Origin of the sequence: Rahnella contaminans (genome assembly GCF_011065485.1) — a bacterium.
Lineage (GTDB): Bacteria > Pseudomonadota > Gammaproteobacteria > Enterobacterales > Enterobacteriaceae > Rahnella > Rahnella contaminans.
In genome coordinates this window covers 1-57,671 of the sequence record NZ_JAADJS010000002.1, presented here as the reverse complement: position 1 = coordinate 57,671, position 57,671 = coordinate 1, and the positions used below count along the sequence as shown (strand labels likewise).

Sequence of the window (57,671 nt, the reverse complement as noted above, 5' to 3'; positions counted from 1 at the left end):
TACTGATTCAGCTCATCAAGAAAATGTTCTACAGCAGTGTGCAGGACTTGTTTTAGCCGGCAAGCGGGCGTGATATGGCAAAAATCACTGTCACAGTTAACCAGTGAAAGCGGCTCGAGTTCGCGAACCACATCGCCAATGCGGATTGTTTCCGCGGGTTTCCCCAGTTTAATGCCCCCGTTTTTTCCACGGACAGCGGTGACCAGGCCCGCACGGCTCAACTGATTAATGATTTTCACCATGTGGTTGCGCGATACACCATAAACTTCGGTGACCTGCGAAATGTTGGTCATCTGATCGCCTGGCAGGGATGCCATATAAATCAACGCTCTCAGACCATAATCAGTAAAACTCGTTAACTGCACACATACCTCTGGGTAGTTGTTTACCCGGTCTTTCCACGTCAGCAATGACAACAGGGTGAAGATGATTGTTTATTATGACACTTTGATGATAAACCAGCCGCGAACTTTGCAGCTAATCATTTAGATAGTGGATGCTTCGCGGGAAGTAAACAAGCGTGGAAGGTCAGAAAAAAATAAACCGGGCAAATTTGCCCGGTTATGACGTTTTTACACAATCAGCTCAGGCTGTTATGCGTCAAACGGGTCGCGCAGGATCATGGTTTCGCTACGATCCGGACCAGTCGAAATGATATCAACCGGAACTTCAGTCAGCTCTTCGATACGCTTGATGTAGTTCAGCGCTGCCTGCGGCAGATTTTCGACTTCTTTCACGCCAAAGGTGGTTTCGGTCCAGCCTGGCATGATTTCGTAGATTGGCTCGATGCCTTCCCAGCCTTCTGCAGCCAGCGGGGTGGTGGTCATTTCGCGGCCATCAGGCATGCGGTAACCGACACACAGCTTCACTTCTTTCAGACCATCCAGCACGTCCAGTTTGGTCAGACAGAAACCAGACAGGGAGTTGATCTGCACAGAACGACGTACGGCAACGATATCCAGCCAGCCGCAACGACGGCTACGACCGGTGGTCGCACCAAATTCGTTACCTTGCTTACGCAGGAATTCGCCGGTTTCGTCGAACAGTTCAGTCGGGAACGGACCTGCCCCCACGCGGGTGGAATAAGCTTTTACGATACCCAGAACGTAATCGACGTAACGCGGACCAATGCCTGAACCGGTAGCAACGCCGCCAGCGGTGGTGTTGGAAGAGGTTACGTACGGATAAGTCCCGTGGTCGATGTCCAGGAGCGTACCTTGTGCGCCTTCGAACATGATCAGATCGCCACGCTTACGCGCGCCATCCAGCAGCTCAGACACGTCAACAACCATAGCCGTCAGGATGTCGGCGATAGCCATGACATCATCCAACGTTTTCTGGAAATCAACGGCTTCTACTTTGTAGTAGTTAACCAGCTGGAAGTTATGATAATCGATGATTTCTTTCAGCTTGATAGCGAAAGTTTCTTTGTTGAAGAGATCGCCAACGCGCAGACCGCGACGGGCAACTTTATCTTCATAAGCCGGGCCGATGCCGCGACCGGTCGTGCCGATAGCTTTATCGCCACGCGCTTTTTCGCGCGCCATGTCCAGTGCGACATGGTAAGGCAGGATCAGCGGGCAAGCTTCAGACAGTAACAGACGTTCGCGTACAGGGATGCCACGAGCTTCAAGTTCGCCCATTTCTTTCATTAAAGCGTCAGGTGCCAGAACAACACCGTTGCCGATGATGCTGATCACGTTCTCACGCAGAATGCCAGACGGAATTAAATGAAGAACGGTTTTTTCACCGTTGATAACCAGAGTGTGACCGGCGTTGTGACCGCCCTGATAGCGCACAACATATTTAGCCCGTTCAGTAAGCAGGTCTACGACCTTGCCTTTCCCTTCATCACCCCATTGTGTGCCGAGTACGACGACGTTCTTACCCATCTCAAGAATCACCAGGTTGCTTAAAAAAGGATTCTAACATCTCATTCTGTGCTTTCCAGTACTTTTAGCACACGTTTGCGGGAAAAATTTTAATTGCGTGCTACCGGTCTCAACAGGACGTGACACGCTGAACGTAACAAAACCTCAACCACCCAGACGACCACGCAACATGTAGTAAATTACGAAGCCTGCGACCACAAGACCCCCGCCAAAACGACGTAAAACGGAGTCCGGAAGATTCGCCAGAGTGAGGATCATTTTTCTCCACGATTTTGGATAAAGCATCGGCCCCAGGCCTTCCAGAACCAAAACTAAGGCCAGCGCCAGCCAGATTGTCGAATTCATGGTGAATGTGTCTCAGTGATTCCCTTCAACAGGAAAAGGAGTTTCAGAAATGACAAAAGGCCCGCGAAGGGCCTTTTGGAAATTGCATCAGCAATTATTTGTTTTTTAGCTGGTCAGGTGACTTCATAAAGCGGAAGAAGTCGCTGTCAGGGCTTAACACCATGACATCGTTACCGCTCTTGAAGCTGGCCTCATAAGCACGCAGGCTACGGATGAATGCGTAGAAGTCCGGATCCTGGCTGAATGCATCAGCAAACAGTTTCGCCGCTTCGGCATCGCCTTCACCGCGGGTGATACGGGCAGTACGTTCTGCTTCAGCCACTGTACGGGTTCTTTCGTAATCCGCCGCTGCCTGAATCTTAGTCGCCTCTTCTTTACCCTGAGAAATATGGCGCAATGCCACCGCATTACGCTCTGCGCGCATACGGTCGAAAATCGCGCTGGACACTTCTTCCGGCAAGTTGATTTGTTTCAGACGAACGTCAACCACTTCAATACCCAGCGCCGCCATGCTGTTCGGGTTCACCGCAGGCTGTTTGCCTTTGGTTTCCTGCTCAACACGTTTCGCCGCAGACGCGATCGCATCATCAGCTTCGGTTGTCGCTTCCGGCTCATCACCTGCGCTACCGGTGTTCAGCGCGTCACGCACATCCAGCGTCAGACGACCGCGGGAATCGGTCACGATGTCTTTCACATCCAGACGACCAATTTCAGAGCGCAAACGGTCACTAAATTTACGTTTCAGCAGAACTTCGGCCTGAGAGACGTCCCCGCCGCCCGTTGCCAGATAGTAACGGCTGAAATCGCTGATACGCCATTTCAGATAGGAATCGACGATCAGGTCTTTCTTCTCGCTGGTCACGAATCGGTCAGCCTGGTTGTCCATGGTCTGGATACGCGCGTCAAGCATTTTGATAGATTCCACAAACGGAACCTTGAAATGCAGACCCGGTGCATACACCAGAGGCTTGTTATCGCTGTCGCGCAGGACTTTGCCGAAACGCAGCACGATACCGCGCTGACCTTCCTGAACCACAAACAGTGAAGCATAAAGCGCCACCAGCACCACAACGACGATAAGTAAAAATGACTTACGCATTGTTATTCTCTCCCTACGCGAAGTGTATCGTCACGCTGTGCATTAGCACGGCGCTGGTCCATGACACTGCCAGACGAACGGGAACTGCTGTTATCGGCACTGCTTTTGCCATTACTGCTGGTCAAGCCCGGCACAGAAGGTAACAAACCTGCGTCATCATTTTTGCTGGTGTCGTTCGCTGCCGCGTTATTTCCGCGCAGCATCTGATCCAGTGGCAATACCATCAGGTTATTTCCTTTGTCACTCACCAGAACTTTACGGGTGTGACTGAGGACTTTTTCCATGGTTTCGATATAAAGACGCTCGCGGGTAATTTCCGGTGCGGCTTTATATTCTGGTAACAGTTTGGAGAACCGGGCCACTTCACCCTGCGCTTCCAGAACGGTACGGTCTTTATACGCTTTCGCGTCTTCCAGCAATCGCTGTGCTTCACCGTTTGCCAGAGGCTGGATCTGGTTCGCGTAAGCTTCTGCTTCACGAATAGACTGCTGCTCTCTTTCACGGGCGGCAATCGCGTTATCGAAGGAAGCTTTCACTTCTTCCGGCGGACGCGCGGTCTGGAAGTTGACGTCCTGAATAGTAATACCCATTTTGTACGGACGAATGGTTTCTTCCAGTACACGCTGAGTGTCGCTACGCACCGTGGTACGGCCTTCAGTCAGGATTTTATCCATCGTGTATTTGCCGATAACGCCACGCAATGCGCTGTCCGTTGCCTGGCTCAGGCTGTCGTCAGGGTTGGCAACGCTGAAAAGGTAAGCTTCAGGGTTTGTCACGCGATACTGCACGTTCATTTCGACGCGTACCACGTTCTCGTCAGAAGTCAGCATCACACCAGACGCGGCCAGTTCACGTACCGACTCGACGTTCACTGCGCGAACCTGATCGATGAAGGTCGGTTTCCAGTTCAGGCCCGGCTCAACCAGATGGCTGAACTTACCAAAACGGGTGACCACACCACGCTCAGCTTCTTTAATGGTATAGAAGCCCGTCGCCGCCCAAATCACAACCACCGCGGCAACCGCGATGCCCGCAATGCGGGTACCACTCATCCCGTGACCAGAACCGGTTGGCGCGCCATTGTTGTTATTGTTGTTGCCTGAACCTTTTCCACCGAATCCACCCAGCTTCTTGCTGAGTTTACGAAAGATATCGTCCAGGTCAGGTGGCCCCTGATTGCGGCCGCCTTTGTTGTCATTATTTCCACCAGAATTTCCACCAGAGTTGCCGCTATTATTGCTGCTGCCCCAGGGGTCGCGGTCCTGTCCGTTATTACCGGGCTGATTCCACGCCATGTTATAGCTCCATTATTCTATGATTGGTGTTCTTCAGGCTAAATCAGACAGGCTCTGGTTGCGGACATAGCTTTCCAGTTCCTGCTCTTGTTTGCAGAGGCGACGCCAGTCAACAATGGGCATTCGCACCATCAGACCGATACTGCCATCCTCTTCAATCCATTCTTTTTCAATGGCCTGAAGCTGGTAAAAACGGCTACGAAGGCGGCCAGCTTCCGGCGGCAGGCACAATTCATGCTGCGCAATTTCGCCAGATAACCGCTCCGTTAACGCCTGAAAGAGCAACGGAATACCTTCACCTGTCACGGCTGAGAGCCAGACCCTGACCGGCAAATTCTCCTCGTTGCGGTCAATACGCGGGACAAAATCATCCAACATATCTATTTTGTTCATCACTAACAGCGCAGGAATTTCATCTGCTTCAATCTCTGCCAGCACCGTATTAACCGCGTCAATATTTTCCTGAACACGGATGTCCGCTGCATCAATCACATGTAATAACAGAGATGCCTGTCGGGTTTCCTGCAACGTTGCCTTAAAGGCGGCAACTAAATCATGGGGCAGGTGACGAATAAACCCTACGGTGTCTGCCAACACTGTTTCCCCGACATCTGCCACCATAATGCGGCGCAGCGTAGGATCCAGCGTAGCAAACAACTGATTGGCCACGTAAACATCGGCCTGAGTGATACGGTTAAAGAGTGTAGATTTTCCGGCGTTGGTATACCCCACCAAAGACACCGTCGGAATATCCGCACGAACGCGCGAACGGCGACCCTGTTCACGCTGCTTAGCCACTTTTTCAAGACGGCTGAGAATTAAAGTAATCCGGTCCCGCAGTAAACGGCGGTCCGTTTCGAGCTGGGTTTCACCCGGGCCACGTGCACCAATGCCGCCGCCCTGACGCTCAAGGTGTGTCCAGCCGCGAACCAGTCGGGTAGCAATGTGGCGTAATTGCGCCAGTTCTACTTGTAACTTACCTTCGTGAGTTCGTGCCCGCTGGGCAAAAATATCTAAAATCAAACCGGTGCGGTCGACAACGCGACATTCGCATAAGGCTTCCAGGTTTCGTTCCTGGCCGGGGGACAAAGCGTGATCGAACAGGATGACAGACGCGCCCGTTGCTTTGACGGCATCTGCGATTTCTTGGGCCTTTCCTTCACCGACAAAGTATTTAGGGTGCGGTGCCTTGCGGCTCCCGGTGACGACTTGCAACGCCTCTACACCTGCAGAAGAAACCAGCGATTCAAATTCGCTCAGGTCTTCCGTGTCTTTGTCTTGCGAGAAATAGATATGAACCAGTACGGCCTGCTCACCGGCTTCATAACGGTCAAACAAGCTTGCGACCTCTCATTTGGGAAAAATTCGCCAGCCGGGGGTGCATAAGCATAATCGGAATACTTATGAACCCCTTCGTGGTTGACCAACGTTGCGCTTTATTCAGCGTCATCGTTTTCCTGCTGCGGCTGTTGCGCAGACGGAGTACTACCTTGGTGATAATTGTTGGTGCTGCCCGAACCTGGATTATTGCTATGGTGTGACACCGGGCGGGAAGGCACTACGGTGGAGATAGCGTGTTTATACACCATCTGGCTTACCGTATTTTTTAACAGAATGACAAACTGGTCAAAAGACTCAATCTGGCCTTGCAGCTTAATACCATTCACCAAGTAAATAGAAACCGGAACACGTTCACGACGCAATGCGTTCAGGAACGGATCTTGCAAAGATTGCCCCTTAGCCATTCTATCTTTTCCTTATTAGTTTGTTGTTTGTAACTTTGAGCCTATCGGCTCGAAAATAAATCACATAAAAAATTTGCGCGCTGAGTACTCATCAATTGTACACAATCACCCAACCTATGCACTAACAACCTGAATTACACGGTTTAAGGCCTCTTCTGGCTTCTCAGAATCGAGCCATTCGACACCCTCCCAACCCCGCAACCAGGTCATCTGACGCTTGGCCAGTTGTCGTGTCGCGCAAACACCACGATAAACCATTTCATCGTAATCGAATTCACCAGACAAATATGACCACATCTGGCGATAGCCTACACAGCGAATAGAAGGCAAATCGGTATGCAAATCGCCCCGAGCTATCAGCGTTCTGACTTCGTCTTCAAAACCATTGGACAACATCTGACTAAAACGTTCCTCGATCCGCGCATGTAATGTTTCACGGCGGGTCGGGGCAATCGCAAACTGATGAACGCGATAGGGTAACGTTTCACCCGAAATTTTAGTCAGTTCCGTTAAAGTTTTACCCGAAATATAAAAAACTTCCAGTGCTCTGGACAGTCTCTGCGGATCATTCGGATGAATTCGCATAGCCGCGACGGAATCAATTTCGCTCAGCTGGCTATGAAGTGCTTCCCAACCCAGCTCTGCGGCCTGTTTTTCAATGCGTTCGCGCACAGCCGGATCGGCGGGCGGCAACGGTGAAAGTCCTTCGAGCAATGCCTTGAAATAAAGCATAGTCCCACCCACCAATAACGGGATCTTATTGCGCGAGGTTATTTCTGCCATTTCGCGTAAAGCATCCGCACGAAAGTCAGCGGCAGAATATGCGCGGGTCGGGTCGAGAATATCAATCAGACGATGTGGTGCTTGCGCCAGTTCTTCCGCCGTCGGTTTCGCGGTGCCGATATCCATGCCACGGTAGATCAGTGCGGAATCCACACTGATTAACTCAACAGGCAGATGTTTCATCAGCGACATCGCCAGTGCGGTTTTACCGGATGCGGTCGGCCCCATAATAAAGATCGCCGGGGGAGCGGTGTGTTTTTCAGAATCAGTCATGCTTAAAAGCCGCCAGCGCGGACTGTAAATCAAGAGGTTGCAGAAGTCCGGAGGGAGGCGCTTTAACCAAATGTGGGCAAAGCCGCTCAACGTCCGTGAGTAATTGTATGGCTTGTGAAACTGACCAGACCTCGTGTTCGCAGCCACAGTGGCGGGCAAACCACATAGCTACCGCATCAGAAGTCACCTCCTGCTGAACAGCAAGGTAACCTAACAGATCAGGTATCAACTTTTGTAAATTTTGTTGGCGTAATGGTAAAGGTACCGCGCGAACCGTCACACGCTGTGACTCGCTGAGCATTTCTAAACCAAAATGCTGTAATAGCGTCTGATATCTCGCCAGCGCGGCGATTTCTTCTTTACTCAACGTCAGCTTTAGCGGGATCAGCAAAGGCTGCGGGCGAAGCCCTTCTTCCGGCGGTGTCAGTTGCGCCCACTTCAGCCAACGATCGGCCACCGGCAACGATAAAAGCACCAGCTGCTTTCCGCGTTCCAGCAACGCATATTCCGCCGAACAGACCGTCAGTACGCGCCCGAAACTCTGGCTGTGCGCTTCAAGTGCCGGTTCAGCCAGTGTACGAGCGGCGGATGGCGCAGGCTTAGCGGGTTGTGCCACGACCGGAACCGGTTCCTGCAAAGAGAAATCCCCGGCGGCAGGCTGCAAAAGCTGCTGATAGGGCTTTGCTTCATTGCGGTTGTATGCCGGTTCAGAACTCCGGAATGTCGGTTCGCGCGGCGCGCTGCTTCGGGCAGTTTCAGGAAAAACATTTTCCCGTAGGGTCTGAGCCGGCTTTTTATCTGCGGGCTGTGAGAAATGATTTCCCCCTGCCGCCTGCCGGTTTTCCGGCTGCCAGCGCGGTGCTTCTGCCTGCAACTGCGGTTCTTCAAGCACCGGATTGCCTGCCTGTTGTAAAACAGACATGACAGCCTGATAGATGAAATCATGCACCAGCCGCGACTGATGGAAACGCACTTCATGCTTGGCCGGATGCACATTCACATCCACCTGATGCGGATCGACATCCAGGTACAACACATACGCAGGCTGCTGATCGTCTTTTAACTGATCCTGATACGCCTGGCGGATCGCATGATTAATCAGACGATCTTTCATCATACGGTTATTCACGTAGCAATATTGCATGTCAGTCAGGCTGCGCGAACCCGCGGGGTCAGCAACCCAGCCGCGGATCGCCAGATCGCCGTGGCTCCATTCAACTTCCAGCGCATGTTCAACGAACGTCGGGCTGCAAATACTGGCCAGGCGGCGGGAAGACTGCGACGGATCTTTCACGGCGCGGTACTGCCGGATCAGTTTGCCGTTGTGGCTGAGATTGACGGAAACGTCAAAGCGCGCCAGCGCAATGCGACGGACGACTTCATCGATATGGGTAAATTCGGTCTTTTCGGTGCGCATAAATTTGCGCCGGGCTGGCGTGTTGTAAAACAGATCCAGCACTTCAACGGTAGAACCCTGCGGATGCGCGGCCGGTTTGACGGTTACCGCCATGTCGCGGCCTTCGGCGTACGCCTGCCAGGCTTCCTGTTGTTCTGCGGTGCGTGAAGTCAGGATCAGGCGTGATACCGAGCTGATACTGGCCAGCGCTTCGCCGCGAAAACCGAGGCTGAGAATGGCCTCCAGATCGTCGAGGCAGGTGATTTTACTGGTGGCGTGACGCGCCAGCGCAAGAGCCAGATCGTCTTTACCAATCCCGCAGCCGTTATCACGAATACGGATGAGTTTGGCGCCGCCACGATCGATATCAATATCAATGCGCGTCGCACCAGCATCCAGACTGTTTTCCACCAGTTCTTTCACCACGGAAGCCGGTCTTTCGACAACTTCACCGGCCGCTATCTGATTAGCAAGCTGCGGCGGCAATACCTTGATCGGCATATCGGCTCCTGTGGCTGGCGGCTATAAACCGCCGTTATGACTGTGGAATCGTTAAGGTTTGGCCGAGCTGCACCTCGCCAGACTTCATGTGATTCGCCGTTTTGATGTCATTCATGCTGACACCGTATTTGCTCGCTATCGCAGAAAGCGTGTCGCCGCGTTTCACCGTATGTTTTGCCGGTTTCTTCGTTGCTTTGGCCGTCGTAGCAGAAGCGCGCGATGACGATGCTGTAGAAGTGCGGGTACCAGCTGGCACTTTCAATCTCTGGCCGACCCAGACGCCATCTTTTTTCAATTTGTTCAGGTCACGCAGCGCCGCGTTGGTCGTTCCGTAGCTACTGGCAATGCCGGTCAGCGTCTCACCACGGGTGACTTTGTGGATTTGCGTTGCCCCGCCGGAAGCCGCAGTGGCTTCAATCGGGCCGGGCTGACTGACGGAAGAACTGGCTGATGTATCGCTTCCCGCTGCGCTATCACTTGCCGCCGATGCTGATGCCAGCAGCGGACGGTTTTCGACCTTTGGGCCGTTTTGTATCGGATGCGACTGGAAATAATTACGCAGGCCAATGTGAATGGCTCGTGCAATTTTATCCTGGTACGCGCTGCTGCCCAGCAGCCGCTCCTCGGTTGAGTTACTGATAAAGCCGGTTTCTACCAGCAGAGACGGGATATCCGGAGAACGGAGTACGCCTAAACTGGCGTGTTCCGGTTTGGCTTTGTGTAGCGAGCCGACCGAGCGAAGTTCCCGTAAAACGCGGGTCGCCACGTCATAACCCACGCGCTGGGAATGGCCGAACTGTAAATCCAGAACCGCCTGGCTCAGGTAAGGGTCAGACGCAGTATTCGCCAGTACATCGCCTGCACCGCCGAGTAATTCTGATTGTTTCTCGTGTTGTTCCAGCCAGTTACCCATTTCGCTGTTCGCGCGACGGTTAGACAGAACCCACACCGACGCCCCGCGCGCACTGCGGCTTGGCGCCGCATCGGCGTGAATGGAGACCAGGACGTTGGCGTTTTTCTTACGCGCCACGTCAGAACGCCCCATAACGGAAATGAAATAGTCGCCGTCGCGGGTCAGCACCGGTTTGAACATCGGGTCGGCGCTGAGCAATGTCTGAAGCTTGCGGGCAATAGCGATAGTGACATTTTTTTCTTTCAGGCCGCCGCCGCCAATAGCGCCCGGATCCTGCCCGCCGTGACCGGCGTCGATCGCGACAATAATTTTACTGTCGCTGGTGGAAACAGTGGAAGAACGTGAGTTGTCCGGCGCGACGGTGGTAGCGATAACTTTCGTCTGATCATTGGTAAACGGATTCGATTTTTGCGAGGCGTCTGGCGTGACGGTAGCATTCGGCGACGGCGTATTGGTGACCTTGGAAACCGGCGCATTGCGGCGCGGTGCGGCCGATGCATTCATGGTCAGCACAACGGTGTACTGGCTGCCGTCTTTTTGTTTCGTCGCGTTGGTTCTGACTTTCTGATTCAGTTCAAAAACCAGACGCTGACTTTGCGCATTCGGCGGCGTACTCGCGCGCACGCGGGTCACCAGATTCTGGCCGTTAAATGTCAGCGGCAACCCTTTCATCACGCCATCCTGACGGATATCCATGACAACGCGTTCGGGGTTATGCAGCGGAAAAAAAGAATAATCCGGCGAGCCGTCAAAGGTAATCGTCACCGTCGACTGCATTGCGCCATTGGAAACATTGATGTTTTTCATGCCAGCCGCCAGTGCGGCGGACGGAATCAAAACAACAAAAAGCAGCAGCGTCGACAAAAGTATTGCGGCTGAATGGAAAAGAGAGGTGAAGCGTAAGTTCATCGCGCGGTCATCCTTGCTGTTGAACACGATGCAATAACGTAACACCGGCTTGCGACACTGCGACCAGTTTCGCCGTGCGCGCCAGAGGCTGCTCCTGCGATGAATAGTCCAGCGTCAGTTCAATATCCGGCTCGGGTAAAACACCTGCGCCTTTCTGCGGCCATTCCACCAGACAAATGGAATCCTGCGCGAAATAATCACGGATCCCCATAAATTCCAGTTCCTCCGGATCGGCAAGGCGATATAAATCAAAATGATAAACAGCGATATTGCTCAGCTGATAAGGCTCAACCAGCGTATAGGTCGGGCTTTTCACGTTGCCCTGATGCCCTAATGCCTGAAGAAAACCCCGGCTAAAGGTCGTTTTACCGGCGCCCAGATCACCATAAAGATGGATAACCGCAGAGCCTTCGCAGGCTTTCGCCAGTGAAGCACCTAATTGCAGCGTCGCTGCTTCGTCGGGTAAAGAGATATTAAGTTGATTCATTCAGATATCTGTTTCTTCAGGTCTGGATTAACTAACGGGGGAATCACCGCTAAAAGGTCAGTCGCCAGCATACCGCGCGTTCCCTGCCGGTGGGCGATTTCGTCCGCAGCTGCGCCATGAACTACTGTGCCCGCGCAGGCCGCATCATATACATCGAGTTTTTGAGCCAGTAATCCGCCGATAATACCAGAAAGTACGTCGCCCATGCCGCCCGATGCCATTCCGGCATTACCGACGTCGGCAACGGCGAGCCCGCCGCGTTCACTGGCGATCAGCGTGCCTGCGCCTTTCAGGACGACCACACCGCCGTAGCGTTCAGTAAGTTTTCTGGCAGAAAGTAAGCGATCACTCTCAATATCCTCCACACTGCACCCGAGTAAACGAGCTGCTTCGCCGGGATGCGGTGTCAGTACGCGATTTTGCCGTTTCCCGGGATTGATTGCCAGCAGGTTAAGCGCATCGGCGTCCCATAACGCCGGTTTATCCGATTTTTCAGCCTGCTCTACCGCCTGCCGGCCCCAGTCGCGTTGTCCAAGCCCCGGACCGATGACCAGAACGTCTGCCCATTTCAGGCCTTCTTCCAGTGATTTCGCCGTGAGCTCCTGCACCATCAGTTCAGGTCTTGCCGTCAGCAAGGGCCCGGCGTTTTCAATGTGAGTAAGTACTCGCACCAGACCTGCACCGCTACGCAGCGCGGCTTCAGACGCCATGCGGATGGCACCGGCAAAACCTGTGTCGCCACCAACCACCAGCAAACGTCCATGATCGCCTTTGTGCGAACAGGGACGACGCGGATGCAACCATTGCGCCAGCTGCGTTGCGTCCAGCCGTTGCAGGTGCGGAAGATGTCCGCCCAGCCAGCTTTGCAGCCCGAGCGGATCGCAATGCAATTTCCCGACGTAATCTCGCGCCTGGCCGGTCAGTAAGCCGGGTTTCAGGGCAATAAAGCTGAGCGTGTGCGTGGCGTGAACCGCCTGTCCGGCGGCCTGCCCGGTTTGGGCATCCAGACCCGAAGGGATATCTAAAGAAAGAACCGGAACCGGCGTCGCGTTAATGTTTTCGATGAGCCCGTCGTAGGGCGCGCGCGGTGCAGACGTCAGGCCGGTGCCCAGCAAACCATCGATTATGAGATCAATATCCTGCGGCCATTGCGTATCAGCAGCGCCGCTTTCTCCGCCCGCTTTCTCCCAGCCCAGACGCGCTGATTCTGCTTCATCAGGCAGCGGCTTGTGGCTGTCGACCGCCAGCAGCGTCACCCGAATTCCAGCCTGCTTAGCCAGACGGGCAACTTCATAACCATCGCCGCCATTATTGCCGTGCCCGCAAAATATCAGCCAGTGCCGCGCGTCAGGAAATTGGCGCTGAGCCATCAAAAAAGCCGCTTTGGCCGCGCGCTGCATCAGGGTAAACAGAGAAATCCCTGTTTCCTGCGCCGCCTGGCGCTCAGCTTTTCGCAGCCAGTCAGCAGAAAACACGGAATGTGGTAAACTCGCCTCGTTTCGTTTTTCACGTTGGTTCGTCATGACACTCCCTCTCGATCTCGTTCAACTGGCTCAACATATCAAGCAATGGGGCCAATCGCTAGGCTTCCAGCAGGTCGGCATCTGCGATACAGACTTATCCGCAGAAGAGCCCAAACTCCAGGACTGGCTTGATAAACAATATCATGGCGAGATGGAATGGATGGCACGCCATGGCCTGTTGCGCGCACGCCCTCACGAGCTTTTGCCCGGCACATTGCGGGTGATCAGCGTGCGCATGAACTATTTGCCCGCCAAAGCCGCCTTCGCCAAAACCCTGAATAATCCGCTGCTCGGCTATGTCAGCCGGTATGCGCTCGGCCGTGATTATCACAAAGTGTTGCGCCAGCGGCTGAAAAAGCTCGGCGATATGATTCAGGCGTATTGCACTGAACATGCTGACCAGACCGTGACTTTCCGTCCTTTTGTCGATTCCGCCCCGGTGATGGAGCGCCCGCTGGCGGCCAAAGCCGGTCTTGGCTGGGTAGGTAAACACTCACTTATCCTCAACCGTGAATCCGGCTCCTGGTTCTTTCTCGGCGAACTGCTGATTGACCTGCCGTTGCCGGTTGATCAGTCACAGGAAGAAAAGTGCGGCAAATGCGTGGCCTGCATCACTACCTGCCCGACTGGCGCCATTATCGCGCCTTATACCGTGGATGCGCGTCGCTGCATTTCTTACCTGACGATTGAACTGGAAGGCGCGATACCCGAAGAATTCCGGCCCATGATGGGTAACCGCATCTATGGTTGTGACGATTGCCAGCTGATTTGTCCGTGGAACCGTTATTCACAACTGACGGATGAAGAGGATTTCAGCCCGCGTGCGGCGTTGCATTCGCCGGAGCTGATCGCATTATTTGGCTGGACGGAAGAGAAGTTTCTGCGCATCACCGAAGGCTCGCCTATCCGCCGTATCGGTCATTTGCGCTGGCTGCGGAATATTTCGGTGGCCCTGGGCAATGCGCCCTGGTCGGAACAGGTGCTGGACGCGCTGAATTCACGCGCAGGTGAAAATCCGCTGCTGGATGAACATATTGAATGGGCAATCCGGCAACAAACCGAAAGAAGAAATGAACATCGTATTGAAGTGCAAACTTCGCAGCAGAAACGGCTGATACGTGCTGTTGAAAAAGGTTTGCCAAGGGATGCATAACAAATCCCAAATCACATTACCAGATAAGCTATATTTTCTGTGCATAAAAATAAAAATGCTTTGCCAATCAATTGCAAAAAAAAGAGCAAGTGATCGTCATAACGTTTTGTTATAAATTTATTTTTAATAAAATCAAGTGATTATGAATTGGCAATATGTGCAGCACAAAAAACGGACAGTGTAAAAAAACAGCTAAACCTGTGGATAAGTCTGTTTAAAAAATTACTACAAACCGTGTAATGATCGTCTGAATCACGCACGAAATATGCACGAAAACGCTGCTGAGAAATGAAAGTAAACCGAAGAAGAAAATTGGAGCGGGAAACGAGACTCGAACTCGCGACCCCGACCTTGGCAAGGTCGTGCTCTACCAACTGAGCTATTCCCGCATTGAGATGCTGATTGCATCCGCTGTAAATTTACAGCTTTTGAAATTTTTGGAGCGGGAAACGAGACTCGAACTCGCGACCCCGACCTTGGCAAGGTCGTGCTCTACCAACTGAGCTATTCCCGCGTCGCATGGCACTGCATGTTTTACATCTACATGATAAATCTAAAACACTTAAAACAAACACTTAAAAATTTGGAGCGGGAAACGAGACTCGAACTCGCGACCCCGACCTTGGCAAGGTCGTGCTCTACCAACTGAGCTATTCCCGCTCTGCGCACTCAACGAAATTCTTCATCGGTACGGGGTGCGCATTATACGAGAAATCCTTTTAGCCGCAAGCCCCTGAAAGCAAAAAAACGTTTTTTTTGTTCAAGTGCTGATTAAAACAGCAAACCGGCGATTTAAGAAGCGAAACACGGTGATTTCGTGCTTCGCACCGCAGTAAAAAAGATTTCAGGTATTTTAGAGATTAATAAAATGATCGCGGTAATACGCCAGTTCAGCCACGGATTCACGAATATCATCCAATGCCTGATGCGTGTTTTGCTTCTTAAAGCCGCTCAGCACTTCCGGTTTCCAGCGGCGCGCCAGTTCTTTCAGGGTGCTGACATCCAGATAACGGTAGTGGAAGTAGGTTTCAAGCTCCGGCATGTACTTAAACAGGAAACGACGATCCTGCCCGACGCTGTTGCCACAAATTGGCGATTTACCTTCCGGTACCCACTCGCGCAGGAACTCAATCGTCTTTTGCTGCGCGGCATTATCGTCAAACGGACTGGCTTTCACACGATCGACCAGACCACTACCGGTGTGCGTACGGACATTCCAGTCGTCCATTAGCGCCAGTTGTGCGTCAGACTGATGAACTGCCATCACCGGGCCTTCAGCCAGAATGTTCAGATGCGCGTCGGTGACCAGCGTCGCAATTTCAATAATACGGTCTCGCTCAGGATCCAGACCGGTCATCTCAAGGTCGATCCAAATCAAATTCGAGTCATTTGCAGCCATGATGCGTCCTATTACAATGAAAGAGATATAGCTGGTATCATAGACGTTTTGGTCGCACCGAGCGATTAAAGCCAGTCAAGTGAGGCGCAGTGACTAAGTCAAAACTGTCTAAAGGGCAACAACGTCGCGTTCAGACTAACCACCAGCGTCGTCTGACACAGACCGACAAACGGAAAGAGCTGGACGATTCTCTGCACGGCGAACCGCAGGACGGCATCGTCATCAGCCGTTTCGGGATGCATGCGGACGTTGAAGCGGCCGACGGCAGCCAGCACCGTTGCAACATCCGCCGTACCATCCGATCACTGGTCACCGGTGACCGCGTCGTCTGGCGCAAAGGCGAAAACGACAGCGTTAAAGGTATCGTTGAGGCGGTACATGAGCGCACGTCCGTCCTGACGCGTCCTGATTTCTACGACGGCGTGAAACCGATCGCCGCCAACATCGACCAGATCGTCATTGTTTCCGCCATCCTGCCAGAGCTGTCCCTGAACATTATCGACCGCTATCTGGTGGCCTGCGAAACCGTAGAAGTTGAGCCGCTGATTGTGCTCAACAAAATTGACCTGCTTGATGACGAAGGCCGTAAATTCGTCGAAGGCATGATGGACATCTACCGCAAGATTAATTACCGCGTGCTTGAAGTTTCAAGCCAGACCGGTGAAGGCATGCCGGCGTTTGAAACCGCGCTGACGGACCGCATCAGTATCTTTGCCGGTCAGTCCGGCGTGGGGAAATCCAGCCTTCTGAATGCTCTGCTTCCGCCGGAAGAAAAACAGATCGTGGTGAACGAAGTCTCCGATAACTCCGGTCTGGGCCAGCACACGACGACCGCAGCCCGCCTTTACCACTTCCAGCGCGGCGGCGATGTTATCGATTCCCCTGGCGTGCGTGAATTTGGTCTTTGGCATCTCGCGCCAGAGCAAATCACACAAGGCTTTGTCGAATTCCGCCCTTTCCTCGGCTATTGCAAATTCCGCGACTGCAAACACGGCAGCGATCCGGGCTGTGCAATCCGTGATGCGGTCGATCGCGGCGAAATCGCGGAAGAGCGTTTCGACAACTACCATCGCATTCTGGAAAGTATGGAAGACGTAAAAACGCGTAAAAACTTCGACGCGCTTTAATGTTAAGCCATTGAGCTAAAAGGTTAAGGGCAAGCGGGTGAAGTTAACGGAAGTTGAACCGATGATTTCACCCCGTTACAATCCTCCACCTTAAAACACTGTGCGGCCGTCAAAAAGACGGCCTCCTGCAAAATGGCCGGATAAAACCGGTCATTCATACCATCCAAGAGGTTTTCCCGTGCTGGACAGTATCAAAATCAAACTCCAATATTTACTTCCTAAACAAGGATTAACCCGTCTGGCAGGCTGGGGCGCAGATAAACGCGCGGCCACGCTCACGCATTGGGTCATCAAAGCTTTCGCCCGTTTCTACAGCGTAGACATGAAAGAAGCGCAGAACCCGGATCTCAAATCGTACGCCACCTTCAATGAATTCTTTGTCCGTCCGCTGCGTGATGGCGCGCGTCCGGTGGTCAGCGGTCTGGATATGCTTTGCCTGCCCGCCGATGGCGCAGTCAGCCAGTTAGGTGCGATTACCGATGGCAAACTGTTCCAGGCAAAAGGCCATTTCTACAGCCTCGAGGCGTTGCTGGCCGGAAATTATCTGCTGGCTGAAAAATTCAAAGAAGGCCAGTTCGCCACGATTTATCTGGCGCCGCGCGACTACCACCGCGTGCATATGCCGTGCGGCGGCGTGCTGCGCGAAATGATTTACGTGCCCGGCGATTTGTTCTCCGTAAACCCGCTGACGGCGGCCAACGTCCCGAACCTGTTTGCCCGTAACGAACGCGTCATCTGCGTATTTGATACTGAATTTGGCCCGATGGTGCAGATTCTGGTCGGCGCGACCATCGTGGGCAGCATTGAAACCGTGTGGGCAGGCTGCGTCACGCCGCCACGCGAAGGCATTATCAAACGCTGGACATACCCGGCCGCTGGCGAAGAAGGCGCGATTGCGCTGGAAAAAGGCCAGGAAATGGGACGTTTCAAACTGGGCTCAACCGTGATCAATCTGTTTGCTGCAAACCAGATCCGCTTTATGCCGCAACTGAGCAACGGCACCGTCACACGCATGGGCGAACCGTTTGCTGAAGCGCTGCGTACACAGACATCAGCAACGGCTGAACCTGTGGTACCAGAAGTAATTGTCACTCCGGAAGCACCTGTCATCGCAGAAACGCCGGCAGGTGTGGCCACAGCTGAACCACAAGCGCCTAAAGACTACTGAGTACGCGTTAAACCACCGAAAAGGAATTGACCAAGTGCGCCTGATCCCCGCCCTGCTGATGAGTTTATTGCTGGCTCTGCCTCTGGTGGCGACAGCAACCCCGACCGAAGATCAGCTCAAACAAGAGCTGAAACAGGCGGAAGCCAATAAAGAAATGGCCAATCAGACGCAGGTGGTTGAGGCGCTGCAAAGTGCGCTCAACTGGCTGAATGAGATGAATGTTTCGGTCGGGCGCACTACGCAATATCAGACGGTCATCGATGATTTTCCGAAACTGACTCAGGCGCTGCGCCTCGAGCTGCAAAATCAGCCCGAAAAGCCGCCTGCCGTTGATGACAGCATTCCTGCCGCGCAGCTTGAGCAGCAGATTTTGCAGGTCAGCAGCCAGCAGCTGGAAGAAACCCGCCAGCTGCGTCAGGAGCAGGATCGTTTCCGCGATATCAGCGATTCGGTCAGCCAGATCCCCCAACAACAAACTGAAGCCCGGAATGCGCTCAGCGATATTGAGCAGCGCATGCAGGCGGCCACGGCGGCGGCGCCATCTTCACCCCTGGCGCAGGCTCAGCTCAGCGCGCTTCAGGCTGAATCGGCGGCACGCAAAGCCAAGGTTGATGAACTGGAGCTGGCGCAGCTTTCTGCCAATAACCGGCAGGAACTGTCACGACTTCGCGCCGATCTCTACAAAAAACGCGCCGATTTTCTCGATCAGCAATTGCAGGCTTTACGCAACATGCTCAACAACCAGCGCCAGCGCGAAGCTGAACAGGCACTGGAAAAAACCGAGCAGTTAGCTGAACAAAGCGGTGAGCTTCCGCATTCCATCAGCCAGCAGTTGCAGTCAAACCGCGAGCTGTCGCTGGCGCTGAACCAGCAGGCGCAGCGCATGGATCTGATTTCCTCGCAGCAGCGTCAGGCTGCCGCGCAGACGCAACAGGTTCGCCAGGCGATTAACACTATCCGCGAACAGGCGCAGTGGCTGGGCGCGTCGAATCTGCTGGGCGAAACGCTCCGGGCGCAGGTTTCCCGTCTGCCGGATATGCCTAAACCGCAACAGCTTGACCGCGATATGGCGCAGCTGCGCGTTCAGCGTCTGCACTATGAAGATTTACTGGATAAGCAGGCAATTTACCGTCAGGGACGTCAGGACGACGGCAAACCGCTGACGGCGGCGCAGCAAAAAATTCTTGATGCCCAGCTGCGGACTCAGCGTGATTTACTCAATTCGCTGCTCTCCGGATGCGATACGCAAATTCTTGAACTGACCAAACTGAAAGTCGCCAACAGCCAGCTGGTGGAAGCGCTGAATGACGTACATGACGCCGCGCACCGTTATCTGTTCTGGGTCGCCGACGTCAGCCCGATTGGTTTTTCCTATCCGGTGCAGGTCGCACATGACCTGAAACGTCTGGTGTCGCTCGATTCCCTGAGCCAGCTGGGCGGCGCGTCGATGATGATGATCACCAGCAAAGAAACGCTGCTGCCACTGTTTGGCGCGCTGATCCTGGTGATTGTCAGTATCAGCTCACGCAAACACTATTACGCGTTTCTGGCGCGTGCCAGCAGCAAGGTCGGAAAAGTCACCCAAGACCATTTCTCACTGACGATGCGCACGGTGTTCTGGTCAATTCTGGTCGCAATGCCGTTGCCCGTACTGTGGGCGGCGCTGGGCTTCGGGCTGCAAAGTGCGTGGCCTTATCCGATTGCGGTCGCCATTGGTGATGGCGTGACGGCAACGCTGCCGATCCTCTGGGCGTTTATGGTCAGCGCCGCGCTTGCTCATCCTCAGGGGCTGTTTGTCGCGCACTTTGGCTGGCCTCAGCGCGCCGTTTCGCGGGCATTACGCTATTACGCCCTGTCAATCTGGGTACTGGTGCCGCTGATTATGGCGCTGATTACCTTCGATAATCTCAATGACCGCGAGTTCTCCAATACGCTGGGTCGCCTGTGTTTCGTTATTCTTTGTCTGGTGGTTGCGCTGGTGACGCACAGCCTGAAACGCGCGGGCATTCCGCTGTACCACGATAAACACGGCAACAGCGAAAACGTCCTCAATAATACGCTGTGGTGGATGTTACTGGGCGCACCCGTTGTGGCCGCGCTGGCCTCGCTGATGGGCTTCCTGGCCACATCACAGGCTCTGCTGGCGCGTCTGGAAACCTCGGTTGCCATCTGGTTTGTTCTGCTGGTGATTTATCACATTATCCGCCGCTGGATGCTCATTCAGCGCCGCCGTATTGCTTTTGAGCGTGCAAAACAGCGCCGTGCAGAAATGCTGAACCAGCGCGCTCGCGGTGAAGAAGAGGGACATCAGACCAGCAGCAGTAACGAAGGCACGGTGGAAATCGAAGAACCGGTGGTCGATCTGGATGCGATCTCTGCGCAGTCATTACGGCTGGTGCGATCCCTGCTGACGTTGATCGCGCTGATCTCGGTGATCTTCCTGTGGTCGGAAATCCATTCCGCGTTCTCTTTCCTGGAAAATATTCATCTCTGGCAGGTTTCCTCGACCGTTCAGGGCGTGGAAAGCATGCAGCCGATCACGCTCGGATCCGTGTTGATCGCCATTCTGGTGCTGATTATTACCACACAGCTGGTGCGTAATTTACCCGCCCTGCTGGAACTGGCACTGCTGCAACATCTGGAGCTGACGCCGGGCACCGGTTACGCCGTGCTGACTATCACCAAATACGTTCTGCTGCTGATTGGCGGGCTGGTGGGCTTTTCACTTATCGGGATCGAATGGGCAAAACTGCAATGGCTGGTTGCCGCGCTGGGTGTCGGGCTGGGCTTTGGTTTGCAGGAAATTTTTGCCAACTTCATTTCCGGCCTGATCATTCTGTTCGAAAAACCGATCCGTATCGGCGATACCGTCACCATCCGCAACCTGACCGGCAGCATCACGAAAATCAATACGCGCGCCACGACGATTGCCGACTGGGACCGCAAAGAAATTATCGTGCCGAACAAGGCCTTTATCACCGAGCAGTTCATCAACTGGTCGCTTTCCGATTCCGTCACGCGTGTCGTACTGACCGTCCCGGCGCCTTCAGAGGCCAACAGTGAAGAAGTGACTCAAATCCTGCTTAACGCCGCACACCGTTGTTCACTGGTGCTGGATATGCCTGCGCCGGAAGCGTACCTGGTGGATTTACAACAGGGTATTCAGATCTTCGAGCTGCGTATGCATGCCGCCGAAATGGCGCACCGTATGCCGCTTCGCCACGAAATCCATCAGCTGATTCTGGCCGGATTCCGCGAGCACGGCATCACGCTGCCGTTCCCTCCGTTCCAGGTCCGTATGGAGACGCTGCACCGTGCGCAGAATGGCAATAATGCGACGTTTACCAGCAGCAGCGGCAGTGGTCGCAGCGGTAACAGCTCGCGTTCGCCGGGCGATTTGTAATACCGGTTTTAAAAAATAAGCGGGGCAGATTTTCTCTGCCCCTGAATCCATTGTTTTACAGATCTGCGATCAGCGCCGCCGCTGCTTTACGGTGCTGACAAATCAGCGATTTGATATCCATCCCGACAATCTGTCCGTCAATCACCCGCCATTTTCCGCCAACCATCACGCGATCAGCCCGTTCTGCCCCGCACAACAGCAGCGCGGAAACCGGATCATGGCTGCCGCTGAAACGTAATTCATCCAGCCGGAAAAGCGCCAGATCCGCCTGCTTCCCGACCGCGATTTGCCCGATATCATCACGCCCGATAAGCTTCGCCGAACCACGCGTTGCCCAGCCTAAAACTCTTTCCGGCGTGACGTATTCCGCGCCATATTTAAGACGTTGCAGGTAAAGCGCCTGACGCGCTTCGTACATCAGATTCGATGCATCGTTAGACGCCGAACCGTCCACGCCCAAACCGATGGGGACGCCTGCCGCTTCAAGGTCGCGCGTCGGACACATGCCGGACGCCAGGCGCATATTCGACACCGGGCAATGACAGATCCCGGTTCCGGCAGCGCCAAGCCGCTGAATTTCGTCCGCATTGAAATGAATGCCGTGCGCCAGCCACGTCCGGTCATTCAGCCAGCCGACGCTTTCCAGATAATCCACCGTGCGCAGCCCGAACATTTTCAGGCAGAACGCTTCTTCATCCAGCGTTTCCGCCAGATGAGTGTGCAGCCGGACGTCTTCGCGCTGCGCCATAGCGGCGCTTTCGCGCATGATGTCCGTGGTCACGGAAAACGGCGAGCACGGCGCCAGCGCAATCTGCATCCACGCCCCGTCGCCACGCTGGTGATAACGGTCAATCAGCCGCTGGCTGTCGCGCAAAATTGTATCTCCCGATTGCACCGTCTGCTCCGGCGGTAAACCTCCCTGCTCTTCTCCGAGGCTCATCGAGCCGCGCGTCAGAAGAGCACGCATCCCCAGTTCGCGGACGACCTCAACCTGCACATCAATCGCCTCTTCCATTCCCTGCGGGAACAGATAATGGTGGTCAGTCGTGGTGGTACAGCCGGAAAGCAACAGTTCGGCCATCGCCACCCGGCTGGCGAGCCCCAGCGCTTCAGGCTGCAAACGCGCCCAGACCGGATACAGTTTTTGCAACCACGGAAACAGCGGCACGTTAACCACGGGCGCCCAGGCCCGGGTCAGCGTCTGATAAAAATGATGATGGGTGTTGATGAGGCCGGGCATAAGTACACAGCCGGTGGCATCGGCAATCTGATCAACCGGCTGTGAGGGTAACTGGCCGCATGCCAGAACTTCGGCGATCGTGGAGCCTTCGACGACGATACCGCCGCGGGCATCGAGTTCATTGGCGGTAAATACCGCCAGCGGATTTTTAATCCAGGTGCGTTGCAAAGACATAACTGACTTCCTCTTCATGAATTCAAAAGTGAGTCAGCTCAGTTATGCCCTGTCTGCTGATCCAGGGGCTCACGCGCGCGCGGGGAACGTTAGTGAACTTTCACCTCTTCTGCCACGGCAATAGCGCGCTCTGCAGGCATCAGCAGATTCAGCAGGATGGCGATCACGCCACCGCTGGTGACTGCGTGGCCGAAGATATTCCCCACAATCGGCGGGAACTGCGCCAGAACATCGGGCACCGCTTCAATGCCCAGACCGATGCCAAAGGAAATCGCGATAATTAACATTTCGCGGCGGCCAACAGGCGACTGCGTCATGATACGAATGCCCGCGGCGACCACGCTGCCAAACATCACCAGCGTCGCGCCACCCAGCACCGGCGCAGGGATTTGCTGCAAGACTTCGCCGATAAACGGGAACAGCCCGAGCAACACCAGAACGCCTCCGATGTACATCCCGACATAACGGCTGGCGACGCCGGTCATCTGGATCACGCCGTTGTTCTGCGCAAAAGTGGTATTCGGGAAGGAAGAAAACGCCGCAGCAATAATGCAGCTGACGCCATCGGCCAGGATCCCGCCCTTCAGGCGCTTGCGGAAACTTTCCCCTTCAATTGGCTGCTGCGACAACATACAGTTCGCCGTCAAATCGCCGACCGCTTCCAGAATACTGATAAACGACACCAGCGCGATTGGCACGAAGATGATCCAGTCAAACTTGAAACCAAAACGGAACAACTGCGGCAGCGCAAACCCGTCGCCCTGCAACGGTTTAAGCGGCAAATGTCCGGTCAGGGCAGCCGCGATGCACCCGACAATAATCCCTAATACTATCGATGAAAGGCGCAGCCAGCGTACATTAATGCGGTTACATACGACGATCACCAGCAGCGTCAGCGCGCCCAGCGCCAGATTGACCGGCGCACCGAAATTCGCCGCACCGTGCCCGCCCGCCCAGTCTGTAATACTGACTTTAATCAGGCTGATGCCAATCAGGGCAATGACCGTTCCGCTGACCAGCGGGGTAAACACGCGGCGCATCTGCCCGATAAACCGGCTGACCAGAAGCGGAATAAACGCCGCGACAAAGTTCACGCCAAAAATCATCGCCATGATGTCTTCAGGCGAGCCCCCGCGGCTTTTCACCAGCATTCCTCCGGACAGAATCACACCCAGAAATGCAAAACTGGTGCCTTGCAGGCAAATCATCCCCGCGCCCACCGACATAAACCGGCGCGCCTGAATGAACGTCCCGATGCCGGAAGCCAGCAGCGACATACTGATGAGATAAGGGAGATACGCATTCAGCCCGAGCACCGAACCGATAATCAGCGGCGGAGTAATAATCCCCACCACGCTCGCGAGGACATGCTGGATGGCCGTGAAAAATGCCGGTGCCGGTGCAATACGCGCCTCCAGACCATAAAGAAGTTCTTTGTCGCCAGATTCAGACATAACGGGATCCCAGAGCTGATTGAGTAGTTATCCTGTAATGCATAAATCAGGCCAGCGGAGAGAAAATTTGCGTTAAATCGTTGAGGAGCCAGCAGGATTGCGGGTTCGCGCCGGGGTGTCATCCCTGAAACTTTAAAATCAGTGTTACGCGATTTAGGTACTTTTGTTTCACTAAAGGAGCAATTTTAATGTTATTGCACAATCACAGGGCAGGGAAAGGAGGCATGGCGAGAAAGAAAGATAATCCTGACCCGAGGGCCAGGATTGGGGAAAACAGACTCAGGCGCGTGTGACCGGGAAAGCCAGCACTTCGCTCAGGCTGCCCGCGCCCAGCGCAATCATAATCAGACGATCAACGCCCAGCGCCACACCGGAGCATTCCGGCATGCCATGTTCCAGAGCATCCAGCAGATTGTTATCGATAGGATGCTGAGGTAAACCGCGCGCGGCGCGTTTACGGTTATCCTGCTCGAAACGCTGGCGCTGTTCGCGACCATCGGTCAGTTCGCGGAAACCGTTCGCCAGTTCGATGCCTTTGTAATACACCTCAAAACGCTCAGCAACGCGGTGATCTTCGGTGCTGATTTCCGCCAGAGATGCCTGCGTCGCCGGGAAGTGATACACAAAAGTCGGCTTGTCGCGGCCAATATGCGGTTCGACACCCATCGTAAACAGTAACTGCAATAAGGTGTCGCGGTCTTCTTCGGTATCCGCGATATTTGATAAATCCAGCTTCGCGGCAACTTCACGCAGTTCGGTTTTATCCGCAGACAACGGATCCACGCCCAGATGGCGCGTAAACGCCTGCTGATAGGACAGGGTTTCTGCCGTATCGCAATCGAGCACCTGTTGCAGCAGATCGTCCACTTCATTCATCAGGCGGTACATGTCATAACGCGGACGATACCATTCCAGCATGGTGAATTCAGGGTTGTGATGGATACCGGCTTCTTCGTTACGGAAGCTGCGCCCCATCTGGTAAATCGGCCCGCTGCCCGCAGCCAGCAGACGTTTCATGTGATATTCCGGGCTGGTCATCAGATACAAAGTCATGCCATCAGCCGCACCCGGCCCGACAAAACGCGTGTCAAAAGGCACCAGATGGATGTCGGTCACCGTGGCCTGGCTCATGGCCGGCGTTTCCACTTCCAGCACGCCGCGATCGGAAAAGAAACGTCGAATCTCAGCGAGAATGGCCGCACGCTTCAACAAATTGGCGACAGGAGCACTGGGTTGCCAGCTTGCCGTTTCGCTCATGGTGATTTACTCCGAATTCAGAAAAGTCATGCAGTCTACCTGCAACCCTCAGGGCAAACAAATACCTCATTTTGCGAAGCAATATACAGAGAAAGCCTAAACCTGCATTCACATCAAATTACCACTACTCCTCATTAGGTATAATAATTTCCTTACAAATAATAAGAATATTAGCCTCTGGGACAGCGCCTGTATGTCATCAGCGGTGGTTAAGCCTCAGATTCAAAACCTTTTTCGCGGGTGTTTCAAACCCGATCTCATTGATGATAGTGGAGGAATGCAGTGCAAACCTTTAACGCCGACATTGCAATTATAGGTGCAGGTGGGGCGGGTTTACGCGCAGCAATAGCCGCAGCGGAAGCCAATCCCAACCTGAATATCGCGTTGATTTCGAAAGTGTACCCTATGCGCAGCCACACGGTGGCCGCCGAAGGCGGTTCTGCCGCAGTGACGCAAGATCACGACAGCTTTGATTTTCACTTCCAGGATACCGTTTCCGGAGGCGACTGGCTGTGTGAGCAGGACGTAGTGGACCATTTCGTTCATCAATGTCCGACTGAAATGGCGCAGCTTGAACTCTGGGGCTGCCCGTGGAGCCGTAAGGAAGATGGTTCAGTCAACGTCCGGCGTTTTGGCGGGATGAAGATCGAACGCACCTGGTTTGCCGCGGATAAAACCGGCTTCCACATGCTGCATACCCTGTTCCAGACCTCGCTGAAATACCCGCAAATCAAACGATTCGACGAGCATTTCGTTCTCGATATTCTGGTCGATGACGGCCAGGTTCGCGGCGTCGTCGCCATCAATATGATGGAAGGCACCCGCGTACAAATCCGCGCTAACGCAGTCGTGATGGCAACCGGCGGCGCAGGCCGCGTTTACCGTTACAACACCAACGGCGGGATTGTCACCGGCGACGGTATGGGTATGGCGTTCCGTCATGGCATTCCGCTGCGTGATATGGAGTTCGTGCAATATCACCCGACCGGCCTGCCCGGATCCGGCATTCTGATGACAGAAGGCTGTCGTGGTGAAGGCGGTATTCTGGTCAATAAAGACGGTTACCGTTATTTGCAGGATTACGGCATGGGGCCGGAAACCCCGCTCGGCGAACCGAAAAACAAATACATGGAACTTGGCCCGCGCGACAAAGTCTCGCAGGCGTTCTGGCACGAATGGCGCGCCGGACGCACCATTTCCACTCCGCGTGGCGATGTGGTGTATCTGGATTTACGTCATCTCGGCGAGAAAAAGCTGCGCGAGCGTTTGCCGTTTATCTGTGAACTGTCCAAAGCTTACGTCGGCGTGGATCCGATTACCGATCCAATCCCTGTACGCCCTACCGCGCACTACACGATGGGTGGAATCGAAACGGATGCGCAGTGCGAAACCCGCATCAAAGGTCTGTTTGCCGTCGGTGAATGTTCATCGGTTGGCCTGCACGGCGCAAACCGTCTGGGCTCCAACTCACTGGCAGAGCTGGTGGTATTTGGCCGCATGGCCGGCGAAAAAGCAGCAGAACGCGCCGCCGAAGCCAAAGACTACGGCAATACCGAAGCTCTCGACGCGCAAGTTCGTGATATCGAAAATCGCGTTGACGCGCTGATGAAGCAGGAAGGCGATGAAAGCTGGGCGGCCATCCGCGACGAAATGGGTCTGGCGATGGAAGAAGGTTGCGGGATTTACCGCACCACCGAGCTGATGCAGAAAACCATCGACAAGCTGACCGAGCTGAAAGAGCGCTTCAAACGCGTCAAAATCAAAGATACTTCCAGCGTTTTCAACACCGATTTGCTGTACACCATCGAGCTGGGACACGGACTGGAAGTGGCCGAATGTATGGCGCATTCGGCCCTGCATCGTCGGGAATCCCGCGGCGCACATCAGCGTCTGGATGAAGGCTGTACCGAACGCGATGACGTCAATTTCCTTAAGCATACGCTGGCCTTTTATCAGCCAGATTCCGCGCCACGTCTTGAATATGGCGATGTGAAGATCACCACATTGCCACCGGCAAAACGTATGTATGGCGGGGAAGCTGAGAATCACGATAAAAAAGATAAGGAGCAATCACGTGGCTAAAATGCGAAGCCTGAAGGTTGAAATCATGCGCTATAACCCGGAGACGGACCACGCGCCGCATCCGGTTGTGTATGACGTGCCTTTCGACGAAACAACGTCGCTGCTCGACGCGCTGGGCTATATCAAAGACCATATCGCCGCCGATCTTTCCTACCGCTGGTCGTGCCGTATGGCCATTTGCGGCTCCTGCGGCATGATGGTCAACCGTGTGCCAAAACTGGCCTGCAAAACGTTCCTGCGCGAATATCCGGACGGAATGCAGGTGGAGGCGCTGGCAAACTTCCCGATCGAGCGCGATTTAGTGGTCGATATGACCCACTTTATAGAAAGCCTCGAATCCATTAAGCCGTACATCATTGGCAATACCCGTACCGTAGCGGAAGGCCCGGGCAAACAAACGCCTGCACAGATGGAGAAATATCATCAGTTCTCCGGCTGCATCAACTGCGGTTTATGTTACGCCGCCTGCCCGCAATTCGGTCTGAATCCGGAATTCATCGGCCCGGCCGCCATTACGCTGGCGCACCGCTACAACCTGGACAACCGGGATCACGGCAAAGCCCAGCGTATGCCGCAGCTTAACGGCCAGAACGGCGTCTGGAGCTGTACGTTTGTCGGTTACTGTTCTGAAGTCTGTCCGAAACACGTCGACCCGGCCGCCGCTATTCAGCAGGGTAAAGTTGAAAGTTCGAAAGACTTCATGATAGCGAGGCTGAGACCGCAATGAGGGAGGAAAATATGACGACTCGAACTCAGACCCCGGGCAGCAAACGTAAACCTTACGTGCGCGAAATGCCCGCCAGCTGGTGGCAACTTTCACCTTTCTATCGTTTCTATATGCTGCGTGAAGGCACGTCCGTTCCGGCAGTCTGGTTCAGTATCTTGCTGCTGGCCGGTATTTTCGCCTTACGTAACGGGCCGGAAAGCTGGGCAGGATTTGTACATTTCCTGCAAAACCCGGTGGTCATGCTGATCAACCTGATTGCTTTACTGGCTGCGCTGCTTCACACCAAAACCTGGTTTGAACTGGCACCGAAAGCCTCCATCGTCATTGTGAGAGGCAAGAAAATGGGGCCGGAGCCGGTGATTACCGGTTTCTGGTGCGTAACTGCCGTTGTGACGCTGGTGATCCTCGCCATCGCGCTGTTTCTTTGAGGAGGCGACATGAAAAATACTCTTCCTAAACGTTCAGATGAGCCGGTGTTCTGGGGGCTGTTTGGCGCAGGCGGCATGTGGAGTGCGATTTTTGCGCCGGTGATGATTCTGCTGGTGTGCTTCCTGCTGCCGCTGGGGTTTTTCCCCGGTGACGCGCTGAGCTATCCGCGCGTACTGGCATTTGCACAAAGCTGGATTGGTCGCCTGTTTCTGCTGCTGATGATCGTCCTGCCGTTGTGGTGCGGTCTGCACAGGATCCATCATGCCATGCACGACCTGAAAATCCACGTTCCTGCCGGTAAATGGGTGTTCTACGGTCTGGCAATGATCTTAAGCGTTGTCACACTTATCGTGTTGATCCGCCTCTGATCTGACAAGATCCCCTTTTTCAGCGGTCATTTCCGTGACCGCTGATTTTTTCCTGCCTTCCCTTTTCTCTTTTCCTCAATTGTTACCTACACTTAGGTGATTACCTCAGGAAGGAACATTTATGCGTATCTGGTCAAAACTCGGTGTGATTGTTACGGCACTTTTATCGGTCGCTTGCAGCGTGACGCCACCCAAAGACGTCAAAGTCGTCAGTAATTTCGAGCTTAACCGCTATCTGGGAACCTGGTATGAAGTGGCAAGGCTGGATCATAGCTTTGAAAGCGGGCTTGAACACGTGACGGCCAATTACAGCTTGCGGGATGATGGCGGTGTGAAAGTTATTAACCGTGGCTTTAATACTGAGAAAAACAAATGGCAGGAAAGTGAAGGCAAAGGGTATTTCACCGGTTCAACGTCACGTGCGGCGCTTAAAGTTTCGTTCTTTGGCCCGTTCTATGGCGGCTATAACGTCATCGAGCTGGATAAAGATTACCGCTATGCGCTGGTTTGCGGGCCGGATAAAAGCTATCTGTGGATCCTCTCACGAACCCCGACGCTGGATGACAGCGTAAAACAGCAACTGCTGAAAACCGCGCAAGGCTACGGCTTTGATACCAGCAAGCTGGTGTGGGTCAAACAGCCGTAAGTTTTCCCCCTTCAGAAACAACACTGCCTGCATCAATGTGCAGGCAGACTTCAGCTTACTTCAACTCACACGCCCGTTACTGAGCGCTTTTCTGAATTGCCTGGCCGCCGGCAGAGACATCTTCACCCACGCCACGCGTGGTATTGCAGGCAGTTAACGCAGAAGACAGAACAAGAACAGACAGGATTGCGAGGATACTTTTCTTCAACATATAAAATTCCTTCCTATAAGAGAATGTAAAGTAAGACTCACTAAGTGTAGTTAATTTTCTGAATACGGAAGGGAAAAGACAGGATTTTAGGACAGTTGGTAAAACGAGGCTGAAGGAATCAGCCTGCTTTGGAAATCGCGCCACCCAGATGCTGGATGTCTTCACCAAAACCGTGAACCGTGTTGCAGCCGGATAACGAAGCCAGCAACATCACTGAAACCACGATAAACATCATCTTCTTCAACATGGAAAACACAATCCCATTCAACAGGTTGAGCCGGAAAGCTGCGACAGGCATTACCCTGTGGCAGCTTTCATCCAGCGTAATAAGAAACTTATTTAACGCGGGAAACGTATTCGCCAGAGCGGGTGTCACAACGGACGATTTCGCCAATCTGCACGAATAAAGGCACTTTAACCACTGCGCCGGTGCTCAGCGTTGCTGGCTTGCCGCCGGTACCTGCGGTATCACCTTTCAGGCCTGGATCGGTATCAACAACTTCTGCTTCGATGAAGTTCGGTGGCTGGACAGCGATAGGACGACCGTCCCACAGAGTCACGATACATTCAGCGTTATCTTGCAGCCATTTAGAGGCTTCAGAAACGGTTTTAGCTTCAACACCGTGCTGCTCGAAAGTCTCAGGGTGCATGAAGTGGTAGAACTCACCGTCGTTGTACAGGTAAGTCATGTTGGTATCTACAACGTCTGCACCTTCGCAAGAGTCAGTAGATTTGAAGGTTTTTTCTACACGGGAACCGGTCAGAAGACGGCGCATTTTCACACGTGCAAAAGCCTGGCCTTTGCCTGGTTTTACGAACACGCTGTCTTCGATTGCGAAAGGCTCGCCTTCGAACATGATTTTAAGACCCGGACGGAAATCGTTGCTAGAATAAGTCGCCATGATGGCCCTCTAATTTTAAACTGGTATTAGCCAAAAAATGGCAAACATTGTAACCCTAAACACGCCATTTAGAGAAGATTGGTTGTATCAACTCGGCGATGTTATCACTGACCCGAATGAACTGCTTACTCTTCTGGCACTTAACGACAATGCAGATCTGCAAAGTGGCCATGAAGCCCGTCGTTTGTTCCCGCTTCGCGTGCCCCGCGCCTTTGTGGCACGTATGCAGCACGGCGATCCGCGGGATCCTTTGTTGCTTCAGGTATTGACCGCACGCGAAGAGTTTATCGCCGCGCCGGGCTTTACCACCGACCCGCTTGATGAACAACGCAGCGTTGTTCCGGGTCTGTTGCACAAGTATAGCAATCGCGCCTTGTTGCTGGTGAAAGGCGGCTGTGCGGTGAATTGCCGCTACTGCTTCCGCCGCCATTTCCCGTATCAGGACAACCAGGGGAATAAGGCCAACTGGGTTCAGGCGCTGGATTATATCCGTACACAGCCCGAACTCGATGAAATTATTTTCTCCGGCGGCGATCCGCTGATGGCGAAAGATCACGAACTCGACTGGTTGATCGGTGAGCTGGAAGGGATCGCGCACATCAAACGCCTGCGTATCCATACCCGTTTACCGGTGGTGATCCCTGCGCGCATCACGGACACGCTCTGCCAGCGCCTTGAACAGTCGCGTTTGCAGGTGCTGATGGTGACGCACATCAATCACGCCAATGAAATCGATGACGCGTTGCGCGCCAGCATGGCGAAACTGAAACGTCATGGGGTCACGCTGCTCAATCAGAGCGTGCTGTTGCGTGATGTAAATGACTCTGCCGATGTGCTTGCTGCGCTCAGTAATGCGCTGTTTGATGCGGGAATTTTGCCTTACTACATCCACGTGCTGGATAAAGTTCAGGGCGCGGCGCATTTCATGGTGAGCGACGATGAAGCGCGCATCATTATGAAAGGGCTGATGAGCAAAGTTTCCGGTTATATGGTGCCGAAACTGACCCGCGAGATTGGCGGCGAACCGAGTAAAACCATTTTGGATTTACGCCTTAAACAGTCGTAAACGCGAATGCCGAAATGCAAAAAGGGATGCCATCGGGCATCCCTTTCGTATTTCTGTGCAGGTTCACGCAGCTAAAGCGTAAACGGCCCGACTATGGGCACTTATAAACCTGGCCGACCATTTTGCTGTCAACCGGTGCAAAGCTGGACAGGAAATTTTGAGACGGGCTGTTAGCACCATAAATGGTATTGCCGCCCATCGCTGCTGCCTTGTTGCGCAGGTCGTTGGCCGCACCACGCATTGAGCTGCCATCGCCGCCGGTACCGGAGAACCAGTTGCTTTGGGCACCAGTGACTTCACCGAGGAGCTGACAATTTGCGCCTGGTTTGTCGTCCGTGAATTTCACCTGCTGTCCCGCTGCATCCAGTTGATGAGTGGTACTGCACCCGGCAAGCAGCGCGATAGCTGACAGGCCCAGTAACATTTTAATCCGCATCACTTTCCCCATTTGTTTTTGTAATCACATAAAGCCTATCAGAAAACACCTGGCTCTCTTAGGCATCCGTTGCCACGCATACCCAAGGTTCTGCGCTATCGGTATAAATCCGAAAACCACGCAGAAATGAGTCTACACGTTAAACCCGGAAGACATTGAGACTTATCTTACTGAACACGATAAAAAATGGTCAAATAAAAAAACCCGGCCTTTTCAGACCGGGTTTCTTCAGTACGTTAACTCAGACAACAAAATTGCCGCTGATTTGCCGTACCTGCGGATGAACGCAGGGGGATGATGATTACATCATGCCGCCCATACCGCCCATGCCACCCATACCGCCAGCGCCGCCCATATCGACTTTATCGTCTTTAGGCAGGTCGGTGATCATGCACTCAGTGGTGATCATCAGGCCAGCTACAGAAGAGGCGTACTGCAGAGCAGAACGGGTCACTTTAGTTGGATCCAGGATACCCATTGCGATCATGTCGCCGTATTGTTCGGTGTAAGCGTTGTAACCGAAGCTACCTTCACCTGCTTTAACAGTGTTTGCGATAACAGAAGCTTCTTCACCTGCGTTCACAACGATCTGACGAAGTGGAGCTTCCATTGCGCGCAGAGCAACGCGGATACCCACGTTCTGGTCATCGTTGTCGCCGGTCAGGTTAGCCAGAGTGTGGGCAACGCGAACCAGCGCAACACCACCACCAGCAACCACGCCTTCTTCTACAGCAGCACGGGTTGCGTGCAGCGCATCTTCAACGCGGGCTTTTTTCTCTTTCATTTCAACTTCAGTCGCTGCGCCAACTTTCAGAACAGCTACGCCGCCTGCCAGTTTAGCCACACGCTCTTGCAGTTTTTCACGGTCGTAATCAGAAGTTGCTTCTTCGATCTGCTGACGGATCTGAGATACACGGCCCTGAATGGTTGCTTCTTCGCCAACGCCATCGATGATGATGGTGGTGTCTTTGTTGATCACAACGCGTTTAGCCTGACCCATGTCTTCCAGAGTCGCTTTTTCCAGCTCCAGGCCAATCTCTTCAGAGATTACGGTACCGCCAGTCAGGGTTGCGATGTCCTGCAACATAGCTTTACGACGGTCGCCGAAGCCAGGTGCTTTAACCGCAGCCACTTTCACGATGCCGCGCATGGTGTTCACCACCAGAGTCGCCAGGGCTTCGCCTTCAACGTCTTCAGCAATGATCAGCAGTGGTTTACCGGCTTTAGCAACGGCTTCCAGTACTGGCAGCATTTCGCGAATGTTAGAAATCTTTTTGTCAGCCAGCAGGATGAACGGGCTTTCCAGTTCGATTGAACCGGTTTCTGGCTTGTTGATGAAGTACGGAGACAGGTAACCGCGATCGAACTGCATACCTTCAACAACGTCCAGCTCGTCCTGCAAGCCAGTGCCTTCTTCAACAGTGATGACGCCTTCTTTGCCGACTTTTTCCATCGCTTCAGCGATCAGTTTACCGACGGTTTCATCGGAGTTAGCAGAGATAGTACCAACTTGTGCGATCGCTTTAGAGTCAGAGCAAGGTACAGACAGTTTTTTCAGTTCTTCAACAGCGTGGATGACCGCTTTGTCGATCCCGCGTTTCAGATCCATCGGGTTCATACCAGCGGCAACAGCTTTCAGGCCTTCAGTGATGATGGCTTGTGCCAATACGGTTGCGGTAGTCGTACCATCACCCGCTGCATCGTTCGCTTTGGACGCCACTTCTTTCACCATCTGTGCGCCCATGTTTTCGAACTTGTCTTCCAGTTCGATTTCACGTGCAACGGACACGCCGTCTTTAGTGATGGTTGGAGCACCGAAAGATTTGTCCAAAACCACGTTGCGGCCTTTAGGGCCCAGGGTCACTTTTACTGCATCAGCAAGGATGTTTACGCCACGCAGCATTTTCACACGGGCGTCGTTACCGAATTTTACTTCTTTAGCTGCCATTGTTAATTTCCCTTCAATTCGTTCAGTTCAGAAAAAAGTGGGTCGGAGGAAGATCAGGCTTCTACGATTGCCAGGATGTCGCTCTCAGACATAATCAACACTTCTTCATTGTCGATTTTTTCAGCTTTCACGCCGTAGCCGTCGTTGAAGATGACGATGTCGCCAACTTTAACGTCCAGCGCTTTAACTTCACCGTTTTCCAGAATGCGACCATGGCCGACAGCCAGGATTTCGCCACGGGTAGATTTACCAGCAGCTGAGCCAGTCAGAACGATGCCGCCAGCGGATTTAGATTCTACTTCTTTACGCTTGACGATAACGCGGTCATGCAATGGACGAATTTTCATTGATAACTCTCCTGTGAGCGGGTCCATATCTATTTTTAGGGTTGAATGCCTGACAAATGCCTGCCTGGCCTCGTGGTTTGTTTAATGGGGGCGATACACCCCCATTCAAGGGGAAGAAGAGAAAAAATTTCGCTTTTTCTTTTGGCTTTCAGGCCATCTAAACCCCGCCTGAAAACTACTTCCCAACAATGTATTAACAATCAAGGCCACAGAGATTAGCGATCGCGGTGCTCTGTGTCGTCATCTTTTTTCGGTGAAACCAGGCGTTCCGGTGTTTCATCAGTCCGCTGGAACTCGCCTTCAAAGGTATTTCCGGTGGGCGCACTGCTCCCCCAGTTACCGCCAGAGCGAACAATATTCAGGTGCGGCATCAGCTTGAGCGTCAGTCGTTTCTGAATCGGCGGCAGCAGGAGCAGCAAGCCGAGGAAATCGGTAAAGAATCCCGGAACCAATAACAGGAAACCGGCAATCACCAGTGAAACACTTTTCACCATTTCAGCCGCCGGGCTTTCACCTACAGCGAGCTTCTGCTGAAGCTGCATGAACGTTTTCATTCCCTGATTTTTGACCAGAGAAACACCTACGCAGGAGGTGAATACCACCAGCAATAATGTCGTGGCGACGCCAACAACCGCAGCCACCTTGATAAATAAGGTGATTTCAATATAAGCCAGCAGGAATAACAGTAGTAACGGTAACCAGCGCACCGCATTCTCCTTGTGATTTGGCCCCGAAGTTCTTTTTCAGAACCGTTCGAAACCCTGAATAAGTGCCTGTTTCTGATGTTTGCCATCAAAGAAATGCAGGCTGACTACAATGAGATGGTGCTGTGTCCCGGTGATTTCAAGCACCAGACCTGATTTAATTGAGCAGGTAAATGAATTGTGAGAATTCTCACAGATACTAAAAACTTGCACAATCATAGGGCAGGATAGTGATCTTAGTACGTGCAATTCGCCTGAAGCAGCATATGATCGCCTTCGTTGTGGAAACAACGGTTGATCGTTTTAAATTTACCACGGCTAGTAACATAATTTTAAACATCGCATAACGCATTCAGTACCGAAGAGAAGGTTCTCATGTCAAACACCATTCGTATCGAGGAAGACCTGCTGGGCACGCGCGAAGTACCGGCAGAAGCTTATTACGGCATTCATACCCTGCGGGCGATTGAAAACTTCTATATCAGCAACACCAAGATCAGCGATGTGCCTGAGTTTGTTCGTGGCATGGTGATGGTGAAGAAAGCGGCGGCTCTGGCAAACAAAGAGCTGCGTACCATTCCACGCCATATCGCGGACATCATCATTCAGGCGTGCGACGAAGTGCTTGATAAAGGTAAATGCATGGACCAGTTCCCTATCGACGTCTATCAGGGCGGCGCGGGAACCTCGGTAAATATGAACACGAATGAAGTGCTGGCGAACATCGGTCTGGAACTGATGGGTCACCAGAAAGGCGATTACCAGTTCCTTAATCCCAACGATCACCTTAATAAATGCCAGTCCACCAATGATGCCTACCCGACCGGTTTCCGTATCGCGGTTTACGCCTCTTTGCTGAAACTGGTTGATGCGATTTCTCAGTTGGGTGATGGCTTTGAGCGCAAAGCGGTCGAATTTGAAAACGTCATCAAAATGGGCCGCACGCAGTTGCAGGACGCGGTACCGATGACGCTCGGCCAGGAATTCCATGCATTCAACGTACTGCTTAAAGAAGAAACCCGTAACCTGATCCGCACCGGTGAATTACTGCTGGAAGTAAACCTCGGGGCAACGGCGATTGGTACGCGCCTGAATACGCCGGAAGGATATCAGCAGCTGGCCGTGCAGAAACTGGCGGAAGTCAGCAATCTGGCGTGCGTTCCGGCTGAAGACCTGATTGAAGCAACATCAGACTGCGGCGCTTACGTGATGGTTCACAGCTCCCTGAAGCGTCTGGCGGTTAAGCTTTCCAAAATCTGTAACGACCTGCGCCTGCTCTCTTCCGGGCCTCGCGCCGGGCTCAATGAGATCAACCTGCCAGAATTGCAGGCCGGTTCTTCCATCATGCCTGCCAAAGTTAACCCGGTGATCCCGGAAGTAGTGAATCAGGTTTGCTTCAAAGTCATCGGCAACGACATGTGCGTCACGATGGCCGCCGAAGCGGGTCAGTTGCAGCTGAACGTCATGGAGCCTGTGATCGGCCAGGCCATGTTTGAATCCGTGCACATCCTGACTAACGCCTGCTACAACCTGCTGGAAAAATGCATCAACGGCATTACGGCAAACAAAGAAGTGTGCGAATTCTACGTCTTCAACTCCATTGGTATCGTGACGTATCTGAACCCGTTCATCGGCCACCACAATGGCGATATCGTCGGTAAGATTTGTGCGGAAACCGGCAAGAGCGTCCGGGAAGTCGTGCTTGAACGCGGTTTGCTGACGGAAGCCGAGCTGGACGACATTTTCTCTATCGAAAACCTGAAGCACCCGGCTTACAAAGCGAAGCGCTATACCGATGAAAATGAACAGTAACAGACTCCATTTCTGACCTTTTAAAGGCTCGTTGTTCTGCGGAACAGCGGGCCTTTTTACTGAGTTGCAAACAACAATTACATAACAATTATTTTTCAATTCCTTAAGGATTGCTGGATATATGGACGGACAGCCATGTTAATCATCGAACTTATTATTGTACTCGCCGCAATTTTTCTCGGTGCCCGTCTGGGTGGCATCGGAATTGGTTTCGCGGGCGGATTGGGTGTTCTGGTGCTCGCTTTAATCGGCGTGAAACCGGGCTCGATTCCTTTTGACGTTATCTCAATCATCATGGCCGTGATTGCCGCCATTTCGACCATGCAGGTCGCGGGCGGGATGGATTATCTGGTGCAGCAAACCGAGAAACTGCTGCGCCGAAACCCGAAACACATCACCCTTCTGGCCCCGATCGTCACGTATTTCCTCACGATCATGGCCGGTACCGGCAACATTTCACTTTCTGCGCTCCCGGTAATTTCTGAAGTGGCAAAAGAGCAGGGGATCAAACCTTGCCGTCCGCTTTCTACGGCCGTAGTGGCCGCGCAGATCGCTATCACCGCCTCGCCCATTTCCGCCGCGGTGGTGTATATGGCGTCGACGATGGAAAGCCACGGCGTCAGTTATTTGCATCTGCTGATGGTGATGATTCCTTCGACGCTGGCGGCAGTGATTGTGATGTCGCTGATTATCAGCTGGTGTTTTGACTCGAAACTCTCCAACGATCCGGTTTATCTCAAACGCTATGAAGAAGGCCTGATTGAGCTGCGTGGCGATAAAAAAGTGGAAATAAAACGTGGCGCGAAGCTTTCCGTTTTACTTTTCCTGCTGGGCGTTTTTTCTGTGGTTGGCTACGCCGTGATTAACAGCCCGAGCCTTGGCTGGGTTGCTCAACCGGTGATGACCACCAACAGCGCGATTCTGATTATTATGCTCAGCGTGGCGACATTAATCACCCTGCTGTGCCGCATCGAAACCGACTCAATTCTGACCTCCAGCACGTTCAAATCCGGCATGAGCGCCTGCATTTGTATCCTCGGCGTTGCCTGGCTCGGAGACACGTTTGTACAGGCGAATCTGGGTTGGATTAAGGAAACCGCAGGCACCATTATTCAGGCACATCCTTGGCTGCTGGCGGTGATTTTCTTCTTCAGTTCGGCCCTGCTGTATTCGCAGGCCGCGACGACCAAAGCACTCTTACCAATGGCGCTGGCGCTGAGCGTTTCCCCGCTGACGGCGGTGGGTTCTTTCGCGGCAGTCTCCGGGCTGTTCATTTTGCCGACGTACCCGACGCTGGTTGCCGCCGTGCAGATGGATGACACAGGCACCACCCGAATTGGCCGGTTCGTCTTTAACCATCCGTTCTTTATACCGGGCACGATCGGCGTATTTTTGTCGGTTCTTTTCGGCTTCGCCGCCGGCAGTATTATTCTCTGACAGTTTTTCCGGGGGCTACGGCCCCCACCTTTCCTGCGTTCTTCCGCTTCACTCTTTTGTAAAGTACCTGCAGGGCTTTCTGCGTCGCGTTCGCACGGGGTATACTCACATTTCATTAACGCGCTGCGGCATGAAGCCGTCCGCATCTTCTGTCGAATCACCCAGTGGCCGTTTAACTGCCGCGACAAAGAGAACTTTACTCCGCATGGATCACCGCATTCTTCGAATTTTCTTTCTGCTGTGCAGCCTGTTTATCTTGCCTTTGCAGGCGCACGCCTCGTTGTTTGATAAACCGGCAGCCACGCAATTTGTTCCTGTTGATCAGGCTTTCAGCTTTGATTTTCAGCAACAAGGGCACGATCTCAAGCTGAACTGGCAGATCCGCGACGGTTACTACTTATATCGCAGCAAAATTGAGATTGAACCGAAGAATGCCCGGCTGGCAGCGTTTATCTTGCCGAAGGGCCGTGAACATCACGATGAATTTTTCGGTGACAGTGAAATATTCGAAAACGCGCTGCGCCTTACGGTGCCGTTACAGCAAGCCAGCGCCGATGCAACCGTCCGCGTAACTTATCAGGGATGTGCCGCCGCTGGTTTCTGCTATCCGCCGGAAACCCGTGAAGTGCCGCTCAGTGAAGTTTCAGAGCCGGTTAAAGCCAGCTCAGGCGTCGCAGGATCCGCCCTTCCGCCGGTCGAGGCCACGCCAGCAAAAGTCTCCACGCCGCTGCCGTTTTCGCCGCTTTGGGCGTTACTGATTGGTATTGGCATCGCGTTCACGCCGTGCGTGCTGCCGATGTATCCCCTGATTTCCGGCATTATTCTCGGGCGCCAGCGTCCGCACAGCATGAAGCGAATTTTCCTGCTGTCGCTGCTGTACGTACAGGGCATGGCGCTGACGTACACTCTCCTTGGAATGGTGGTCGCCGCCGCGGGCTTGCAGTTCCAGGCCGCATTGCAAAGCCCGTGGGTGCTGATCGTTTTATCCGTGATGTTTATCGCGCTGGCGTTATCGATGTTTGGGGCTTTCAGCCTGCAACTTCCGTCCTCCGTTCAGACCCGGCTGGCGTTGTGGAGTAATGAACAAAAAGGCGGTTCGCTGCCGGGCGTCTTTATTATGGGTGCGCTGGCAGGCCTGATTTGTTCCCCCTGCACCACCGCGCCACTGAGCGCCATTTTGTTGTATATCGCCCAGAGCGGAAACTTGCTGGCCGGTGCCGGCACGCTCTATCTGTACGCGCTGGGGATGGGGATCCCACTGATTATCGTCACCCTGTTTGGGAATAAACTGCTGCCACGCAGCGGCCCGTGGATGCATTACGTCAAAGAAGGCTTCGGTTTTGTCATTCTCGCGCTGCCGGTGTTTTTACTTGAGCGTGTGATTGGCGATACCTGGGGATTACGCCTGTGGAGCCTGCTCGGCATCGCATTCTTCGGCTGGGCGTTACTGCTGAGCCTGAAAAGTCAGCGCGGTATCGTGCGTGTTCTGCAACTGATTTTCCTCGCCGCTGCGCTTATCGTCAGCCGTCCGTTGCAGGACTGGGCCTTTGCGCCCGCCAGCAGTCAGTCCGCGCCACAGCACGCGCTGAACTTCCAGAAAATACATAACGTTGATGAACTGAATGCCGCCTTGCAGGGCGCGCAGGGCAAACGCGTCATGCTGGATTTGTACGCGGACTGGTGCGTGGCGTGTAAAGAGTTCGAAAAATATACGTTTTCCGCGCCAGAGGTGCAGAATGAGCTGGCCGATACTATGTTGCTTCAGGCCGATGTGACGCAAAACTCGGCGGAGCAGAAGGCGTTGTTAGAGCATCTTGAAGTGCTGGGCTTGCCCACGATTTTATTCTTTGGCCCCGACGGCCATGAATTGCCGCAGTCGCGGGTCACCGGTTTTATGGATGCCACTGAGTTCAGTACGCATTTGCAGAAAGCCCGCCCTTAAACGACACTACATTTTGAAGTACGCGAATTGTGAGGAGGCAAACGTGCTACGTGAACAGGTTCTCGATCAAACCCTAAATCTCTTGGAACAACGTGGCCTTGCAACATTGTCACTGGAAAACGTCGCTGAACTCGTCGACGTTCCGCTCAATGAACTTCGCCGCTTCTGGCCCGACGCCGAAGCCCTGCTCTATGACAGCCTGCGCTATCACGGAGAACAAATTGAGATCTGGCGGCGTCAGCTGATGCTGGATGAAACGCTCACCCCGCCGCAGAAATTGCTGGCTCGGTATAAAGTGCTCGATGAACAGGTGCGCCAGCAGCGTTACCCGGGATGCCTCTTTATCGCGGCCTGTACATTTTTCCCTGAGAGCGGCGCGCCTATTCATCAACTGGCCGAAAATCAGAAGCGGGCGTCCTACGACTACACGCTGTCTTTGCTCCAGGAAATGGGTTCCGATGACGCCGAAATGGTGGCGCAGCAGATGGAACTGATCCTTGAAGGTTGTCTGAGCAAGTTGCTGGTGAAACGTCAGCTCATCGATGTGGAAGTGGCGCGACGTCTGGCAGAAGATGTTTTGAATGTCGCCCGCTGCCGTGAACATGGCGCACTTTCCTGACTTTCTATGACCGCAGACAGGCCATTTCGCCATTTTTGAATGAAAAGTCAGCAAACGAACGTCTTTTATGTGTTTTACATGACAAAGCCGTTGACGGCACATGCCCAATACGGTTTAATGCGCCCCGTTGCCCGGATAGCTCAGTCGGTAGAGCAAGGGATTGAAAATCCCTGTGTCCTTGGTTCGATTCCGAGTCCGGGCACCATATTTAAAGAAACCAGCCTAACGGCTGGTTTTTTGCTTTCTGGCCTCGGCCAAAAAAATCCTGCCCTCTCCCTTTCGTGACTCACTTCTCACCCCTTCATTCATTTGCACAAAACTCCCGTTCAATCCTGTTTAAAAGTTAGGCCAACGTCCGTTAACGGGCATATTTCCTCGTTTTAGACTGTTTCCTTAGGCTAAAAAATTTACTCAAAGCCCTACAAACAGGATTGTCTGATGCAAATAACCCACATTGAGGTATTGCGCGTTGCTATTCCTTTCAGCAGCGGCAGGGAAAAATCACAAGAGAAAAACACTGACGCTTACAACGCGGCGTCACCGACATTAACCCGTATGGAAACGCTGCTGGTCAAAATCACCACGGATACCGGTTTACACGGCTGGGGCGAAGGTTTTGGTCATCTTTCAAACCCGATGACGGAAACGGCGCTGAACGGTCTGGTGGGCAGATTTTTCCTCGGGCAAACCTGTCCGCAAAGCCCTGACGAAATTGCCTCGCTGATGCAACAGGCAGAAATCAATTTCCACGCCTTTGGCCGCACGGGGCCGGTGATGTTTGCGCTGTCGGCAGTGGATATCGCGCTGTGGGATTTGCTGGCAAAAGCCAGAAACCAGCCGCTTTGGCAATTGCTTGGGGCGAGGCGCCATAAAATCGGGGTTTATGCCAGTCTGGTGAGTTACGGGAATGACCCGCAACGCGTGGCAGAAAAAGTGCTGAGCACTTATGACGCCGGATTCCGCGCCATCAAACTGCATGAAACCGAATACGCTGCCATTGCCGCCGCGCGGGAAGTATTGCCGCAAGATGCTGAACTGATGGTCGATGTGAATTGCCCGTGGAGTGTTAAAGATGCCACCGCGCAGGCGCAGAAGTTACGCTCTCTGAATCTGGGATGGCTGGAAGAACCCGTCTGGCCGCCGGATGATCTGGCTGGTCTGGCGCAGGTCAGAACACAAGGCACACGAATTGCCGCTGGCGAAAATGCGGCGGGCGTACAGGGTTTTGTCGAGCATTTCGAACGCGACGCGATTGACATCGCACAGCCGAGCGTCAGCAAAGTTGGCGGTATCACCGCCATGTTGAAAGTCTTCTCGTTGGCAAAACAATATTCTGTCCGGGTTGTTCCGCACTGCTTCTATTATGGCGCCGGCCTGATGGCGACCGCGCAACTGGTGGCCTTGCTTGATGAAAGTGTCAGTCTGGAGGTGCCTTTCATTCAGTGGCAGGAAGAACTTTATCCGCAGCTGGACTTCACGCCACGTATGGTTTTACCTGATGCGCCGGGTCTGGGTTTTGAGCCTTCTCCCGCCGTCATTCAGAAATATCTCGTCAGCTCACAAACTCTTTCCCTGATGACGGAGGCGGCTCATGCGTAAATCCAATTACCGCGTCATTATCGCCCTGCTGCTGTTCTTTGCGGGCATGCTGAATTACCTCGATCGCGCCGCGCTTTCGGTCATGGCACCGCTGATCAAAGGCGATTTGCACATTGACGATGCGCAGATGGGGATTCTGTTCAGCGCCTTCTTCATTGGTTACTGCCTGTTTTGTTTCATCGGGGGCTGGAGCGCTGACAGATTCGGGCCACGCAAAGTGTTCGGGCTGGCGGCAGCTTTCTGGTCGGTATTCTGCGGTGCTACGGCGCTGGTGACAGGTTTCGGGCATTTGCTGGTCGTGCGGGTAATGTTTGGTATCGGTGAAGGGCCGATGGGCACCACCACTAACAAATCCATCTCCAACTGGTTCCCGCGTAAAGAAGTCGGGCGTGCGGTCGGGTTTACCAACGCCGGGCAACCGCTGGGCGCAGCAATTGCTGCACCGATTGTCGGACTGGTCGGATTGCACTTCGGCTGGCGTATTGCCTTTGTGGTGATTGCCGCGCTGGGCTTCGTGTGGCTGGCAGCCTGGATGATTCTTTTCCGCGATAAACCGGAACAGCATCCGCGCGTTTCAGAGGCCGAGAGAACGCTGATTGCCAGCGACCGTCCGGCGACACCGGTCACTTCAGGGATGAAAGAAAAAGATGTGCATACCCTGTGGTATTACGTTTTTTCCAAACCGGTATTAGGCGTGGCCGCCGCGTTTTTCTGCTTCAACTATATTCAGTATTTTTTCCTGTCATGGCTGCCGAGCTACCTCACGGATTTCCAGCATCTGGATATCAGGAGCATGAGCATTATCGGCATTCTCCCGTGGCTTGGCGCAACCGCAGGTTTCATTGGCGGCGGCATTGTGGCGGACATGCTATACCGCCGGACCGGCAACTTCCTTTTTTCACGCAAAGCCGTCATTTTCACCGGCCTGATCATCGCCGCAGGTTGCGTGCTGATGACCGCTTACACCCGCAATACGGCCGGTGCCGTCGCCCTGATCACTGTCGCCAGTATCTTCGCGTATATGACCCCGCAGGCATGCTGGTCGCTATTGCAGGATATCGTGCCGGCGCATCGCATCGGAACCGCGGGGGGATTTGTGCATCTGCTGGCTAATCTGGCCGGGATTTTATCTCCCAGCATCACCGGCTTTTTAATCCAGTACGGCGGCGGTTATCAGTCTGCTTTTATCCTGTCGAGCGGTCTGGCGATCGTCGGCGTGGTCGCAATGGCGATACTGGTACGCCAGAATAAAGTGAATGAACTTTTTGGTAAAAAAAGCCCGTCAGAAGACGTCATTACGCAGCATTAATCCTTTGATTTGTCATGTTCAACCTGCAACTGAGCTGATACATTGCAGGTTGAACATTGAGCAAATTTATAGGATATAGAAATGCCTTCGTCCGGAACTCCGCTTTTCCCGCCAGCATTGAAAACCGGTGACACTATTGGTTTCTTCTCCGCCTCCTCACCGGTTACCACCACGGCACCAAACCGCTTTGCGCGCGGGAAAGACTACTTGCGGGAAAAAGGTTTTGTGCTCAAACCGGGGTTGCTGACCGGCGAGTCAGACCATTACCGTTCAGGATCCGTTGCCCGGCGGGCTGAAGAATTAAACCAGCTGTTTCGTGATCCGCAGGTGCGCTGTGTGATGTCCACCATCGGGGGCAATAACACTAACTCCCTGCTGCCTTACCTCGATTACGACGCACTGCTCGCTGACCCGAAAATCATTATTGGTTATTCAGATACCACCGCGCTGCTGGCAGGCATTTACGCACAGACCGGACTGATAACTTTTTACGGCCCTGCGCTCGTTGCCTCTTTCGGCGAATTTCCCCCGCTGGTTGATGAGACTTATGCGTCTTTTGCTGACGTTTTGATGAACCGTCATGACGCGCCATATCGTTATTCTTTGCCCTCACACTGGACGGATGAAGAGCTTAACTGGAATGATATTGCTCCGGTTCGGGCTAAGCATTTGTATGCCAATACCTGCCGTTTTCTGGGCAAAGGGCGTATTGAAGGGCGCGTCATCGGCGGCAATCTGAATACCCTTTCGGGGATCTGGGGAAGTCCTTATATGCCCGAAATCCGTCAGGGCGACATTTTATTTATCGAAGACAGCCTGAAAGATATCGCCACCGTCGAACGTTCATTCTCCATGCTTAAGCTCAATGGCGTTTTCGACCGCGTCAGTGCGATAGTGCTCGGGAAGCACGAATTATTCGATGACGCCGGAACCGGCAGACAGCCCGCAGATGTATTGCTGGAAATCCTTAACGGCCAGGATATCCCGTTAGTCGACGGCTTTGACTGTTGCCATACTCACCCGATGCTCACCCTGCCGCTGGGTGTAGATATCGCTGTCGACTTTGACCGGCAGCAGATTCACATTGCCGGCCAGTACCTGTCCTGATGACCTTATAAATCACATACTACTAAAATTCCGTACGTGATTTATATCTTTCCGGCTCAAGCCTTCCTTTTTCTTCTCCCTCCGTTAAGGCCATACATTGCCAGCATGTAAATATTTCTGACAACAATCTGACTTTTAAATAGTACGGTTTATACTGACTGCCCCTTAACGACGGTATATCAGGGTAAAATTCTGATAGGGTAGCACTGTACTAATTATCTGAATGCAAATGTAAGACAGGATATGTTTAACAGGGAGACTGAGGATGCAAATGATTTATCTGATTGAAAATGAAATAGTATTCAATCCAGAGGATAACTCACTTTCTTTGCTGAGCGACGCTGAGAGTAAGGTCGCTGTATCCAATCCTGCGCGGAGAATTTTATTATTGCTGATTGAGCAACATGGCATTGTTGTTCCTCGTGAAACATTTTTTAAAAAAGTATGGGATGACTATGGACTGACTGCCAGTAATAATAACCTCAATCACTGCATCAGCAAATTACGTAAAGTGATTTCTATGCTGGGTTATTCCGATGAATTCATTGTCACCGTTCCCAAAGTTGGTTTTTACATCAGGAAAGAGATCGCCATTGCGGTGAATTTTGAGCAAATCGCATCTCCCAAAGAAAATACGGAAGAGTCCAGAAGTGTTATCGAAATACCGGAAATCATTCTTCCCATCGCTGAAGAACAGCCTTCCACAGAGGTGGTGACTGAGCCAGTTCAGCCCGAAACCGTGACACCGGAGCACTACCGATGGGAAACAAAACACTCTGTTTTTATGAGTATTTTAGTCACAACAGTGATTACGGCCTGGGGGATTTTCATCCTTCACCGTAATCTGAGTGACCCGATGGCGCATTTGCAGATTGCGAGAATAGGTGTCTGCGAACTGTATTCAACCGCGCCCGTCACTCCGTCACGAAAGGAGGAATTCGCGCGTCTGGCCGAAATTTTCCTGCGAAAAAACAATATTTCCTGCAAGCCCGGTCAAATATTCATATTTCAAAGTGAGCGATTTTCCCTCCCGATAAATACGGGTTCTGTGCGCGATTTCATGACGCAATGTAATACCGATGATAATCATAAGATGAACATTTGCATAAGTTATTATACAAATGACAGGACCACGAATGACAAATTATAATAAAAGCTTACCTTCAGTAAAGAAGATCCTTCTTTTATTCTTATTGCCCATTATTGTTTTACTGATCATTGTTTTTTGCGAGATTTTTTTAAGAAAAGACAAAGAGGCATTTCCGGTTAACATCCCTTGCCGGGGAAACATGATCATAGAAGCACAATATGATAATCAGAAAGCCAGGATGGTAGCATCGCTGTACTTTAGTTTTCTGAGCAAGAATAAAATTTTGATTTCTCTGAGCGGGACAGGATATTTGTATAACAATGAAAATGTCGTCATTGAGAAAAAAACGCTGCTGCGCAATATCTATTATGATTATATCCATGAAAGTAAGGCCACGGATACCTACTCGATGACCAGCAGTCAGATCAATATCGATAGCGTGGATGATTTTGACTGGCGTATTTCCTCACTTTTACTGATGAACAGTTTTTTTCTGACGGGCCACACAGATACGCTGGTCTTAAAGAAGTTCGACGATAACGCCCTGCTCATCGAAAACAATCAGTCACCGTTTACGCTGTGCATCTTCAGTAAGAGTCTGTGAGACCCGGTCGTCACTGCTTTTGTCTATTTATAATACAGATAGAGTTGAAATCCGCAGGCTTGAGCGTAACGGGCCAGCGTACTGAAACTGGCCTGTGCCGGACGCTTTTCCAGGCGAGTGATGGCCGGAGGTGTGATCCCGAGGCGTCGGGCCAGCTCAGTTTTATTTAATCCGGCATCTTCGCGTAAGGTTTGCAACAACGCATGAATTTCTGTCTCAGCAATGAGTTCCGGAGCCTGGGTAGAATATACCGGTTCTTCAAGCGCCTGAGCCCGTAGTTTAGCCGTTCTTAGCATGTCGTTCTCCCTCTCTTTCAGACGCGGTCAGTAGTAGTTAATCTTGACGATCACTGATGCATCAAATTGCCCGAGAGAAAGTGCTCTCCCTGGGATCGCACTCACTTTCGCCGTGAAGTTTTTCGTCACTTCATTCACGTTATTGAGTTCTGCAAAATCATCATAACGATTGAACGTAATTGCCTGTTCTTTATCGTTGTAGAGCATTAATTTGGCACCATTCGACAAATCTATGGCCGTATTATCGAGCAACGGACTGGCCGTGGAAAACTCGGCCTGCAGGGAGAAATTATCCAGGCATCCCTGCTTAACGGCTTTAATGGCAAACGGCAGAGAAATACCGGAAGAACGGGACAAAATGGTGCTCTGGATCGGGCCGAAATCTACAATCTGAGATTCCGGATAGACCTTCAAATCGGAGCCACAGGCCAGGAAACGAATCCCCTGTAAGCCGGAGAGGTTATATTTCAGGTTTTTAGCGCCCGGCGATTTGTTGATGCCCCGGCTGCCATCAAGCTGGAATACCGTGAACTGATCAGCCCCCTGATAATGACCGCTGGAAGGCGCGTTCCCGCTGACCTTGATATACAGGCGGAAAGTGACGTTTACCGTAACGTTCTGGCCTTTTTTGATGGGCGTACTGTTAGTGCTGAGACGCTGTTCATTCTGCTCGAGATCCTGCCCGTTATAGCTCACGCCCAGCAGTAAGCCCTCACCAATCGACTGGGATTTCGGGTTGAAGTAGAAATGAACCACATCAATGATTGAACCCAGAACATTATCGCAATATGCGGTGACGTTAATGTCATTGGATTCCCAGATTTTGGTGCCAACCGGCACATTCGACGGTATCGCCAGCTGCCCGACCGGGATCGCAGGTTTATCGACGATCCCCGTTCCTTTTTCCACGCAATCTAACGCCAGCGCGCTGCGGGAAAAACAGAGCAATAAAATAATCAATATCATCCTGCCAGCGAATAACCGGTAAATATCAGGCATAACAATCCCTTATCGAGGAGATGAACAGGTTCAAATACTGGCGTACACACAGCTTAGCGTTTGCCTTCTTTGCTGATGAGCTGACACTGAGGCGTCTGACACTGGTACTCGTTCACCTGTAAACCCCCGTAGTCGTCCATATATCCCAGGCTGTACCGGTTGCTGACATACTGGCCGCCGGTCAGGGATTCTGTCGCAAACGGGGCCAGCATCACGCTGTCAAACCCCGGCACGTTGCCTTTATTATCCTTACCCAGATAGCCGACGGTGATATAGAACGGTGTCGGGTTGGTCAGTTTCAACCCGTCCGAAAGGCGGCTGACCTGAAGCTGTTCCTGCCAGTTCCCTTTCAGCAATTTGCGCAGTTCGGTGGGCCGGAAGAAAAGCTTCACGCGGCTCTGAATCGCAACCTGCATCACGTTGGCCATTTCGCTTTTTGGCGGGACTTCACGCACATTGAAATAAAATAACGATTCGCGATCTTTCGGCAGTGCGGCGGTTTCCGGTAACTGAAGTACGCGGATCTGGCTTTTCTGGCCCGCATCAATCCGCTGCATTGGCGGCAGCGCCACCAGCGGAGATGTGATTTTTTCGCCCTGCGCATTCTCCAGCCAGACCTGCGCCAGATAAGGCAAGTCCTTGCTCTGGTTCTCCAGCATGACGCTGACCGATTTGTCATTGGCATTAAAAATGATACGCGTCCGGTCAAGGTTAATGGCTGCAATGGCCGGACAAGCCACGCTGGCCATCATCAGTAACGCCATGCCTGTGTGTAAAATCTGCTTCTTCATCGGACTCTTCCTTTCCTGATTCACTTTGTTAATTTTCAGCTACACGGTAATAGCACCTGGCCGGAACGGGTCACGGGCTGCGAAGGTACCTGTATCCGGCATTTCTGATCGCCGCCCCAGCGTACCGTCAGCGATTTCTCGCCGGAGACGCCCGCCAGATACGCCAGACCACCATCACCAATCAGACCGGCTTCAAATCCGGAACTGTTATCCGTCACCGACGACCCCAATGGCGGATAGCTGCCGTCAGCGAGACGAATGACGGCCATCAGGCGCTCGCCTTTAATCGCGCGGATTTTGCGGAAACCTATTGCTCCTTCTGTCAGGGTTTTGCTGACAACCGAGCTGTAAACTTCTACATCATCAGGCAGATGATTGACGTCGACGCGGATATCAGAAGTCTGATAGCTGGAGACGCCGTTCACGACGGCGATGCCGTAATCATTCGTTACCGACGCGCCTTCGCTGATCGGAATACCCTTCACTCCGGCCGACACCATCATGCGCGGCTCGCTGCCAGAGCTGCTCTGGTGCAATGCGGCTCCGGCTGCGGTGGCCGTAAAAGAGCCGTACCAATTGGCGTTTACCGAGCGGTAATCGTTATTTTTTACGCTGCCGTTCACGCCTAACTGACCGTAGGGAGACATGTGCTGGTAGTTAGCACGGAAAACGCCGTCGCCTTTTTGCAGGTCAGGGCTGCTTCCGCCGGCTCCTACGCGCCAGCTGTTGTTCGGATCCTGGCTGTTGTAATAAGAGGCGGTTTGCGAAAATCCACCCTGGGAATCCTGTTGAGCGTCATAGCTGATCTGCTGCCCGGAAGACAACGGCAAACTGAATGACAGGAACATCTGGTTTTCATCGGTATCGCGGTATCTCAGCTTGCTGGCCGACAACGTTCCGGAAATCCCGGTGAACCGCCCGATATCAAATATCTTGCTGACGGAAACGCTGTAGTTATTGCTGGGATTTTCGTTCCAGTACACCTTATGTGTCGCCGAGAGATACAACGTGATCGCCGGCCACGGCAGAAACTGGTTGGCGGTTACCGTATAAGTTTGTTTATCGTCGCGGGAATACCCGTCGCCGTTCACCTTGTCGAGATACTGGTTGAACGACATGAAGGTTTTTTCCGAGAAACGATAACCGGCAAAAGTGATCTGGCTTCCGGTGGAATCGAAGCGTTTAGAATAGTTGGCGCGATAGCTGAAACCCGTTTGCTTACCCGCCACAGGAACCGTAGCGGAAGAACGCGTGACATCGAAAGACACCGCGCCCAGCTTTTGCAAATTCTGCCCGACGCCGAGTGCCTGAGCCTGATAGTTCCCGGTGGTGGCAATCAGCCCGCCATAGACTGAGAAATCATTAAGCGCGCCCCACGACATTTCTCCGCTGTAAAAACCCGGCTGCAAAACGTGATTGCTGCTGCCGGTGGTCGGTTTCCCCATCGCCGTCTTGAACCGCACCTGACCTTTTCGGGTCAGAAACGGGATCGTCGCCGTGGTAACCTGATATGTCGTTACGCTGCCGTTTTCTTCTTCAATTTTAACGTCCAGCGCACCCTGCACGGCTTCCGTCAGGTCCTGCACGACAAACGGCCCGGGAGAAACGTTGGTCTGATAAATTACCCGGCCGTTCTGGCTGATACTGACTTTGGCGTTGGTTTTGGCGATACCCGTTACCTGAGGCGCATAACCACGCAGCGAAGGCGGCAACATCCTCTGATCACTGTTGACGGAAACGCCGATAAAGCGGAAGGAATCGAAAATATCTGAGCTGAAATAGGTCTGCCCGCCGGTCAGACGCGCGCCGATGGAAGGCAATGCACGGAACAGATAGGTTTGCGTCCAGGTGAATTTATCGCTGTCAGGCGATCCTGACGTCCTGGCGGCGGAATACTGATAATCAGCGCGGGCACGCCACGCACCCAGGTTAAATCCGGTCGTACCGTAGCTGCTAAAACTGGTCGAGCTGTTGCCCTGCTGGGGCATGTATTTGCTGCCCAGCAGGTTGTAATCAAGTAATACGCCATTCACGCCGTTGTCCCACTGGGCAGGCGGAACCCAGTTTTCATCGTGAAACGTCAACCACGCCTGCGGGATACTGATATTCAGCGTCTGTTTTTCCTGATCGTAACGTGCGGTGATTTCTTTTTGACGATCCAGAGAAGTGCATTCGCCGTGATGCCAGAGTGTCAGCTGCTCCTGGGCGGCTTTGGTCAGATCGAATTTATCCACCAGTGAAGGCGGCACACACAGACGGCTGTTTTTATTATCTTCAGTAGGGATATATTTAATCAGGCTTTGATCGCCCAGCGTGCGGCCATTGAGCACGACATCCAGCAGATATTCACCGGGCGCGATATAATTCGCCACCTGAAAACGTGAAAGGTCTACATTATTGCGATCGGCAGAATCAATAAAGTTAACGTTAAATTCTACCGCCAAACTTTTGAATGAAATAAAGCATCCTGACAAGAAAATAATAACCCCTGTTGTTATTCTCATTCCTGTCGATGTTCTGTCCATCGCAAACAACATAATAAAATCACTTTTTATTTTTTATAAATCCAGCACGGAACCCCGATGCACCCGGAAAATAAAGGGGAGATAACTCCCCTTAATAACAGCAATCTTTATTTGTAGTTCAGGGCGTAAGTCGCCTGAGAAACGATAGTACCGGTGGACACTGGCTGGGTGTTGGCTTCAACGCGCGCAGCAAATACCAGCTCGTTATTACCTGTTACCAGATTAATGTCTTTTGAGGTATCGCCAACTTTCAGCAAATCCCCGTTAGCGTCGATGAGACGGATGCCTGCACCTTTCGCGCTGCCGGTGTTCGCCAGCAGTTCAGTGGCACTGCTGTCCGGAGTACCCGCGAAAGATACGGCAACTTTAGACATCGCCGGATATTCAACGGTGCCGGCAGTTTGCGCGGTCAAATCGCAGTCTTGCAGATGGATGGTGTAGTTAACGTTTTGAGAATATTTATTGCCGCTTGCCAGCACCTTATTCGCCACCTGACCCATATCGACATTAATGTCTTCATCGCCTGCGGCAATAGAGCAAGGCGCATTAATAACGGTACCGGTGAAATGAATACGGCCGGAACCCTGGTCAGCGCCGGTCGGAGGTGTTGTAACGTCATCAGCAAAAGCTGAAGCGGAAATTAAAGTAGATAAAGCAATAATCAGTGTCTTGTTCTTAGCGTTAAACATAGTAAGTCCTTGAGATTTAACGGTAGCTATTAAGTGATAAATACGCACACAGGCGATATTTTTCGCTGTACCGAAGAGAGCACCCCTCTCTTGCCAGATCAATATACTGATATTTTAAATTTAACGTTATAATAATTTGCCAATTGCAAATATTAAGAGTTTTAATCTCAGATTAATCTTTAAACATCACCTTTATGAATGGAAATTAACTTAAAAGTTAAAATAATTAACATTAAATGTTCCGGCCTGAATAAAAATCATTCTTGTTAATTTAAAAAGTTAAGCTTTAGTTAACCAATAATTTACTTTTCGTTTAATTAAAATTTACGTTTTCAGGGTTATTGATACATTTTCTCCGACATCAGTGAGAAAACTCTGCATTCAGATCAAAAGAACGCCCTCAGCTAAGTCCGTCCGGATCTCTCTTCAGATCATTTTCAGTCGTTCATTCTTCTCAAACCGCCCTGTGTTCATTGAGAAAGAACAGTTTCTGTTTCCTTTTTGGCTCATACCTCAGTTCTTTCTGACATCACGCTGCCTTTTGTGGCCTGTCCCGCACTGCTGTTGCAGATATCTTGCTGTTTTTTCTCCGCTTGCGTGATCTGCCCCCCAGAAAGCAAACAAAGCCCTAACGCAAACTACACTTAACTTTTGATTGACATATATTTAACAAAATAAAGGAGAAAAACCATGAGCCAAATTCATAAGCATTCTATTCCTGCCTCTGTGGCAGAACGCGCCCTGATCACACCTGAAAAATATCAACAGTATTATCAGCAGTCTGTTGAAGACCCCGAAGCCTTTTGGGGAGAACAGGCAAAAGTCCTCGACTGGATCAAACCGTTTACTCAGGTGAAAAATACCTCGTTTGCACCGGGAAATATCGATATTCGTTGGTTTGAAGATGGCACGCTCAATCTGGCGGCTAACTGTCTCGACCGGCATTTAGCAGAGAAAGGCGATCAGACCGCGCTTATTTGGGAAGGCGATGACCCCAATGCTGAAAATAAGCACGTCACGTATAAACAGCTTCACCAGGATGTCTGCCAGTTTGCTAATGTATTAAAAGGATTTGGCGTCAGGAAAGGCGATGTTGTCGCCATCTATATGCCTATGGTGCCTGAAGCCGCCGTGGCAATGCTGGCCTGTGCCCGTATCGGCGCAGTGCATTCCGTCATTTTTGCCGGTTTTTCACCGGAAGCCGTTTCCGGCCGCATCATTGATTCCAATGCCAAAATCGTGATCACCGCCGATGAAGGGTTGCGTGCAGGTCGAACCATCCCGCTTAAACAGAATGTGGACGATGCCCTGAAAAATCCGGCAGTCACCAGCGTGACACACTCCATTATTTTCAAACGCACCGGGAAACAGGGTGAATGGAAAGAAGGCCGCGATATCTGGTGGCATGACGCAATAAAAGATGTTCCGGCTGATTGTCCGGCGGAAGAAATGAAAGCGGAAGATCCTCTGTTTATCCTCTATACCTCCGGCTCCACCGGTAAACCTAAAGGCGTTTTGCATACCACTGGCGGATATCTGGTTTATGCAGCGCTGACTTTCAAATACACCTTTGATTACCACGACGGCGACATCTACTGGTGTACTGCCGACGTAGGCTGGGTAACTGGCCACAGCTATCTGCTTTACGGCCCGCTGGCTTGTGGTGCGGTCAGCCTGATGTTTGAAGGCGTGCCAAATTACCCGACGCCAGCGCGTATGGCCCAGGTCATTGATAAGCACAAAGTAAACATTCTTTATACGGCGCCAACCGCCATCCGTGCATTGATGGCTGAAGGGGACAAAGCGGTCGAAGGAACCAGCCGCGCCTCGCTGCGGATCATGGGTTCAGTGGGTGAACCGATTAACCCGGAAGCCTGGGAGTGGTACTACAAAACGATTGGTAACAGCCAATGCCCGATCGTCGATACCTGGTGGCAGACTGAAACCGGCGGTTTCATGATCACACCGTTGCCGGGCGCGACGGAGCTAAAAGCGGGTTCTGCAACCCGTCCTTTCTTCGGTGTGCAACCCGCGCTGGTCGATAATGAAGGTATCCCGCAGGAGGGCGCTTGCGAAGGCAATCTGGTCATTACCGATTCCTGGCCGGGCCAGGCACGTACCCTGTTTGGCGATCATGATCGCTTTGAGCAAACCTATTTCTCCACCTTCAAAAATATGTATTTCAGCGGTGATGGCGCGCGTCGTGACGAAGATGGCTATTACTGGATCACAGGCCGTGTGGATGACGTCCTGAATATCTCCGGCCATCGTCTGGGAACGGCTGAAATTGAATCCGCACTGGTATCACATCCAAAAATTGCAGAAGCCGCCGTTGTCGGAATTCCGCATAACATCAAAGGTCAGGCTATTTATGCCTACATCACTTTGAATCATGGCGAGGAACCTTCACCGGAACTCTATACGGAAGTACGCAACTGGGTGCGTAAAGAAATAGGGTCCATCGCCACACCGGACGTTCTTCACTGGACGGATTCATTACCCAAAACCCGTTCCGGCAAAATTATGCGTCGCATTCTGCGCAAAATTGCAGCCGGTGACACCAGTAATCTGGGAGATACCTCAACGCTTGCGGATCCGGGCGTAGTCGAAAAATTGTTGGAAGAAAAACAATCAATGAAAGTGCCGTCATAATTTTCACCGCCCTGGCGCGGTGAACTCTATCAATGCCTCACAGGAGTCACTGAGATGAATGATCCAATTTATCAGAGAGTTGTAAGTAACCCGCGCTTCAGGGAACTGGTGCAAAAGCGCAGCCGTTTTGCCTGGCTTCTGTCCGGCATCACGCTGGTGCTGTATGTCGCTTTTATCTTGCTGATTGCGTTCGATCCGCAATGGCTGGGGACGCCCTTGTATGAAGGTGCCACAATCACGCGGGGTATTCCGGTTGGCGTCGGGCTGATCGTGATTTCTTTCATCCTCACTGGCATCTATGTCATTCGCGCCAACAGCGAGTTTGACCAACTGACGGCTGATATTATCCGTGAGGTTAAGCCATGATCGCACGCCGTAGCTCCCTCCTTTTCCTGATGTTATCTCTGGCTTTGCCTTTCAGCGCTTTTGCAGCAGAAGGAATTGCAGGCGAGGTAAAACGTCAGCCTCTTAATATTGAAGCGATCGTGATGTTCGTCTTGTTTGTCGGGGCGACACTTTATATCACCTACTGGGCTGCTAAACGGACGCGTTCCCGTCAGGATTATTATACGGCTGGCGGCCGAATTACCGGGCTGCAAAACGGGATGGCGATTGCCGGTGATTTCATGTCTGCCGCATCTTTCCTTGGGATCTCCGCGCTGGTTTATACCTCCGGTTACGATGGCCTGATCTATTCCATCGGTTTCCTTATCGGCTGGCCAATCATCCTTTTTCTGATTGCTGAACGTCTGCGTAATTTGGGTAAATACACCTTCGCCGACGTCGCCTCATACCGGTTGAAGCAAAAGCCAATTCGCCTGCTCTCGGCCTGTGGTTCGCTGGTTGTGGTTGCACTGTATCTGATTGCACAGATGGTGGGTGCCGGTAAGCTTATCCAGCTACTGTTCGGCCTGAACTACCATGTCGCAGTCATCCTGGTTGGGATCCTGATGGTGCTTTACGTGTTGTTCGGCGGCATGCTGGCAACAACCTGGGTACAAATCATCAAGGCAATCCTGTTACTGGCAGGCGCCACATTCATGGCTGTTATGGTCATGAAATCCGTTGGTTTTAACTTCAATACCCTCTTTACACAGGCCGTCGCGGTACATTCAAAAGGTATCGCAATCATGAGCCCGGGAGGACTGGTTTCCGACCCGATATCGGCGTTATCACTGGGGCTTGCACTGATGTTTGGGACCGCAGGCTTGCCGCACATTCTCATGCGGTTCTTTACCGTTAATGATGCCAAGGAAGCCCGTAAAAGCGTATTTTACGCAACCGGCTTCATTGGTTACTTCTATATCCTGACGTTCATTATTGGTTTTGGCGCTATCGTGCTAGTCAGTTCAAACCCTGCATTCAAAGATGCCAGCGGCGTATTGCTTGGCGGTAATAATATGGCAGCGGTACATCTGGCTGATGCGGTCGGCGGGAGCTTCTTCCTCGGTTTCATCTCGGCAGTGGCTTTCGCGACAATACTGGCCGTCGTGGCCGGATTAACACTGGCTGGTGCATCCGCGGTTTCTCATGACCTGTATGCCAGCGTCATTAAAGATGGTAAGGCAACGGAGCGCGATGAGCTGAGGGTCTCAAAGATTACCGTTATCGTTCTCGGTATAGTGGCCATCGCTTTGGGGATTTTGTTTGAAAAACAGAATATTGCGTTCATGGTGGGTCTGGCATTCTCCATCGCAGCAAGCTGTAATTTCCCGATTATTCTTCTGTCGATGTATTGGGCTAAATTGACGACTCGCGGCGCGATGATAGGTGGGTGGCTGGGGTTACTGACGGCCGTGATACTGATGATCCTGGGCCCAACGATTTGGGTGCAGATTTTAGGACACGCGAAGCCAATCTACCCTTACGAATATCCGGCTCTCTTCTCAATGATTGTTGCCTTTGCAGGAACCTGGTTCTTCTCAATTACCGACAATTCTGTTGAGGGGCAAAAAGAGAGAGAGCGTTTCTATCCTCAGTTTGTTCGTTCACAAACTGGGATTGGTATCTCGCAAAGTTCTAATCACTGATTTTTATGCAAACAAAAGCAAAAAAGGCCATCCGGGAGGATGGCCTTTTCTTTAATAGCTGCAAAATCAGAGTTATTGGCCAGTTTTTTGGCCATTTCGCGTCTCAAATTCTAAATAGCAAAAAGCCCTGTACATCAGTACAGGGCTTTTCACTTATTTGATGCCTGGCAGTTCCCTACTCTCGCATGGGGAGACCCCACACTACCATCGGCGCTACGGCGTTTCACTTCTGAGTTCGGCATGGGGTCAGGTGGGACCACCGCGCTGTTGCCGCCAGGCAAATTCTGTAATTTACCGAACTCTACGCTTATTACTGGTGCTGATACCCAGAGTCGAACTGGGGACCTCACCCTTACCAAGGGTGCGCTCTACCAACTGAGCCATATCAGCACGCTTATTCCTATAACAGCCTGCTTAATAGCAAACTTTACTAAGTTGATGCCTGGCAGTTCCCTACTCTCGCATGGGGAGACCCCACACTACCATCGGCGCTACGGCGTTTCACTTCTGAGTTCGGCATGGGGTCAGGTGGGACCACCGCGCTGTTGCCGCCAGGCAAATTCTGTTTCATTCATACCGCTCACCCTCTCTCAGGCTTGCACTACGAACCAATCTCGGAACATTACGCTGAAAAATCTCGGTCTCGCACAGAGTCAATCTAAAACACCTTTGGTGTTGTAAGGTTAAGCCTCTCGGGTCATTAGTACTGGTTAGCTCAATGCATCGCTGCACTTACACACCCAGCCTATCAACGTCTTAGTCTTAAAC

General features: G+C 52.5%; 50 protein-coding genes, 5 tRNA genes and 3 rRNA genes (1 of these 58 running past the window's edge). 23 read left to right on the top strand and 35 right to left on the bottom strand.

Translation table 11 applies throughout. The features are described from left to right. The 12 genes from nsrR to nnr all read right to left on the bottom strand — a co-directional run. On the bottom strand, positions 1-365 hold the 5' portion of the coding sequence (nsrR, locus tag GW579_RS09490; protein ID WP_165058831.1) for a nitric oxide-sensing transcriptional repressor NsrR. 61 nt of this gene lie to the left of the window's left edge; 365 of the gene's 426 nt are visible here — the first part of the coding sequence; its start codon is at positions 363-365; its stop codon lies beyond the left edge, outside the window. A gap of 228 nt (positions 366-593) precedes the next feature. Then, complete coding sequence (locus GW579_RS09485) at positions 594-1,892, bottom strand: adenylosuccinate synthase (protein ID WP_152325325.1); 1,299 nt, start codon at positions 1,890-1,892, stop codon at positions 594-596. A gap of 144 nt (positions 1,893-2,036) precedes the next feature. Beyond that, a complete protein-coding gene (locus tag GW579_RS09480; protein WP_101078281.1) occupies positions 2,037-2,237 on the bottom strand; it encodes a DUF2065 domain-containing protein in 201 nt (66 codons plus the stop codon). Between the two features lie 94 nt (positions 2,238-2,331). Beyond that, a complete protein-coding gene (hflC, locus tag GW579_RS09475; protein WP_165058829.1) occupies positions 2,332-3,336 on the bottom strand; it encodes a protease modulator HflC in 1,005 nt (334 codons plus the stop codon). Positions 3,337-3,338: 2 nt separating this feature from the next. Then, positions 3,339-4,631, bottom strand: a complete 1,293-nt coding sequence (hflK, locus tag GW579_RS09470) for an FtsH protease activity modulator HflK (RefSeq protein WP_152325327.1) — start codon at positions 4,629-4,631, stop codon at positions 3,339-3,341. Positions 4,632-4,664: 33 nt separating this feature from the next. Continuing rightward, positions 4,665-5,969 (bottom strand): ribosome rescue GTPase HflX, encoded by a 1,305-nt coding sequence (gene hflX, locus GW579_RS09465; protein WP_014333660.1) that lies wholly within the window; start codon positions 5,967-5,969, stop codon positions 4,665-4,667. Positions 5,970-6,067: 98 nt separating this feature from the next. Next, complete coding sequence (gene hfq, locus GW579_RS09460) at positions 6,068-6,376, bottom strand: RNA chaperone Hfq (protein WP_013573763.1); 309 nt, start codon at positions 6,374-6,376, stop codon at positions 6,068-6,070. A gap of 114 nt (positions 6,377-6,490) precedes the next feature. After that, positions 6,491-7,432: a tRNA (adenosine(37)-N6)-dimethylallyltransferase MiaA gene (gene miaA / locus GW579_RS09455; RefSeq protein ID WP_165058827.1), complete on the bottom strand. Its 942-nt coding sequence runs from the start codon at positions 7,430-7,432 to the stop codon at positions 6,491-6,493. Then, positions 7,425-9,329 carry a DNA mismatch repair endonuclease MutL gene (mutL, locus tag GW579_RS09450; protein ID WP_165058825.1) on the bottom strand — a complete coding sequence of 635 codons (1,905 nt, stop codon included), beginning with the start codon at positions 9,327-9,329 and terminating at the stop codon, positions 7,425-7,427. The genes miaA and mutL overlap by 8 nt, the downstream gene beginning before the upstream one ends. Positions 9,330-9,363: 34 nt before the next feature. Continuing rightward, a complete protein-coding gene (gene amiB / locus GW579_RS09445; protein WP_165058823.1) occupies positions 9,364-11,151 on the bottom strand; it encodes an N-acetylmuramoyl-L-alanine amidase AmiB in 1,788 nt (595 codons plus the stop codon). Between the two features lie 7 nt (positions 11,152-11,158). Then, positions 11,159-11,638, bottom strand: a complete 480-nt coding sequence (gene tsaE / locus GW579_RS09440) for a tRNA (adenosine(37)-N6)-threonylcarbamoyltransferase complex ATPase subunit type 1 TsaE (RefSeq protein ID WP_152325331.1) — start codon at positions 11,636-11,638, stop codon at positions 11,159-11,161. Then, on the bottom strand, positions 11,635-13,161 hold the full coding sequence (gene nnr / locus GW579_RS09435; RefSeq protein WP_165058821.1) for a bifunctional ADP-dependent NAD(P)H-hydrate dehydratase/NAD(P)H-hydrate epimerase: 1,527 nt from the start codon (positions 13,159-13,161) through the stop codon (positions 11,635-11,637). The genes tsaE and nnr overlap by 4 nt, the downstream gene beginning before the upstream one ends. On the opposite strand from nnr, the gene queG reads away from it, so the two are divergent. Next, on the top strand, positions 13,160-14,314 hold the full coding sequence (gene queG / locus GW579_RS09430; RefSeq protein WP_165058820.1) for a tRNA epoxyqueuosine(34) reductase QueG: 1,155 nt from the start codon (positions 13,160-13,162) through the stop codon (positions 14,312-14,314). The genes nnr and queG overlap by 2 nt on opposite strands. Before the next feature lie 313 nt (positions 14,315-14,627). Here the strand turns inward: queG and GW579_RS09425 are convergent. The 4 genes from GW579_RS09425 to orn form a co-directional block, all read right to left on the bottom strand. Further along, positions 14,628-14,703: transfer RNA gene (locus tag GW579_RS09425), tRNA-Gly, on the bottom strand. A gap of 49 nt (positions 14,704-14,752) precedes the next feature. After that, positions 14,753-14,828: transfer RNA gene (locus tag GW579_RS09420), tRNA-Gly, on the bottom strand. Positions 14,829-14,898: 70 nt separating this feature from the next. Next, positions 14,899-14,974, bottom strand: a tRNA-Gly gene (locus tag GW579_RS09415). A 193-nt stretch (positions 14,975-15,167) separates the two neighbouring features. Next, on the bottom strand, positions 15,168-15,713 hold the full coding sequence (gene orn / locus GW579_RS09410) for an oligoribonuclease (RefSeq protein ID WP_152325334.1): 546 nt from the start codon (positions 15,711-15,713) through the stop codon (positions 15,168-15,170). 89 nt (positions 15,714-15,802) lie between these two features. Between orn and rsgA the strand changes: the two genes are divergently transcribed. From rsgA to mscM, 3 genes are all read left to right on the top strand, one after another. Continuing rightward, complete coding sequence (gene rsgA, locus GW579_RS09405; protein ID WP_152325335.1) at positions 15,803-16,840, top strand: small ribosomal subunit biogenesis GTPase RsgA; 1,038 nt, start codon at positions 15,803-15,805, stop codon at positions 16,838-16,840. Positions 16,841-17,018: 178 nt separating this feature from the next. Beyond that, the gene (gene asd / locus GW579_RS09400; protein ID WP_165058818.1) at positions 17,019-18,008 is read left to right on the top strand and encodes an archaetidylserine decarboxylase; all 990 of its coding nucleotides are present in this window, start codon (positions 17,019-17,021) and stop codon (positions 18,006-18,008) included. A gap of 34 nt (positions 18,009-18,042) precedes the next feature. Continuing rightward, positions 18,043-21,411 carry a miniconductance mechanosensitive channel MscM gene (mscM, locus tag GW579_RS09395; RefSeq protein ID WP_165058816.1) on the top strand — a complete coding sequence of 1,123 codons (3,369 nt, stop codon included), beginning with the start codon at positions 18,043-18,045 and terminating at the stop codon, positions 21,409-21,411. A gap of 55 nt (positions 21,412-21,466) precedes the next feature. On the opposite strand, the gene GW579_RS09390 is transcribed toward mscM, so the two are convergent. From GW579_RS09390 to epmA, 3 genes are all read right to left on the bottom strand, one after another. Further along, positions 21,467-22,825 (bottom strand): 8-oxoguanine deaminase, encoded by a 1,359-nt coding sequence (locus tag GW579_RS09390; RefSeq protein WP_165058814.1) that lies wholly within the window; start codon positions 22,823-22,825, stop codon positions 21,467-21,469. 89 nt (positions 22,826-22,914) lie between these two features. Continuing rightward, positions 22,915-24,279: a nucleobase:cation symporter-2 family protein gene (locus tag GW579_RS09385; protein WP_165058812.1), complete on the bottom strand. Its 1,365-nt coding sequence runs from the start codon at positions 24,277-24,279 to the stop codon at positions 22,915-22,917. Between the two features lie 279 nt (positions 24,280-24,558). After that, complete coding sequence (epmA, locus tag GW579_RS09380) at positions 24,559-25,536, bottom strand: elongation factor P--(R)-beta-lysine ligase (protein ID WP_152325340.1); 978 nt, start codon at positions 25,534-25,536, stop codon at positions 24,559-24,561. Between the two features lie 282 nt (positions 25,537-25,818). Between epmA and frdA the strand changes: the two genes are divergently transcribed. The 5 genes from frdA to blc all read left to right on the top strand — a co-directional run bounded on the left by frdA (position 25,819) and on the right by blc (position 29,788). Then, entirely contained in the window at positions 25,819-27,618 is a 1,800-nt protein-coding gene (frdA, locus tag GW579_RS09375; RefSeq protein WP_165058810.1) for a fumarate reductase (quinol) flavoprotein subunit, read from the top strand. Then, positions 27,611-28,345, top strand: a complete 735-nt coding sequence (locus tag GW579_RS09370; RefSeq protein WP_152325342.1) for a succinate dehydrogenase/fumarate reductase iron-sulfur subunit — start codon at positions 27,611-27,613, stop codon at positions 28,343-28,345. The genes frdA and GW579_RS09370 overlap by 8 nt, the downstream gene beginning before the upstream one ends. A gap of 11 nt (positions 28,346-28,356) precedes the next feature. Next, positions 28,357-28,773 (top strand): fumarate reductase subunit FrdC, encoded by a 417-nt coding sequence (gene frdC / locus GW579_RS09365; protein WP_165058808.1) that lies wholly within the window; start codon positions 28,357-28,359, stop codon positions 28,771-28,773. 9 nt (positions 28,774-28,782) lie between these two features. Beyond that, positions 28,783-29,142 carry a fumarate reductase subunit FrdD gene (gene frdD, locus GW579_RS09360; RefSeq protein WP_104923549.1) on the top strand — a complete coding sequence of 120 codons (360 nt, stop codon included), beginning with the start codon at positions 28,783-28,785 and terminating at the stop codon, positions 29,140-29,142. 121 nt (positions 29,143-29,263) lie between these two features. Continuing rightward, positions 29,264-29,788, top strand: a complete 525-nt coding sequence (blc, locus tag GW579_RS09355) for an outer membrane lipoprotein Blc (RefSeq protein ID WP_165058806.1) — start codon at positions 29,264-29,266, stop codon at positions 29,786-29,788. 76 nt (positions 29,789-29,864) lie between these two features. Here the strand turns inward: blc and GW579_RS09350 are convergent, their stop codons facing one another. From GW579_RS09350 to efp, 3 genes are all read right to left on the bottom strand, one after another. Further along, positions 29,865-29,999, bottom strand: coding sequence for an entericidin A/B family lipoprotein (locus GW579_RS09350; RefSeq protein ID WP_014333643.1), 135 nt, complete (start codon positions 29,997-29,999; stop codon positions 29,865-29,867). A gap of 118 nt (positions 30,000-30,117) precedes the next feature. Continuing rightward, entirely contained in the window at positions 30,118-30,246 is a 129-nt protein-coding gene (locus GW579_RS09345) for an entericidin A/B family lipoprotein (RefSeq protein WP_013573743.1), read from the bottom strand. Between the two features lie 88 nt (positions 30,247-30,334). Beyond that, positions 30,335-30,901, bottom strand: a complete 567-nt coding sequence (gene efp, locus GW579_RS09340) for an elongation factor P (RefSeq protein WP_101078258.1) — start codon at positions 30,899-30,901, stop codon at positions 30,335-30,337. Positions 30,902-30,938: 37 nt separating this feature from the next. Between efp and epmB the strand changes: the two genes are divergently transcribed. Then, positions 30,939-31,967, top strand: a complete 1,029-nt coding sequence (epmB, locus tag GW579_RS09335; protein WP_165058804.1) for an EF-P beta-lysylation protein EpmB — start codon at positions 30,939-30,941, stop codon at positions 31,965-31,967. A 91-nt stretch (positions 31,968-32,058) separates the two neighbouring features. On the opposite strand, the gene GW579_RS09330 is transcribed toward epmB, so the two are convergent. From GW579_RS09330 to GW579_RS09315, 4 genes are all read right to left on the bottom strand, one after another. After that, positions 32,059-32,403, bottom strand: a complete 345-nt coding sequence (locus GW579_RS09330) for a DUF4156 domain-containing protein (RefSeq protein WP_014333641.1) — start codon at positions 32,401-32,403, stop codon at positions 32,059-32,061. Between the two features lie 301 nt (positions 32,404-32,704). Further along, positions 32,705-34,351 (bottom strand): chaperonin GroEL, encoded by a 1,647-nt coding sequence (groL, locus tag GW579_RS09325; protein WP_101078256.1) that lies wholly within the window; start codon positions 34,349-34,351, stop codon positions 32,705-32,707. 53 nt (positions 34,352-34,404) lie between these two features. Beyond that, positions 34,405-34,698 (bottom strand): co-chaperone GroES, encoded by a 294-nt coding sequence (locus GW579_RS09320; RefSeq protein ID WP_009636718.1) that lies wholly within the window; start codon positions 34,696-34,698, stop codon positions 34,405-34,407. A 215-nt stretch (positions 34,699-34,913) separates the two neighbouring features. Next, entirely contained in the window at positions 34,914-35,405 is a 492-nt protein-coding gene (locus GW579_RS09315) for an FxsA family protein (protein WP_152325346.1), read from the bottom strand. Positions 35,406-35,777: 372 nt separating this feature from the next. On the opposite strand from GW579_RS09315, the gene aspA reads away from it, so the two are divergent. The 10 genes from aspA (at position 35,778) to GW579_RS23810 (ending at position 46,921) form a co-directional block, all read left to right on the top strand. Next, the gene (aspA, locus tag GW579_RS09310) at positions 35,778-37,214 is read left to right on the top strand and encodes an aspartate ammonia-lyase (protein ID WP_152325347.1); all 1,437 of its coding nucleotides are present in this window, start codon (positions 35,778-35,780) and stop codon (positions 37,212-37,214) included. Positions 37,215-37,349: 135 nt separating this feature from the next. Further along, positions 37,350-38,651, top strand: a complete 1,302-nt coding sequence (locus tag GW579_RS09305) for an anaerobic C4-dicarboxylate transporter (RefSeq protein WP_152325348.1) — start codon at positions 37,350-37,352, stop codon at positions 38,649-38,651. Positions 38,652-38,856: 205 nt separating this feature from the next. Next, positions 38,857-40,593 (top strand): protein-disulfide reductase DsbD, encoded by a 1,737-nt coding sequence (locus GW579_RS09300; RefSeq protein ID WP_165058803.1) that lies wholly within the window; start codon positions 38,857-38,859, stop codon positions 40,591-40,593. A 43-nt stretch (positions 40,594-40,636) separates the two neighbouring features. Further along, on the top strand, positions 40,637-41,212 hold the full coding sequence (gene dicD / locus GW579_RS09295; protein WP_165058801.1) for a division control transcriptional repressor DicD: 576 nt from the start codon (positions 40,637-40,639) through the stop codon (positions 41,210-41,212). Between the two features lie 129 nt (positions 41,213-41,341). Continuing rightward, positions 41,342-41,417 (top strand) — tRNA-Phe (locus tag GW579_RS09290). 233 nt (positions 41,418-41,650) lie between these two features. Further along, the gene (locus GW579_RS09285; protein ID WP_165058799.1) at positions 41,651-42,811 is read left to right on the top strand and encodes a mandelate racemase/muconate lactonizing enzyme family protein; all 1,161 of its coding nucleotides are present in this window, start codon (positions 41,651-41,653) and stop codon (positions 42,809-42,811) included. Further along, positions 42,804-44,120, top strand: coding sequence for an MFS transporter (locus GW579_RS09280; RefSeq protein ID WP_165058797.1), 1,317 nt, complete (start codon positions 42,804-42,806; stop codon positions 44,118-44,120). Before GW579_RS09285 ends, GW579_RS09280 begins: the two co-directional genes overlap by 8 nt. Positions 44,121-44,201: 81 nt before the next feature. Next, entirely contained in the window at positions 44,202-45,227 is a 1,026-nt protein-coding gene (locus tag GW579_RS09275; protein ID WP_165058795.1) for a S66 family peptidase, read from the top strand. 265 nt (positions 45,228-45,492) lie between these two features. Further along, positions 45,493-46,377 (top strand): winged helix-turn-helix domain-containing protein, encoded by an 885-nt coding sequence (locus GW579_RS09270; RefSeq protein WP_165058793.1) that lies wholly within the window; start codon positions 45,493-45,495, stop codon positions 46,375-46,377. Between the two features lie 250 nt (positions 46,378-46,627). Then, a complete protein-coding gene (locus tag GW579_RS23810) occupies positions 46,628-46,921 on the top strand; it encodes a FidL-like protein (protein WP_235937359.1) in 294 nt (97 codons plus the stop codon). A gap of 23 nt (positions 46,922-46,944) precedes the next feature. Here the strand turns inward: GW579_RS23810 and GW579_RS09260 are convergent, their stop codons facing one another. The 5 genes from GW579_RS09260 to GW579_RS09240 all read right to left on the bottom strand — a co-directional run bounded on the left by GW579_RS09260 (position 46,945) and on the right by GW579_RS09240 (position 52,221). Further along, positions 46,945-47,217, bottom strand: coding sequence for a helix-turn-helix domain-containing protein (locus tag GW579_RS09260; protein ID WP_152325356.1), 273 nt, complete (start codon positions 47,215-47,217; stop codon positions 46,945-46,947). A gap of 27 nt (positions 47,218-47,244) precedes the next feature. Further along, positions 47,245-48,183 carry a fimbrial protein gene (locus GW579_RS09255; protein WP_229905838.1) on the bottom strand — a complete coding sequence of 313 codons (939 nt, stop codon included), beginning with the start codon at positions 48,181-48,183 and terminating at the stop codon, positions 47,245-47,247. Between the two features lie 86 nt (positions 48,184-48,269). Next, positions 48,270-49,007, bottom strand: a complete 738-nt coding sequence (locus tag GW579_RS09250; protein WP_405047825.1) for a fimbrial biogenesis chaperone — start codon at positions 49,005-49,007, stop codon at positions 48,270-48,272. A 35-nt stretch (positions 49,008-49,042) separates the two neighbouring features. After that, positions 49,043-51,544, bottom strand: a complete 2,502-nt coding sequence (locus GW579_RS09245; RefSeq protein ID WP_165058788.1) for a fimbria/pilus outer membrane usher protein — start codon at positions 51,542-51,544, stop codon at positions 49,043-49,045. Between the two features lie 95 nt (positions 51,545-51,639). After that, complete coding sequence (locus GW579_RS09240; protein ID WP_152325359.1) at positions 51,640-52,221, bottom strand: fimbrial protein; 582 nt, start codon at positions 52,219-52,221, stop codon at positions 51,640-51,642. A gap of 690 nt (positions 52,222-52,911) precedes the next feature. Between GW579_RS09240 and acs the strand changes: the two genes are divergently transcribed. From acs to actP, 3 genes are read left to right on the top strand one after another with little or no spacing between them, the layout of a single operon-like run. After that, positions 52,912-54,873, top strand: coding sequence for an acetate--CoA ligase (gene acs, locus GW579_RS09235; RefSeq protein ID WP_165058786.1), 1,962 nt, complete (start codon positions 52,912-52,914; stop codon positions 54,871-54,873). A gap of 54 nt (positions 54,874-54,927) precedes the next feature. Beyond that, on the top strand, positions 54,928-55,239 hold the full coding sequence (locus tag GW579_RS09230) for a DUF485 domain-containing protein (RefSeq protein ID WP_165058784.1): 312 nt from the start codon (positions 54,928-54,930) through the stop codon (positions 55,237-55,239). Then, entirely contained in the window at positions 55,236-56,903 is a 1,668-nt protein-coding gene (gene actP / locus GW579_RS09225) for a cation/acetate symporter ActP (RefSeq protein ID WP_165058782.1), read from the top strand. Before GW579_RS09230 ends, actP begins: the two co-directional genes overlap by 4 nt. 162 nt (positions 56,904-57,065) lie before the next feature. On the opposite strand, the gene rrf (GW579_RS09220) is transcribed toward actP, so the two are convergent. The 4 genes from rrf (GW579_RS09220) to GW579_RS09205 form a co-directional block, all read right to left on the bottom strand. Continuing rightward, a 5S ribosomal RNA gene (gene rrf / locus GW579_RS09220) occupies positions 57,066-57,181 on the bottom strand. A 36-nt stretch (positions 57,182-57,217) separates the two neighbouring features. Then, positions 57,218-57,293 (bottom strand) — tRNA-Thr (locus tag GW579_RS09215). Between the two features lie 50 nt (positions 57,294-57,343). Next, positions 57,344-57,459, bottom strand: a 5S ribosomal RNA gene (rrf, locus tag GW579_RS09210). Positions 57,460-57,582: 123 nt separating this feature from the next. Further along, positions 57,583-57,671, bottom strand: a 23S ribosomal RNA gene (locus GW579_RS09205); the annotation flags it as partial.

What these genes read in the sequence shown, in the direction of transcription:
- blc (WP_165058806.1), top strand. Translation starts at nt 29,264, where the DNA reads ATGCGTATCTGGTCAAAACTCGGTGTGATTGTTACGGCACTTTTATCG.
- epmB (WP_165058804.1), top strand. Translation starts at nt 30,939, where the DNA reads ATGGCAAACATTGTAACCCTAAACACGCCATTTAGAGAAGATTGGTTG.
- efp (WP_101078258.1), bottom strand. Translation starts at nt 30,901, where the DNA reads ATGGCGACTTATTCTAGCAACGATTTCCGTCCGGGTCTTAAAATCATG.
- aspA (WP_152325347.1), top strand. Translation starts at nt 35,778, where the DNA reads ATGTCAAACACCATTCGTATCGAGGAAGACCTGCTGGGCACGCGCGAA.
- GW579_RS09255 (WP_229905838.1), bottom strand. Translation starts at nt 48,183, where the DNA reads ATGATATTGATTATTTTATTGCTCTGTTTTTCCCGCAGCGCGCTGGCG.
- hfq (WP_013573763.1), bottom strand. Translation starts at nt 6,376, where the DNA reads ATGGCTAAGGGGCAATCTTTGCAAGATCCGTTCCTGAACGCATTGCGT.
- frdD (WP_104923549.1), top strand. Translation starts at nt 28,783, where the DNA reads ATGAAAAATACTCTTCCTAAACGTTCAGATGAGCCGGTGTTCTGGGGG.
- groL (WP_101078256.1), bottom strand. Translation starts at nt 34,351, where the DNA reads ATGGCAGCTAAAGAAGTAAAATTCGGTAACGACGCCCGTGTGAAAATG.
- GW579_RS09275 (WP_165058795.1), top strand. Translation starts at nt 44,202, where the DNA reads ATGCCTTCGTCCGGAACTCCGCTTTTCCCGCCAGCATTGAAAACCGGT.
- GW579_RS09345 (WP_013573743.1), bottom strand. Translation starts at nt 30,246, where the DNA reads ATGTTGAAGAAGATGATGTTTATCGTGGTTTCAGTGATGTTGCTGGCT.
- orn (WP_152325334.1), bottom strand. Translation starts at nt 15,713, where the DNA reads ATGGCTGCAAATGACTCGAATTTGATTTGGATCGACCTTGAGATGACC.
- GW579_RS09485 (WP_152325325.1), bottom strand. Translation starts at nt 1,892, where the DNA reads ATGGGTAAGAACGTCGTCGTACTCGGCACACAATGGGGTGATGAAGGG.
- GW579_RS09250 (WP_405047825.1), bottom strand. Translation starts at nt 49,007, where the DNA reads ATGAAGAAGCAGATTTTACACACAGGCATGGCGTTACTGATGATGGCC.
- hflC (WP_165058829.1), bottom strand. Translation starts at nt 3,336, where the DNA reads ATGCGTAAGTCATTTTTACTTATCGTCGTTGTGGTGCTGGTGGCGCTT.
- acs (WP_165058786.1), top strand. Translation starts at nt 52,912, where the DNA reads ATGAGCCAAATTCATAAGCATTCTATTCCTGCCTCTGTGGCAGAACGC.
- GW579_RS09285 (WP_165058799.1), top strand. Translation starts at nt 41,651, where the DNA reads ATGCAAATAACCCACATTGAGGTATTGCGCGTTGCTATTCCTTTCAGC.
- actP (WP_165058782.1), top strand. Translation starts at nt 55,236, where the DNA reads ATGATCGCACGCCGTAGCTCCCTCCTTTTCCTGATGTTATCTCTGGCT.
- hflK (WP_152325327.1), bottom strand. Translation starts at nt 4,631, where the DNA reads ATGGCGTGGAATCAGCCCGGTAATAACGGACAGGACCGCGACCCCTGG.
- GW579_RS09260 (WP_152325356.1), bottom strand. Translation starts at nt 47,217, where the DNA reads ATGCTAAGAACGGCTAAACTACGGGCTCAGGCGCTTGAAGAACCGGTA.
- GW579_RS09270 (WP_165058793.1), top strand. Translation starts at nt 45,493, where the DNA reads ATGCAAATGATTTATCTGATTGAAAATGAAATAGTATTCAATCCAGAG.
- GW579_RS09300 (WP_165058803.1), top strand. Translation starts at nt 38,857, where the DNA reads ATGGATCACCGCATTCTTCGAATTTTCTTTCTGCTGTGCAGCCTGTTT.
- GW579_RS09240 (WP_152325359.1), bottom strand. Translation starts at nt 52,221, where the DNA reads ATGTTTAACGCTAAGAACAAGACACTGATTATTGCTTTATCTACTTTA.
- frdC (WP_165058808.1), top strand. Translation starts at nt 28,357, where the DNA reads ATGACGACTCGAACTCAGACCCCGGGCAGCAAACGTAAACCTTACGTG.
- GW579_RS09330 (WP_014333641.1), bottom strand. Translation starts at nt 32,403, where the DNA reads ATGCGGATTAAAATGTTACTGGGCCTGTCAGCTATCGCGCTGCTTGCC.
- GW579_RS09480 (WP_101078281.1), bottom strand. Translation starts at nt 2,237, where the DNA reads ATGAATTCGACAATCTGGCTGGCGCTGGCCTTAGTTTTGGTTCTGGAA.
- tsaE (WP_152325331.1), bottom strand. Translation starts at nt 11,638, where the DNA reads ATGAATCAACTTAATATCTCTTTACCCGACGAAGCAGCGACGCTGCAA.
- miaA (WP_165058827.1), bottom strand. Translation starts at nt 7,432, where the DNA reads ATGACTGATTCTGAAAAACACACCGCTCCCCCGGCGATCTTTATTATG.
- GW579_RS09305 (WP_152325348.1), top strand. Translation starts at nt 37,350, where the DNA reads ATGTTAATCATCGAACTTATTATTGTACTCGCCGCAATTTTTCTCGGT.
- GW579_RS09245 (WP_165058788.1), bottom strand. Translation starts at nt 51,544, where the DNA reads ATGTTGTTTGCGATGGACAGAACATCGACAGGAATGAGAATAACAACA.
- GW579_RS09320 (WP_009636718.1), bottom strand. Translation starts at nt 34,698, where the DNA reads ATGAAAATTCGTCCATTGCATGACCGCGTTATCGTCAAGCGTAAAGAA.
- nnr (WP_165058821.1), bottom strand. Translation starts at nt 13,161, where the DNA reads ATGACGAACCAACGTGAAAAACGAAACGAGGCGAGTTTACCACATTCC.
- GW579_RS09350 (WP_014333643.1), bottom strand. Translation starts at nt 29,999, where the DNA reads ATGTTGAAGAAAAGTATCCTCGCAATCCTGTCTGTTCTTGTTCTGTCT.
- amiB (WP_165058823.1), bottom strand. Translation starts at nt 11,151, where the DNA reads ATGAACTTACGCTTCACCTCTCTTTTCCATTCAGCCGCAATACTTTTG.
- GW579_RS09385 (WP_165058812.1), bottom strand. Translation starts at nt 24,279, where the DNA reads ATGTCTGAATCTGGCGACAAAGAACTTCTTTATGGTCTGGAGGCGCGT.
- GW579_RS09390 (WP_165058814.1), bottom strand. Translation starts at nt 22,825, where the DNA reads ATGTCTTTGCAACGCACCTGGATTAAAAATCCGCTGGCGGTATTTACC.
- GW579_RS09280 (WP_165058797.1), top strand. Translation starts at nt 42,804, where the DNA reads ATGCGTAAATCCAATTACCGCGTCATTATCGCCCTGCTGCTGTTCTTT.
- mutL (WP_165058825.1), bottom strand. Translation starts at nt 9,329, where the DNA reads ATGCCGATCAAGGTATTGCCGCCGCAGCTTGCTAATCAGATAGCGGCC.
- epmA (WP_152325340.1), bottom strand. Translation starts at nt 25,536, where the DNA reads ATGAGCGAAACGGCAAGCTGGCAACCCAGTGCTCCTGTCGCCAATTTG.
- GW579_RS09230 (WP_165058784.1), top strand. Translation starts at nt 54,928, where the DNA reads ATGAATGATCCAATTTATCAGAGAGTTGTAAGTAACCCGCGCTTCAGG.
- queG (WP_165058820.1), top strand. Translation starts at nt 13,160, where the DNA reads ATGACACTCCCTCTCGATCTCGTTCAACTGGCTCAACATATCAAGCAA.